Genomic DNA, 57671 nt, shown 5'->3' with positions numbered 1-57671 from the left:
GGGCGGGCGTTGGCGCAGGGGCGTCGGGCCGCGTTGACCACGGTGGTGGGGAACACGGTGGGCGCCTATGTGCTGATCGTGGCCGTGGCGTTCGGGGTGGGGGCGGTGGTGGAGCGCTCGGTGCTCGTGTTCACCGTGCTCAAGCTGGCGGGGGCCGCCTACTTGGTGTTTCTCGGTGTCAAGGCGTGGCGTGAGCGTGGGTCGTTGTATGGCGCCGTCACCGGGGCGGGGGCCGCGCAGGGTGGTGTGCGGACGTTCTGGGAGGGGTTCGCCGTCGGTGTGACCAACCCCAAGACGATCGTGTTCTTCGCCGCGGTGCTGCCGCAGTTCGTCGACCGCGGTGAGGGGCATGTCCCGGCGCAGATGCTGCTGTTGGGCCTGGTCTTCAACATCATCGCCGTGGCGTCCGACATGGTGTGGGGCCTGGTCGCGGCCACCGCCAGGGACTGGTTCGCACGGTCGCCGCAGCGGCTCGCCCTGGTCGGCGGGATCGGTGGGCTCACCATGATCGGCCTGGGCGTCACCGTCGCCGCCACGGGACGCAAGGACTGATCCGCCCACCGTGACCACCGCAAGCACCGCAGGGCGCCGCCCCTTCCCCCGCGCGGAGCCCTACGCTTGCCGTCAGCAGTCGGCGGGAGCGAAAAGTGTGGAGTGTGGACGTGTTCGAGGCAGCGGCCGAGCAACCCTTTCCCGAGGTGTACGGGGCGGATCACGCACCCGCCCCGCATCCCTTGCTCGCACCCGTGCTCGGCTATCTCGGCTCGTGGCGCGGGCAGGGTCGAGGTGGATATCCCACGCTCGACGGCGACTTCGCGTACGCGCAGGAGGTCAGGTTCAGTCATGACGGGCGGCCCTTTCTGCGGTACGAGGCGAGGGCCTGGCTGCTCGACGCGGACGGGGCGCCGCTGAGGCCCGCGGCCCGGGAGAGTGGGTGGTGGCGGCTCCAGGGCGACGGGCGGGTGGAGGCCCTGGTCACCCAGCCCACCGGGATCACCGAGATCCTGGTCGGACACGCGGAAGACGGTGTGGTCGACCTCGATGCCCATGCCGTCGCCCTCACCCCCACCGCCAAGGAGGTGACCGCCACGCGTCGGCACTACAGCCTGGCCGGCGACGACGGCGGCACCTTCACGTTCGTCCATGACCTCGCGGCGGTCGGGCAGCCCTTGCAGCACCACCTCTCCGCGACCCTGCGGCGCGCAGCCGGTTAGAGGACCCCGCCCACCTCGTCCTGGAATAGCTCCGTCCAGTAGTGCCAGTCCGCGTCCGTCGTCGTGCCCGTGGGGTCGATGGTGGAGAGGGCTCGGATCATCGTCTTGGCGACCTGGACGTACAGGGTGTTGGTGAGTTCGTGGGCGAGGGACTCGTCTATCTGGCGTTCGCGGTGCAGGAGCCAGAGGGTGAAGGCGAGGGTGGAGATGTCGGTGTTGAGGGGGTGGAGGGTCGCCTCGCGCTCGCTCCAGTTGAGGACCGCGCCCGTCTCGCCGTCGACGACCAGGGTGTTGTCCTCGATGAGGTGGCCGAGGACGATCAGGTGGTCGGCCCGGGGCGGGAGGGCCACCAGGCGGTCGGCCTGGTGCTCGGAGAGGGTCGGGAGCGGGGCGTCCGGGTCGGTGTGGAAGAGGACGCCGTCCTCGGGGAGGCCGGTCTCCGCCAGGAAGCGGCGGGTCGGGGCGTGGGTGAGGGTGGACGGGAAGTCGATGTCCTCGAAGCGGGCGACGCGGTTGCGGCCGAACTCGTGGTCCAGCAGCCGCGGCGGCAGGTCCAGGGCGAGGCCGGAGTCCGTGCCGGGGCCCGCCACCAGGGCGAGGGGACGGATCAGGGCCGCGATCTTCCAGAACGTCGGCACCTCGCCGCCCGTGCCCTCCTCGAACACCGTCAGCAGCTGGCGCGTGGCCTCCTCCACCGCCGTAGGACCGAAGCGGCCGGCGTAGGCGGCGAACTGGCCGCGGACCTCCGTCAGTTCGTCCGTGGCCGTCGCGAAGCGGACCAGGGTGGGGAGCGACGGGGCCAGCGGGGTGCGGTCCATCAGGTCGGGGCGGGCGTGGAAGAACGACGTCGTCGAGATCTCGCCCGTGGCTCCGTCGAGCAGGACCGACTCCCGTTCCATGCCGCGCAGATCCGTGAGTCCGCCGATCACCAGCTGGTCGCGGAGCTCCTCGCTGAGGTGGCCGCCCGGGTCGGACGTCGAGTCCCCGACCGTCCGCAGGCCCTCGCGGCGCAGCTCCTCGAAGGTGAACAGGTCGCTGGCGCCGGGCAGTCCGGGGCCGCTGAGCCAGCGACGGGTCGAGACATGTGTGATGTACGGGTGCAGTGCGTCCTCGGTCAGTGTGATCGCCGCTACGGCGGCATCGGTCGTGCTCATGGCTCCCCCGTGTGCTTCGTACGCAGTCCCCTGGCCGGGCACGGCACGGCGAACCCGTCGGGCCTGCGCTCGTCCCCCACTGCTCGAAACACTACGCGCTGCCACTGACAACGCCCCCGTACCAAGGAGACGTCAGAGCACCCTCGACCGTTCCCGCCCCGCGAGAATCGCGTCCACCGTCTGTGCCGGGGTCAGTCCCGAGGTGTCCAGCCACAGTCCGATCGGCGGTGTCGAGGCCCGCAGCGCCTCGTCCAGCGCGGGGATCGTCCAGGCCGCGTCGCCGTAGCCCGTCTTCGCCCGGCCCGCCTCCCGGGCGGCCACCGTCGCGGCGTCCGGCGCGAGGACCACGACGTGTAGCGGGCGCGTCCTGAGCAGTGCGGCGTACGTCGTCAGGTCCTCGCCCAGCACGACGTCCTGGACGACCGCGGTGAAACCGGCCTCCGCGTACGCGTCCGCCGGGGCCGCCAACAGCCGGTACCGCAGCAGGAGTTGGGCGCGGGCCTCACCGGACGCCCCGGGCAGGTACTCCTCGCGCCCGGACACGATCATCCGCCGGAACACGTCCCCGCGGACATGCGCCGCCCGCGGCAACCGCTCCGCAAGGGCCTGCGCGACCGTCGACTTCCCGGCCGCCATCACGCCGGTGACCAGCACGACTCCGCGCATCAGCCGGCGCCCCGCGCGCCCTCGCGCGTCACGCGAAGCAGACCCCGCCCACCACGACCACGACCGCCGCGACGACGGACAGCGGAGTCCACAGCGCCGACTTGCCCGGCCCGGGCGGCGGTTCGTACGCGCGCGGCGCCTGTCCCGGTGTGCTCATCGGTCCGTCACCACCGCGGCCTGGGGCCGTATCGGCAGCCGGTTCACCGGACGGCCCGTCGCGGCCCGTACGGCGGAGGCGACCGCCGCCGGTGACGTGACCACCGGCACCGCGCTGGCCGCCTTCGCGCCGAAGGGGGCGACCACGTCCCGCTCCTCGACGAGCTTGACGATCCGGATCTCCGGCGCGTCAAGGGCCGTCGGCAGGGCGTACCCGGTGAGGTCCGGGTGGCGGATCAGCCCGCGCGCGGTGCGCAGGTTCTCCGTGAGCGCTATGCCGACGCCCTGGGTGACGCCCGCTTCGATACGGGCCTCCAGCTGGGCGGGGTTGAGGATCCGGCCGACGTCCTGGGCGAGCGCCAGCTCGACCACGCGGACCGAGCCGAGTTCGATGTCGACGTCGACCACCGCGCGGATCGCGCAGAACGCCATGCCGACGAACGCGTCGCCCTGACCGGCCTCGTCGAGGGGTTCCGTGGGGTGCGGGCGGCACTGAGCGGTGGCCCACAGTTCCTTGCCGTCCATGGCCTCGGTGACGGTCGTCGACAGGACGCCGTCGTACGAGGTGATCTTGCCGTCGGTGATCTGGAGCAGCTCGGTGGACATGCCGAACTTGTGCGCCAGGGGCTGGAGGAGCTGGGTGCGGACCATCTTGGCCGCGCGCTCCACCGCGCCGCCGGAGACCCAGGTGTGGCGGCCCCGGGCGCCCGGTCCTGCCGGGGGCTGGTCGGTGTCGACGGGGGCCACGTGGACCTCGTCGATGCCGAGGGTCTCCTGGACGATCTGACGGGCCAGCGTGGTGAATCCCTGGCCGGTCTCGACGGCCGCGCAGAGCACCGTGGCGATGCCGTCCTGGACGCGTACGGTCGCCGTGGAGACCTCGTCCGCGCCCTCCGCACCGAGCATGTGGACCATGCCGAGGCCGTAGCCGACGCCTCTGCGGATCGCGCCCGGTTCGCCCGCGCCCTCGGGGCCGCCGGGCAGCAGCCACTCGTCCTCGGGAGTGTCCTTGGGGAGCGCCGGGAGCGGGAAGTCCCGTACGGCCTGGAGGAGTTCGGCGACCGGGGCCGGGCAGGTCACCGTCTGGCCGGTCGGGAGGACGTCGCCGGTGGCAAGCGCGTTCTGCAGGCGCAGTTCCGCCGGGTCGACGCCCAGCTTCTTGGCGAGCTTGTCCATCTGCGCCTCGTAGGCGGCGCAGACCTGCATGGCGCCCTCGCCGCGGACGTGGCCGGAGGGCGGGTTGTTGGTGCGGACGGCCCAACCCTCGATGAAGGCGTTCGGGACGACGTACGGCCCGCAGGCGAAGCCCACGGCGGCGGCCAGGGCCTCGGAGGAGGTGTCGGCGTAGGCGCCCGCGTCGAGCAGGATCTGCGCCTCGACCTTCACCAGCTTGCCGTCGGTGTCGGCGTGGTGGCGGTACCGCAGCAGGGTGGGGTGCCGGTGCACGTGGCCGAGGAAGGACTCCTCGCGCGTGGCCGTCAGCTTCACCGGGCACTGCGTCTTCAGCGCCAGCAGCCCGAGCGGGAGCTGGAAGCCCTGGTCCTCGCGGTCGGCGGTGGCGCCGGGGACGCCGGTGACGACGACCTTGACGCGCTCGGGCTCCAGGCCGTAGCAGGCGGCGGCGGTGTCGCGGTCGGTGTGCGGGTCGGTGGAGGCGAGGTACAGCTCGACGCCGCCGTCGGGGCGGGGCACGGCGAGACCGGCCTCGGCACCGATGGGCGCGGGGTCCTGGCGGCCGATGCGGTAGAGGCCCTCCACGACGATCTCGCCGACCGCGTCGGGGTCGCCGTGGCGCAGCGGGATGTGGCGGACGAGGTTGCCGTCGGGGTGCAGCGGCTCGGCCTCGAACGCCTGCTCGGGGTCGGTGACCGGGTCGAGCACCTCGTACTCGACGATGACGGCGGCGGCGGCCATCCGCGCGGTGTCGGGGTGGTCGGCGGCGACGGCGGCGATGGGCTCGCCGTGGTGGCGTACGACCTCGGAGGCGAAGACCGGGCGGTCGGCCTTGCCGCGGCCGTGCACCGGGCTGCCGGGGACGTCCTCGTGGGTGACGACCGCGCGGACGCCGGGCATGTCACGCGCGTGGGAGGTGTCGATGGACACGATGCGCGCGTGCGCGTGGGGCGAGCGCAGGACGGCCGCCCACAGCAGGCCCTCGGCCCACAGGTCGGCTGCGTACGGGAAGGTGCCCTCGGTCTTCGCGCGCGCGTCGGCGGCGGGCAGGGAGACGCCGATGCCGTGCGGAATCGGCTCGGGGGCGGGTGCTGCCTCCGCGGGTGTGGTCGCGGTGGCGGCTTCGTTGCTCACGCCTGGCCTCCGTCCTGTCCCTGTCCGTACGCCTGCTCATGGGCGCCGGGCGACCCCGAGGCCTCGAACGCCGACGGGTTGACGCCTCCGGCCCCGGGGCCCGCCTGGTGCGGAATACGTGCCTCGTCGCCGTCCGTCTCAGCGTCGGCCGCCGAGTGTGCCTCGCGCTCGGCGACGACCTCCTTGACGGCGTCGACGACGCCCCGGTAGCCGGAGCAGCGGCAGAGGTTGCCGCACAGCGCCTGGCGGGTCTCCAGCTCGGTGGGCGCGGGGTTGCCCTCCAGGAGGTCGTGCACGGTCATCGCCATGCCCGGCACGCAGAAGCCGCACTGCACGGCGCCGCACCGGGCGAGCGCGCGCTGCACGTCGGAGGGGCGGCCGTCCTCGGCGAGGCCCTCGACGGTGCGGACCTCGCTGCCGGCGGCGGTCACGGCGGGCACCAGGCAGGAGGCGACGAGGCGGCCGTCGACCTGGACGTTGCACGCCCCGCACTCGCCCTGCGAGCAGCCGTCCTTGGCGCCCGCGAGCCCGAGCCGCTCGCGCAGCACGTAGAGCAGCGACTCACCGATCCAGGCGTCGGTGACGGGCCGGTCGACGCCGTTGACGCGCAGCACGTAGGAGGCGAGGGGGTGTTCCTCGCCGGGCAGCGCGGCGGGCCGCTCGTCGGCGTCCTCCGCCTCCTCGGCGCGCTCGGCGTTCTCGGTGTGCTCGTCCACGGCGGAGTCGGCATCGGAGTCGGCGTCGGCCGTGTGCTCGTCGGCGCTCTCCGGGGCCGGTTCGCCGTCACCGGCGTCCGGGGTGTGCCCGGCGCCGGTCCCGGCGGGGCCGTCAGCGGCTGCTACGGCCCCTGGAACGTCCTCGGAGCCCCCGGTGGCCGCCGGTGCCTCGCCCGTGCCGGGAGTGGGCTGTGAGGCGGCTTCGGAGGGGCTGCCCGCGTAGGAGTCGGCGGGGGCGTGGCCGTAGGACCGGTCGGGGGCGTGGAGCCGGGCGGAGTCGTGCGGCTCGGCGGGGTCGTAGCCCGACGGGCCTGGGCCTGGCTCCGGTTCGGCGTGCGGGTGGGCGGTCGGCACGTGCGCGTGGGCCTCGTCGACCGATGCGGTGCGCGCGTCCCCGGCCGGGCCGCCGTGTCCGTCGCCGGCGGTTCCGCCCGGTGCCTCGCCGAGCGGCACACGCGTGTGGCCGTCACCGGCGGGCACGTGCGTATGGCCGTCGCCACCGGCGGGCACGTGCGTGTGGCCGTCGCCCACGACGGCACCGTGATCCTCGGCATCGGGCCCGCCGTGAACGCCGTGCCCGTCCCCGCGCACCCCACCGCCCGGCACGTGCGCGTGCCCCGCGTCGCCCGGACCGCCGTGCTCGGGTCCCGCTCCGGCGCCGCCCTGGGTCCGGTCCCCCCACGGCTGCGCGGGCTGGGTGGCCCAGGGTGCGGGCGCGCCGCCGGGCAGGGTCGCCGGCGGGGTGCCGCCCCACTGCTCGACCAGCGCCGACGTGGTGAACTCGCCCGATTCGTCCGGGAGGTCGCCGCCGGCGACGGGGATGGACCACTGGCCGGTGACGTCGTGGCCGGAGGCGGGGGCCGCCGCGGTGTCCTCGACGTTCCACTGCTGGGTGGTCGAGGGGTTGTACGTGAACTGTCCGGTGTGGCCCTGCGGCGCGGTGTTGGGGTCGGGCCAGCCGGAGCCCTCGGCAGGGGCGCCCCAGGCACCCGGGCCCGCCGGGTCGGTGCCGTCCCCCTGCTGCCCGGGCTCTCCCGGCGCGACCGCGATCTGCGGCGGCACATAGCCGTGTCCGCGCGCGGCGAGCGGGCTGTCGGCGGAGGCCAGGAGGGCATCGATGCCCCCTTCGGGGAGCTTCACGAAGGCGGTCGCGCCGTCGTCGTAGTCGCCCTGGGGCAGCGGGTCCCAGCGGCCCGGACCCCGGGGTGTGCCCTCTCCGTGCTGGTCGTCGGTCACGAAAGTGCCCTCCCCAGTGCTCGTCGGGCCAGCGCGGCGACGGTGCGCCGCAGATGCAGAACGGCGGGCGGATGCTGTGGCACGGAGCCGTCCCCGGCGGGTTGCGGGTCGGGGATGCAGGCCGCCGAGACGTACTCGCCGAAGGCCTCCAGGGCCTCCGGGACGATCGCGCGGTTGTTGTCCCAGTCGATGAGCCGGGCGACCCACTGCTCGGCGTCCAGGGGCCGCAGCGGCATCGGCGCTATGGCTCCGACGGCGCACCTGACCCCGCGCCTGGCCGGGTCGAGGACCAGGGCGACGGAGGCCATCGCGCGGCCCGGTCCGGTGCGCCCGGTCACCTTGAGGAAGACCTGCGGGGCGTGCAGCAGCGGCACGCGCACGAAGCCGATGAGCTCTCCCGCGCGGAGCATCTCCATGCCGGCCAGCAGGTGCGAGACCGGCATCTCGCGGCGGGCGCCGTCCGGGCCCGCGATGATCAGCGTGGCCTCCAGGGCGGCGAGCACGGGCAGCGCGTCGCCGGTGGGGGCCGCGGAGGCGATGTTGCCGCCCAGGGTGCCCGCGTTGCGGATCTGCGGCGGACCGGCCGCGCGGGCGGCTGCGGCGAGCGCCGGGATGAGGGCGGCGAAGTCGGGGCGGCCCATACGCGCGTGCGTGAGTCCCGCGCCGAGCAGGGCGTGACCGTCCTGGTACTGCCAGCCGCGGATCTCGCTGATCCTGCCGAGGCCGACCAGCGCGGCGGGCCTGAGCTGCCCGGAGTTGACGGCGGCCATCAGGTCGGTGCCGCCCGCGACGGGCACGGCCGCGGGCATGGCCGTGAGGGCCGCCACGGCCTCGTCCAGCGTCGTGGGCAGCGTGACGGCCTGCGCCGCCTGCGGTGCGTGCGTGGTCAAACCGGCTGCCCCTTCCCGCTGCCCCACCTGGTCCTGCCGGCCCTGCCTGTTGCTGCCGTACGGTACGTGCTGACAGGGCGGACGTGGCAACTCTGGCACATCTTCGCAACGGCCGAAGACAGGGGTCCGCTAGGAGGCATTCGGTGGCATTCGCCCGCCCCATCAGGGAGATGGTCCGTTTTCGTACGGCATCACCGGCACGCACGGATTGACACTCTTCGGTGACTCTTGGGGTCTTTTTCCCCTACCTGTTCGGAGGCGCCCCCTCGATGGGCCGGCCGAGCACCCCGGGCCGCCGCTGCCACGGCAACGGGCCCGCGGGCGGCCGGTATCCGACGCCCAGGGCGTCAAGTCGCCGGTAGTGGACGGCCATCCGCTCCTCGAAGCCCGCGAAGTCCCGTTCCGCCGGGGCCGGCAGGGCGCTCCAGGCCACCTCGGCGAAGGCCGCGAGCCGCGGGAACGCCTGGTAGTCCACGCGCGCGTGATCCTCCATCACCTCGGTCCACAGGTTGGCCTGCGTGCCGAGGACGTGCCCGGCCTCGGCCGAAGTCAGCTGCGGTGGAACGGGCTCGAAGCGATACACGTCTTCCAGGGTGCGGACATAGCCGATCGGCACCGGCTCGTCCGCGCCGGCGTCCTGCCGGTGGTCCAGGTACACGTGCTGCTCGGGGCACATCACCACGTCGTGCCCGGAGCGGGCGGCGGCGATCCCGCCCTCGTAACCGCGCCAGGAGGAGACGGCCGCGCCGTCGGCGAGCCCGCCCTCCAGGATCTCGTCCCAGCCGATGAGCCTGCGCCCGCGCGCGGTCAGCCACTTGTCGAAGTGGCCGATGAACCACGACTGGAGCGCGTCCTCGTCGGCGAGCCCGAGTTCCTTGATACGGGCCTGCGCGGTGGGCGACTGCCGCCACTGGTCCTTGAGGCATTCGTCACCCCCGACATGAATGAACTCCGAGGGGAACAGCTCCAGGAGTTCCTCGAACACCCCCTCGTAGAACCTGAGGGTGTTGTCAGTGGGGGCGAGTACGTTTGCGGAGATGCCCCAGCTGTCCCAGACCGAGAGGGAGGTCGTGTCGATGACGTCGGTGTTGCCGAGTTCCGGGTACGCGGAGATGGCCGCCTGCGAGTGTCCCGGTACGTCGATTTCGGGGACGACGGTGATATGCCGCTCGGCGGCGTAGGCGACGATCTCGCGGATGTCGTCCTGGGTGTAGAAGCCCCCGTGCGGCTTCTCCTCCCACAGCGGCGAGGCCCGGTGGCCGAATTTGGTGCGCGCCCGCCATGAGCCCGTCTCGGTGAGCCGGGGGTACCGCTTGATCTCGACCCGCCAGCCCTGGTCGTCCGTCAAGTGGAAGTGGAAGACGTTGAGTTTGTGCGCGGCCATCAGATCGAGGTAGCGCAGGACACCGTCCTTCGGCATGAAGTGCCGGGAGACGTCGAGCATGAGGCCGCGCCAGCGGAAGCGCGGGGCGTCCTCGACCGTGAGGTGCGGCACGGCCCAGGTGCGGCCGGGGTCGAGGGGTGCCTTGCGGTAGGCGTCGGGGCCGAGGAGCTGCCGTAGCGTCTGGGCGCCCCAGAAGACACCGGCCGCGCCACCGCCCTCGACGAGGACGCCGGTCCCGTCGCTGACGAGGCGGTACTCCTCCGGGCCGAGCCCAGGGGCGATCCGCAGCGCGATGCCGTCACCCTCGGTGCCGTCGCCCTGCATGTCGTCGGGTTCGCGGGCCTCGGGCAGCGGCAGCCCGGTCGCCTGCCACAGGACGCCCCGCAGCCAGCGGCCGACGCCCTCCGTGCCGGTCCCCGCGGAGAGCCGGGAGCGTGCCGTCAGCCGCACCTCGCCGGAACCGGCGACGACGCCGCGCGCCGTCGGGATCAGTGAAGTCATGTCAGTCCTTGACCGCTCCGCCCAGCCCCGAGACCAGGCGTCGCTGTACGAGTACGAAGAAGACCAGCACCGGAATCGTCATCACCGTCGACGCGGCCATGACGCCGCCCCAGTCCGGCTCGTCCGGCTTGTAGAAGACCAGCAGGGCCATCGGCAGCGTCGACTGCGAAGTGTCGCTGATGATGAACGACTTGGCGAAGAGGAAATCGTTCCAGGCCGAGATGAAGGAGAACACGCTCGTGGCCACCAGGCCGGGGAAGACGAGCGGGAACAGAATCTGCCACAGGAATCGCGCACGGCTCGCGCCGTCGATGTACGCGGCCTCTTCCAGGGCCTCCGGTACGGCCTTCACGAACCCTCTCAGCATCCAGATCGCGAAGGGCAGCGAGAAGGCGATGTGGGGCAGGATCAGCGACCCCAGCGTGTTCAGCAGACCGAAGTCCCGCATCTGGAAGAACAAGGGGATGGTGAGGGCCTCCACGGGCACCATCTGGGCCACCAGAAACATGATCAGCAGGGTGGTCCGGAAGCGGAACCGGAATCGGGTCACCGCGGTCGCCGCGAGAAACGCGATCAGCGCCGAGACGATCACGACACTGCACGCCACGACAAGGCTGTTGACGAAATACCGACCGAAATCCTGCTGCCCGAACACGCGCCGGAAGGAATCCAGCGAGGGCGCGAGCGTCCAGGGCCGCGGCTCGGTCGACTCGATCTCCCCGGCCGGTTTGAAGGCGCCGAGGACCATCCAGTAGAGGGGGAAGGCGACGACGACCGCGATGAGCAGCGCCGAGGCCTCGGCGGCGGTGCGCCAGGGACGCCGTAGAAGATTCAGCCGCGGAGGACTCTGCCGTACAAGATTCACAGTTCCTCCCCCTGGCGGCGCAGCAGCCGCAGGTACACCAGCGTCACGGCGAGCAGGATCAGCAGCATCACGATGCCGATCGCCGAGCCCAGGCTGTACTGCGAGGAGGCGAAGGCCTGCTGGTAGGCGTAGACGTTCAGGACGAGGTTCTGGCCCGCGATGCCGCCGCCGTTCGTCATGACGTAGATCTGGGTGAAGACCTTGAAGTCCCAGATGACCGACTGGATGGTCACGACGGTCAGGATCGGGCGCAGCATCGGCGCGAGCACCGAGCGCCAGATCCGCCACTGCGAGGCGCCGTCCAGCGCGGCGGCCTCCAGCACCTCGGCGGGCACGGCCCGGATCCCGGCGTAGACCGTGACCATCACGAACGGGAAGGAGCACCAGACCACTTCGAGCAGGACGAGGAAGAACGCGCTGATCCGCCCGTACGTCCAGGAGTGGTCGCCGAGGCCGAGGATCCGGTTGACCGGGCCGAAGTCCGGGTCGAACAGGAACAGCCACACGGTGGACCCGGTGACGGCCGGGGTCGCCCACGCCCCGAGCGCGGCCAGCATGAGCGCCAGCCGCGGCACGGCACGCACGCGCGTGAGCAGCACGGCCAGCGCGCACCCCACGGCGAGCGTCGACACGACACAGGCCGTCGCGAACAGCACGGTGGCCAGCAGCACGTGCCAGAACTCCGGGTCGGAGAACAGCGTCGAGTAGTTCGAGAACCCCTCGAAGGTGGTCGGCTCGCCGCCGCTCACCTGGGCCTGGGTGTACTGGAAGAACGAGATCAGGCCGAGCTGGTAGATGGGGTAGACGAGCAGTCCGCCGAGGACGACGAGGGCGGGGGCGAGATAGAGCCAGGGCGCCCGGGTGGTGCGGTCGGTCACGGACGTCACCCGACGGACCCGAACGCGGCGTCCATCTTCTTCGCCGCTTCCCCGGAGGCCGCGGCCACGCTCTTCTTGCCGCTGATGACCTCCTGGAACATCGTCGGCAGCACCAGCGACGAGTCGATCTGCGCCCACCCGGGCGACGCGGGCACGAACTTGGTCCCGGCGGCCAGCGTCTGCGCGAACGGCTTCACGTACGGCTGCTCCGCGGCGGCCTTGTCCCGGACGTCCCCGAACGTCGGCAGGAAGCCCATCGCGCCGAACATCGACGCCTGCGTCTCCTTCGAGGTGAGCTGCTCCATCAGCTGGACGGCGAGCGTCCGGTGCGAAGTGCTCTTCAGTACGCCGATGTTGTTGCCGCCGGCGAACGCGGGAGCGATCGACCCGGCCGAGACCCCGGGCAGCGGCACCACCGCGTACTCGCCCTTGACCTTCCCTGCCTCCACCGCCGTATGGCTGAAGTCGCCGCCGATCGCCATGCCGGCCTTGCCCGCCGCGAACGCGGTGATGGTGTCGTTGCCGCCCATGCCGGCGCACTTGGCGGCGGGACAGTTGTCGTCGGTGAAGAGCGAGGTGTACTCCTTGATGCCCTTCTGCGCGGCCGCGCCGGAGATCGCCGAGGCGTACGACCCGCCCTTGCCGACGGCGAGTTCGCCGCCGTTGGCCCAGATGAAGGGCATCGCGCCGTAGGTGTAGGCGCCGCCGACGACGAGGCCGTACAACTCAGGCTTGGCGGCGCGGATCTCGCGGGCGGTGGTGGCCAACTCGGCCATCGTCCTCGGGACTTCGAGGCCGAGTTCCTTGAATACGTCGGTGCGGTAGTAGAGGGCGCGGACGCCGACGTAGAAGGGCGAGCCGTACACCTTGCCGTCCACGGTGACCGAGGTCCTCGCCGTGGGGTCGGTGTCCTTCGACTCGTTCCAGTCGGCGAACTCCTTGGTGACGTCGAGGAGTCCGCCGTCCTTCACATAGCCGGCGGTGTCGGTGTTGCCGTACTCCATCACGTCGGGCGCGGAGGACGGGTCGTTGAAGGCGGCCTTGACGCGCTGGGCGCGGGTCTCGACCGGGATGTACTCGACGTCGACCTCGGTGCCCTTGTGGGACTTCTCGAAGGCGGCGACCACGGAGTCGACGACCTTCTCCTTCGGCTTGTTGCCGACCTCCTGGAAGAGCCAGACCCGCAGGGTGCCGGACTTCTCGTCCTTGTCGGAGGAGGAGTTGGAGGAGGTCTGGGGCGCGCAGGCGGTGACGACCAGGCCGGCCAGGAGCAGGGCGGGAAGGCGGGGGGAGAGCTTCATGGAGTGATCCTCCGGGCGTGCGTTGCAGCATATGCAATGACGGTTTCGCTCAACGCAACGGAGGTTATGGGTTGCATGAACACGCCCACAAGAGGTCTCAACCAATCCGTGACACGCGAAAGGCCCCTGGGGCGCACACAGCGCACCCCAGGGGCCTCACGAAGCTCAGTCAGGCAGCGACGGTCCTACTTGTCGCCGCCCTTGTCGTCGTCCCCGGAACCCATGGACTCGTAGATCTCCTTGCACATGGGGCACACCGGGTACTTCTTGGGATCGCGGCCGGGCACCCACACCTTGCCGCACAGCGCCACGACGGGGGTCCCGTCGAGGGCGCTCGCCATGATCTTGTCCTTCTGGACGTAGTGGGCGAAGCGCTCGTGGTCACCGTCACCGTGGGACACCTGCGGCGTCGGCTCTACGAGGGTCCCCGTACCAGTCCCGCGCTCGGGCTCGAGAGTGCTCATGAGGCAAGGGTACTGAAGCTCACATGGATCAGTTGAGCGAAGGGTCGTCCGGGTACGTCGCCACCATCGCCAGTTCGTTGCGCTGGCGGCGCAGCACCTCGCGCCAGAGTCTCTCCGGGGACGGGGAGGAGACGTCGCCGGGTTCCGACTCGACGACGTACCAGGCGCCCTCGACCAGTTCGTCCTCCAGCTGGCCGGGGCCCCAGCCGGCGTAACCGGCGAAGATGCGCAGGCTTCCGAGGGCCGAGGCGAGCAGTTCCGGCGGGGCCTCCAGGTCGACCAGGCCGATCGCCCCGTGCACTCTGCGCCAGCCCAGCGGGGCTCCGTCCACGGCGCCGCCGCCGGGGATGACGGCGACCCCGAGCGCCGAGTCCAGGGAGACCGGGCCGCCCTGGAAGACGACACCCGGTTCGCCGGCGAGGTCGGCCCAGCCCTCCAGGATGTCGCCGACGTCCACCGGGGTGGGGCGGTTGAGAACGACACCGAGGGAGCCCTTCTCGTCGTGGTCGAGAAGGAGCACCACCGCGCGGTCGAAGTTCGGGTCCGCCAGGGCGGGTGTTGCCACGAGCAACCGCCCTGTGAGCGAGGACACCTCGGTCATGCCAGACATGATCCCGCATCTTCCCGCGCGGTGGGGAGGCAATGCCCTTAAGGGAGTGGTTGCAGCTCAGAGCGCAACGATGCGCCGTGAGCGCACGCCAGGCGCCAGTGACCCCATGTGCCCGCCGCCTAGCAGTTCGTGTTGTGACAGAGCTATGACGTGGCTGGGCCGCACTTGGGCTTACAGAAGAGGGGTGGGCGGCGATTACCCTTTCCCTTCTGGCCCCTGCCCGACTCATCGGAACGCGAGATACATGACCGTCAACGGCTCTGACGACGTACTGCTTGTCCACGGCGGAACCCCGCTGGAGGGCGAGATCCGTGTCCGCGGTGCGAAGAACCTCGTACCGAAGGCCATGGTCGCCGCCCTGCTGGGCAGCGAGCCGAGTCGACTGCGCAACGTTCCGGACATCCGTGACGTGCGTGTCGTACGAGGACTGCTCCAGCTGCACGGGGTGACGGTCCGTCCGGGTGAGGAGCCGGGCGAGCTGGTGATGGACCCGACGCACGTCGAGAGCGCGAACGTCGCCGACATCGACGCCCACGCGGGTTCCTCGCGGATCCCGATCCTCCTGTGCGGTCCGCTGCTGCACCGGCTCGGGCACGCCTTCATCCCCGGCCTCGGCGGCTGCGACATCGGCGGCCGGCCCATCGACTTCCACTTCGAGGTGCTGCGGCAGTTCGGCGCGACGATCGAGAAGCGCGCGGACGGGCAGTTCCTGGAGGCGCCGCGGCGGCTTCGCGGTACGAAGATCCGGCTGCCCTACCCGTCGGTGGGCGCGACCGAGCAGGTCCTGCTGACGGCGGTCCTCGCCGAGGGCGTCACCGAGCTCTCCAACGCCGCGGTGGAGCCGGAGATCGAGGACCTGATCTGCGTCCTTCAGAAGATGGGCGCCATCATCGCGATGGACACCGACCGGACCATCCGCGTCACGGGTGTGGACCGGCTCGGCGGCTACAACCACCGTGCCCTGCCGGACCGTCTGGAGGCCGCCTCCTGGGCGTCCGCGGCGCTGGCGACCGAGGGCAACATCTACGTCCGCGGCGCCCAGCAGCGCTCGATGATGACGTTCCTGAACACCTACCGGAAGGTGGGCGGTGCCTTCGAGATCGACGACGAGGGCATCCGCTTCTGGCACCCCGGCGGCCAGTTGAAGTCCATCGCGCTCGAAACCGACGTGCACCCGGGCTTCCAGACGGACTGGCAGCAGCCGCTGGTGGTCGCCCTCACCCAGGCCACCGGCCTGTCGATCATCCACGAGACGGTCTACGAGTCCCGCCTCGGATTCACCTCCGCGCTCAACCAGATGGGTGCGCACATCCAGCTGTACCGCGAGTGCCTGGGCGGCTCGAACTGCCGCTTCGGCCAGCGCAACTTCCTCCACTCGGCGGTCGTCTCCGGCCCCACCCGCCTCCAGGGCGCCGACCTGGTCATCCCCGACCTCCGCGGCGGCTTCTCGTACCTCATCGCGGCGCTGGCGGCCCAGGGCACGTCCCGGGTCCACGGCATCGACCTCATCAACCGCGGCTACGAGAACTTCATGGAGAAGCTCGTGGAGCTGGGGGCGAAGGTGGAGCTGCCGGGCAAGGCGCTCGGATAGCACCCGGTCGTACGTACGACGATGGGGCGGCCCTCGGTGAGAGGAGCCGCCCCATTGGCGTTACTGAGACGTGTACGTCGTCCCGAGACGCACCGTCAGAACTACTTGCCCTTGGCGGCTTCCTTGAGCTTGGAGCCCGCCGAGACCTTGACGCTGTAGCCGGCCGGGATCTGGATCGGGTCGCCGGTCTGCGGGTTGCGCGCGGTGCGAGCGGCACGGTGGGTGCGCTCGAAGGTCAGGAAGCCGGGGATGGTGACCTTCTCGTCACCCTTGGCGACGATCTCGCCGACGGTCTCGGCGAACGCGGCCAGAACGGCGTCGGCGTCCTTGCGGGTCACCTCGGCGCGGTCGGCCAGCGCGGCCACCAGCTCACTGCGGTTCATGTTGTTACTCCCGTGTTCTTCTTGCCGTTGGGGTGTGCCTCGCGGCGGTGCCGCACACGAGGCACAGCGAAGCCGATGCGCTCGCGCCCAGGGACGCATCCTGCCCCTACCTGCTGCGGGAAAGCCAATCCGGCACCCGTAGGACTCGCATGAACACCCTAGGGGGTCACACGAACAGAGGCCTGGGCGTGGCGCCACCCTAGAGGGTGGCGTGAAGCGCCCGGTTCCGCGACGCGCCGGGCCGGAGGACCGCCGTGGCGATCCTCACAGCCGAACAAACATCCGACACCCACTGTAGACGCGGGGTCCGGAGACCGGGACGAGGGCCCTACGCCGTCGCCCCCGCGGCCTTCGCCGCGTCCCGCACCGCACCGGCCACCGCGCCCGCGACCTTGTCGTTGAACACGCTGGGGATGATGTAGTTCGGGTTCAGCTCGTCCTGGGTGACGACGTCCGCGAGAGCCTTCGCGGCCGCGAGCATCATCTCGGTGTTGACCGTACGGGACTGCGCGTCCAGCAGACCGCGGAATACACCCGGGAAGACCAGCACGTTGTTGATCTGGTTGGGGAAGTCGGAGCGGCCGGTGGCCACCACGGCGGCCGTCTGACGGGCGACCGTCGGCTCGACCTCGGGGTCGGGATTCGCGAGCGCGAACACAATCGCACCCTCGGCCATGGCGGCCACGTCGTCGCCGTCCAGGACGTTCGGGGCCGAGACGCCGATGAAGACGTCGGCGCCGCGCACGGCCTCCTTCAGCGTCCCCGTCAGCCCCTCGGGGTTGGTGTTGTCGGCGATCCAGCGCAGCGGCGAGTCGGCGGCTGCGTCCACCAGGTCCTCGCGGCCCGCGTGCACCACGCCGTGGATGTCGGCGACGACGGCGTTCTTCACGCCGGCCGCGAGCAGCAGCTTGAGGATGGCCGTACCGGCCGCGCCGGCGCCGGACATGACGACGCGCACACCGTCAATCTCCTTGCCCACGACGCGAAGTGCGTTCGTGAGCGCGGCGAGGACGACGATCGCGGTGCCGTGCTGGTCGTCGTGGAAGACGGGGATGTCGAGGGCCTCGCGCAGGCGCGCCTCGATCTCGAAGCAGCGCGGCGCGGAGATGTCCTCCAGGTTGATGCCGGCGAACCCGGGGGCGATGGCCTTGACGATCTCGACGATCGCGTCGGTGTCCTGGGTGTCCAGGCACAGCGGCCAGGCGTCGATGCCGGCGAACCGCTTGAAGAGGGCTGCCTTGCCCTCCATGACCGGCAGGGCGGCCTTGGGGCCGATGTTGCCCAGGCCCAGCACGGCCGAGCCGTCCGTCACGACCGCAACGGAGTTGCGCTTGATGGTGAGGCGGCGGGCGTCCTCGGGGTTCTCGGCGATCGCCATGCACACGCGGGCCACGCCCGGGGTGTAGATCATGGAGAGGTCGTCGCGGTTGCGGATGGGGTGCTTGGACGCCATCTCGATCTTGCCGCCGAGGTGCATGAGGAACGTACGGTCGGAGACCTTGCCGAGGGTGACGCCCTCGATCTTGCGGAGCTCCTCGACGATCTCGTCGGCGTGGTTGGTGGAACTGGCCGCGATCGTGACGTCGATCCGGAGCTTCTCGTGACCGGACGCGGTGACGTCGAGGCCGGTCACCGAGCCTCCGGAGGACTCCACGGCGGTGGTGAGCTGCGATACGGCGGTTCCGCTCGCGGGCACCTCCAGCCGGACCGTCATCGAGTAGGAGACGCTGGGCGCCGTTGCCATGGCCGACTTCCTCTGCTTTCACCTGTGGTGCTGATGCCGTCCGATCGTCGCACCTACTGATGAGTAGGCGTTAGCCGCGATGGATTGCGAACGTTTTGTTCACAGTGCAGAGAGGGAAGTGACACCGACCCGCCATGCTCGCCTCGCGGCAAGTGGTCCCTCTGAGGGACGAAGGTTGGGCCCGGGGGCTTGGATCGGGCCGGTGTCACGACAAGGCTAACAAACGGATCCTGCAAGGCCATTCCCGTACCGCTGGTTCAGTCCCGCAACAGGTCCGGTACGCCCGCTCCGTCCGGCTGGTCGCGCTCCCCGGAGACCACGGTGAGCTGCTGCGTCGCCCGGGTCAGGGCGACGTACAGGACCCGCAGGCCGGCCGGTGACTCGTCGGCGATCTCCGCGGGGGAGACGACGACCGTGGCGTCGTACTCCAGGCCCTTGGCCTCCAGGCTGCCGAGCGCCACGACCCGGTCGCCGAGTCCCGCGAGCCAGCGTGCCGCCTCCTCGCGCCGCTGCATGGCGACGACGACGCCGACGGTGCCGTCGACGAGCCCGAGCAGCCGTGCGGCCTCGGCGCGGACGGTCTCCGCCAGGGACCTGCCCACGGCGGTGAAGCGCGGCTCGACACCGGTGGACCGTACGGCCCGCGGGGACTCGGCCCCTGGCATGGCGAGGGCCAGCACCTTGGCGGCGAGGTCGGCGATCTCGGAGGGGTTGCGGTAGTTGACGGTGAGCTGGAAGCGGCGCCTGGGACGGGTGCCGAGGGCCTCGTCGCGGGCCTCGGCGGCCTCGTCAGGGTCGGACCAGGAGGACTGGGCCGGGTCGCCGACGACCGTCCAGGTGGCGTGCCGGCCGCGGCGGCCGACCATGCGCCACTGCATCGGCGTGAGGTCCTGGGCCTCGTCGACGATGACGTGGGCGTACTCGACGCGCTCCTGGGCGAGCCGCTCGGCCCGCTCGCGCTGCGACTCCTCGCGCACCGGCATCAGCTCATCGAGGCCGGTGAGCTGGTCGAGCGGATCGAGGTCGCGTCTCTTCCGCGGGCGGGCCGGGACGCCGAGGATCGCCTGGAGCTCGTCGAGCATGGCGATGTCGTGCACGGAGTGGCCGTCGCGCCGCAGCGAGCGGGCGACCTTGCGGACCTCGCCGGGGTTGAGGATGCGGCGCGCCCAGCGGCCCAGCCGCCGCTCGTCGGCCATGGCGGCGAGGACCGCCTTCGGGGTGAGCTCGGGCCACCAGGCGTCGAGGAACTCGACGAAGCTGTCCTCCGAGACGATGTCCTCGTCGAACGACGACCGCAGCTCGGCGGCCAGCTCCGGATCGGTGTGCCGGCCGCCCGCCCCGGACCGCGCCCACAGCGCGTCCAGCAGCAGCTTGCGGGCCCGGGGCCGCAGCAGGTTGACGGGCGCGGTGCCGCTGAGCGCCGTACGCCGCACCCCTTCCAGCTCGTCCGCCTCCAGCTCCAGCCTCCGCCCGAAGGCGACCACCCGCAGCCGGGTGGGGGGTCCTGCCGACAACTGCGGGGTTACGACGGCCTCGGCCCCGTCCCCGCCCCCGGAACCGGCGTCCCCCTCACCGAAGTCACCGAAGGCGAGTTGCCCGGAGTCGGAGCGCCCGGGGGCCCGCACGGAACCGCCGGTGCCCAGTTCCAGCGCTCCCCTGGCCGCCTTCCGCAGCACCTTCAGCATCCGGTACGAGCCCTTGGAGCGGGCGACCGACGGGGAGTCGTAGAGGGTGGCCTCGACGCCGTCGACCAGGGAGCCGATCGCGCGGATGGCGACCTGGCCCTCCTCGCCGAGGGACGGCAGGACGCCCTCGGTGTACGCGACCAGCAGCGGGGTCGGCGAGACGATGAGGATGCCGCCCGCGTACCGGCGGCGGTCCTGGTAGAGGAGATACGCGGCCCGGTGCAGGGCGACGGCGGTCTTGCCGGTGCCGGGGCCGCCCTCGACGTAGGTCACGGAGGCGGCGGGGGCCCGGATGACCAGGTCCTGCTCGGCCTGGATGGAGGAGACGATGTCCCGCATGGTGTGGCTGCGGGCCTGGCCGAGCGCGGCCATGAGGGCGCCGTCGCCGATGACGGCCAGCTCGTGGCCGTCGAGGAGGGCCTTGAGCTCGGGGCGCATGAGGTCGTCCTCGACACCCAGGACGCGCCGCCCCTTGGAGCGGATGACCCGGCGCCGTACGACACGCCCGGGATCCACCGGAGTGGACCTGTAGAAGGGGGCCGCGGCCGGGGCCCGCCAGTCGATGACCAGCGGGGCGTACTCGGCGTCCAGGACCCCGATCCGGCCGATGTGCAGGGTCTCCGCGATGTCCGCGGTGTTGTCGTCGCGGACCGCGCCCTCGGCGGGTTCCACGGCGGTGTAGGCGCCGTCGGGGCCCTTCTTGCCGTCCTTGCCGAGGAGCAGGTCGATACGGCCGAACAGGAAGTCCTCGAACTCGTTGTTGAGCCGGTTGAGGTGGACGCCGGCCCGGAAGACCTGGGCGTCCCGTTCGGCGAGTGCGCCGGGCGTGCCGACCTGGCCGCGCTTGGCCGCGTCGTTCATCAGGAACTCCGCCTCGTGGATCTTCTCCTCGAGGCGGCGGTACACCTGGTCCAGATGTTCCTGTTCGACGCTGATCTCACGGTCCCGAACCGAGTCCTGAACCGAGCCGACCGCAGATGGTTGAGCCTGAGCGGCCACCGGGCCCCCTTCTGACGTGCTGGGCAGCCGTCAACCGTACGCGAAGGGGGGCCCGGCGGGAAGTTACGCGGCGACCTGGACGAGCTTCTTGCCGTCGGAGGTGACGACCTCGAAGTGGTCGATGTCGTTCAGCGTCGGTGCGACCGCGCCGCCGATGTAGAGCGGCTGCTTGGACTCCGGGGTCTTGCCGTCCGCGAGGCCGTAGCCCCACTTGCCGACGGACCAGGTGGAGGCCGTCCAGCGCTCGCCGTTGCTGGAGACGGCGATCAGGGAGCACTTGAGCGGTCCCTTGACGCCCTTGAGCTCCAGGCCGAGGGAGGTGCCCCAGTCCTTCTCCTGCATGGCGACGGTCGCGCTGACACCGGTGGAGGAGTCGGTCGCGGAGACCTTGTCGGGCATGGATTCGAAGAGGTCCTTGGCGGTACCCGCGAGGACCTGGCCCTGCTTGGCCCCGCCGCCCGAGTCGTCGCCGCCGCTCGCCGCCATCGCGACGAAGGGGCCGCCGATGATCAGCGCGGCCGCGGCCGCGACCATGTAGAAGCTGCGGCGCCGCTTCTGGGCCCGGCGCTCCGCGACCTCGTCCACGAGCTTGTTCACGATCCGCGGGCTGGGCTTGGCGGAGAGCGACTCCCCGATCGCGGGTGTGCCGGCTCCCGGCAGGTCCGCGAGGGCGGCGAGCATGGGCTCCATGCCGGCGAGTTCGTCGAGCTGCTGGGCGCACCATTCACAGGTCGCGAGATGGGCCTCGAAGGCGGTCGCCTCGGCGTCGTCGAGGATCCCGAGAGCGTAGGCGCCGACGGTCTCGTGCTCGTTCGGCACCGGAGATCCCATCATGGAACCAGACATACCCGAACCACCTGTGCCGAATCCCTGGTTACCCCCGTACACACTCATCACGCCGTCACCCCCCGCTCCTCCAGTGCGAGCTTCATCGACCGCAGGGCGTAGAACACCCGCGAGCGGACGGTGCCACTGGGAATGCCCAGCGTCTCGGCCGCCTCATTGACGGTACGCCCCTTGAAGTACGTCTCGACGAGCACCTCCCGGTGGGCGGGGGTCAGGTCGTCGAGCGCGTCCGACAGCGTCATCAACCACAGCGCCTTGTCGATCTCGTCCTCCGCGGGGATGACCTCCAGCGGCGACGGGTCTACCTCCTGCGGCCGGGCCTGCCGGCTGCGGTGACCGTCGATGACGATGCGCCGGGCGACCGTCACCAGCCAGGGGCGTACCGATCCGGTCGCTCGATTGAGCTGTCCGGCGTTCTTCCAGGCACGGATGAGCGTCTCCTGCACCACGTCCTCGGCTCTCTGGCGGTCGCCCGCGACCAACCGGAGGACATACGCAAGGAGAGGCCCGGCGTGCTCCCTGTAAAGGGCACGCATCAGCTCCTCATCTGGTTCCGAGGGCTGGGACATGCGATGTCGGGCCCTCGATCCACGTTCATTGGCCACGACGGAATCCTTGCGCACGCCCACCTCCGATGTCCCGGGTTCCCCCAGTCGGTCGCTCGACTACGGGTACGGAAGCGGGGAGTTGGATGTTCAAAGTGCGACGACAGTTTTCTTCTGAGTGACGTGACGAGACAGGACATGCGCGCACATTCCCGCCGCGTGATCTTTACATTTCCGCCACATAGGCAAGATCACGACTACGCCCCGTGAGGTTGAGCCGGTAAACGATATGTAATCGAAATCACTTCGACAGCCGCTCCACAGAAGGGACATAACGACCGGTCAGGCGCGCGAGAGGGCCGCGCGCCGCCGGTGCCGGGCCACTCTTTCGCGGTTCCCGCAGATCTCACTGGAGCACCAGCGCCTCCTCCGTCCCCGTGATGTATCGAGGTACACGATGGGGCAGTTGTCCCCTTCGCACTCCCTGATCGCCGCCCGCGCGACGGGGTCCGTGAGCAGTTCCACGGCGTCCCTGGCGACCGCCCCGAGCAGGGCCGCGCAGTCCGGCGGACCGGCCAACTCCCGCACCAGCACCCCGTCCTCGTCCCTCGCCGCGCGCGGGGCCGGGGGCGCGGTACGGGCCACGTCGTTGACGTGGGCGAGCGCGAGGTCGTAGCCGTGTCCCGGGGCGCCTCGCACCAACTGACCGATCCTGCCCCGCAGTTCACGGAAGCCGACGAGCCAGGAGGGGTCCGCGCGCGTCAGGTCGGTCCCGTCGGGCACCAGACCCGAACCGACGATCCAGGCGCACAGCACCTCCGTCGAGTCGAGGCGTTCCCCGGGGTGGGTGGTCGCGAGGAGGTCGAGACAGATCCGTCCGGCGTCGAACCGCAGCTCGTACGCGACCGTGGCCGTACCCAGTGCCATGTGCCTGTCACCGCCTAGGGGTGCCCCGGTCGAAAGGGGTCGGTGGGGTGCTTCGGGCTGTGCGGGGCTGTTTCGGGGCTCCCTCTTACAGTGCCTTCCCGCCCGCGCCGCCGGAACCCCTCGTACCGGGGCGGGCCTGGACGCCCGCGTATGCGGCCGCGCGTCTCGACGATGTCCGGCGGCCCGCGGCCCGCCTTCACTGGGAGGCATGACACAGACCAGCAGGAGCAGCCGACTCGTCCTGGGCGCGGCCACGGTCGCCACCGGCCTGATCGCCGGGGCCTTCTACATCTTCGCGTGCGCCGTGATGCCGGCCCTGGCCCGCAGCGACGACCGCGTCTACGTCGAGGTGATGCGCGACATCAACGACGTCATCCAGAACCCGGTGTTCTTCCTGACCTTCCTGGGCGCCCCGCTGCTCACGGTGGTGGCGGCCTGGCAGGCCCGGGGCCGGGACCACCGTCGCTGGGTCTGGGCGGCCCTGGCGACCTCGCTCCTGGCCCTCCTCGTCACCGTCGTCCTCAACATCCCCCTCAACGACGGAATCATGGAGAACGGCGACTACGGCGCCCTGCGCGAGGAGTTCGAGGACCCGTGGGTGGCGTGGAACGTGGTGCGGGCGGTGCTGCTGACGGTGACGACGGGGCTGCTGGTGGTGGCCACGGGGAGCCGCGCGGGGCGGGCCGAGCGGGCGGGCAGGGTTGAGGGGGCCGACCGGGCCGGCTGACCGGGCGTCGGCGTATCGGGTGCCCGCGTACTCCCGCGTACTGGGCGTCGGCTTACCGGGCGCCCGCGTTGCTAGGCGTCCGCATTGCTAGGCGTCCGCGTACTTCGCGTCCGCCGCCGGGTCCAGGGCCAGCCGGTAGCCCCGCTTCACCACCGTCTGGATCAGCTTCGGCGACCCCAGGGCCGTACGCAGCCGGGCCATCGCGGTCTCCACGGCGTGCTCGTCGCGCCCGGCGCCCGGCAGCGCCCGCAGCAGCTCGGCCCGGGACACCACCCAGCCCGGCCGCCGGGACAGGGCCCGCAGCAACGACATCCCCGCGGGCGGCACAGGGCGCAGCTCCCCGTCGACCAGGACGGCGTGGCCCCGGATCTCCACCCGGTGCCCGGCGACGGGCAGCGCGCGCGCCCGGCCCGGCAGTTCCTGGCACAGCAGCTGCACCAGCGGGCCGAGCCGGAACCGCTCGGGCTGGACCGTGTCCACGCCCCGCGCCTGCAAGGGCAGCGCGGTCACCGGGCCGACGCAGGCCGGCAGCACGTCGTGGTTGAGCGCCTCCAGCAGTTCGGGCAGCAGACCGCGGTCCTCGGCCCGCGAGAGCAGCGACGCGGCGGCGGGCGCACTGGTGAAGGTCACCGCGTCCAGTCCCCGGGAGACCGACGCGTCGAGCAGCCGGTCCAGGGGTGCGATGTCCTCCGGCGGCATCCACCGGTACACCGGCACCCCCACGACCTCCGCTCCCCCGGCCCGCAGTGCCTCCACGAACCCCGGCAGCGGCTCACCGTGCAGCTGGATGGCGACCCGGCGCCCCTCGACGCCCTCCTCCAGGAGCCGGTCCAGCACCTCGGCCATGGACTCGGACGACGGCGACCACTCCTCCGTCAGCCCGGCGGCCCGGATGGCGCCCTTCACCTTGGGCCCGCGCGCGAGCAGCTCGACCCCGCGCAGCCGGTCCAGGAGCGGTTCCCCGAGCCCCCAGCCCTCGGCGGCCTCGACCCACCCGCGGAAACCGATCGCCGTGGTCGCCACCACCACGTCGGGCGCCTGGTCGATCAGGTCCTTCGTCGCCGTCAGCAGTTCGCTGTCGTCGGCGAGCGGCACGATCCTCAGGGCGGGCGCGTGCAGTACGGCGGCCCCGCGGCGCTGGAGCAACGCACCGAGTTCGTCCGCCCGGCGCGCGGCCGTGACTCCCACGGTGAACCCCGCGAGGGGGCCGTGCTGCTCTGCTGCCTGCTGTTGCTCGTACATGGCTCTCGTCCCGCACTCGAGTCGTCTGACCTACATGCCGAGCGAGCCTGTCAACGGCTCGTGACAGGCTCGGTTCGGCTTCATGTCGCCGGTGTTACGTCACACCTCGGCGTAGCTGAGCTGCGGCTTCGTCTCGGCGGTCGCGGTGGCCGGCCCCTGGGTGGCCGTACGACGAAGGTATACGGCCCAGGTGACCGCGAAGCAGAGGCCGTAGTAGGCGAGGAAGGTGACGAAGGCGCCGGTGCCGGAGCCGTTGGTGAGGAAGGACTGGCGGAAGGCGAGGTTGATGCCGACGCCGCCGAGCGCGCCGACCGCGCCGATGAGCCCCATGGAGGCACCGGAGAGGCGTCGGCCGTAAGCGGCGGCCGCCTCGCCCTCCAGCCCCTTGGCCTGGGCCTTGGCCTGGAAGATGCCGGGGATCATCTTGAACGTCGAGCCGTTGCCGAGTCCGCTGAGGACGAAGAGGACCACGAAGACGGTGACGAAGAGCGGGAGCGACTTCTCCATGCTGGCGACGATCAGGACACCGGTGGCGGCGGCCATGCCGACGTAGTTGTAGAGGGTGATCCGCGCGCCGCCGTACTTGTCGGCGAGCCAGCCGCCGAGGGGACGGATCAGCGAACCGAGCAGCGGGCCGATGAAGGTGAGGTACGCGGCCTGGAGCGGCGTACGCCCGAACTGGACCTGGAGGACCTGACCGAAGGCGAAGGCGTATCCGATGAACGACCCGAACGTCCCGATGTAGAGGAACGACATGATCCAGGTGTGGGCGTCCTTCGCGGCGTCCTTGGCGGCGCCGGTGTCGTTCTTCACGGACGCGAGGTTGTCCATGTAGAGGGCGGCGAGGACGGCGGCGGCGAGGATGAGGGGGATGTAGATCCCGAGCAGCACCCGCGGCCCACCACTGGCCCCGATGACCGCGAGCGCGATCAGCTGGATGACGGGCACGCCGATGTTGCCGCCGCCGGCGTTCAGTCCGAGGGCCCACCCCTTCTTCTTCAGCGGGAAGAAGGCGTTGATGTTGGTCATGGAGGAGGCGAAGTTGCCGCCGCCGATGCCGGCCAGCAGGCCGATCCAGAGGAAGGTGTCGAAGGACGTCCCCGGCTTCACCACGGCGAAGGCCGCGACGGTCGGCACGAGCAGCAGGCCGGCCGAGATGATCGTCCAGTTCCGCCCGCCGAAGATCGCGACGGCGAAGGTGTACGGCACCCGTACGACCGCGCCGACCAGGGTCACCATCGAGGTCAGCAGGAACTTGTCGGCCGGGGTGAGCCCGTACTCCGGGCCCATGAAGAGGACCAGCACGGACCACATGGTCCAGATCGAGAACCCGATGTGCTCGGACAGCACGGAGAAGAGAAGATTCCGCCGGGCGACCTTCTCCCCGGTCTCCTTCCAGAAGGTCTCGTCCTCGGGATCCCACTGCTCGATCCAGCGGCCGCCCCTGCTCTGGGGTGCGGGGGCAGTGCTAGGGGCTGTCATGACGCCTCCACGGTGCGACGGGGCTCAGGTCCTGCTACGACTGGCTGATCCCGAAGGTAGGGAGAGCGCGTTTCCTGCCTGTGGCACCGGGTGACCGCGAAGGAACTTTGCTCTCACCCCCGCGGCCGGTGTGGTGAGAGGTCGTGGGTGCCTTTTGTTACGAAACCCTCCGCGTCAGCGTTCAGCGCCCTGGGAGTCGTCGTACTCCTCGTCGTACTCCTCAAGGATCCGCAACCCGAGATCGGACTCCCAGTCCAGCGCCCATCGCCGCAGCCCGGCGATGTCCTCGGGGGCGAGCCCGTGCGCGGCGAACTCCTCGTCGCCGACCCACACGACGCTTTCCAATCGGTCGCGGAGGTCGAGGAGATCGACGTCCCCCAGTTGCTCCAGCTCGATCACGGAGTAGTACGGACAGGCGGCGTGGACGTCGATGACGTCCTGGGGCAGGCCGCGGTCGACGAGGGCGCGCACCGTCGCCCCGGGGTCGGCCGCGGGACGCGCGTCGGCCGTCATGGGCGCAGGGTATCCAGGCGTGAACGGACGACATGAGCGAGGGCCGGGCGCCTGCTCCTTCGGACAGCCGTCCCGTGACCCACCCCGCCGCGCCGCACTCCCCGCCCCGGTCGCTCCGTCAGCTCCCCTGTGCCACGGCGGCCCGCGGCTTCGCCGCACCGCGCTTCGTCCCGTTCGGCCACAGCCTCGGCCTCCGTTTCGCCGCCAGGTCCTCGATCCACCCGAACGCCAGGATCGCGAGCCCGATCAGCGGCCAGACCAAGAAGAACATCCAGAGCGTGTCCGTGGCGTCCAGCGCCGCGACCGCGCGGTCGCTCTCCATGAAGGGGAGGCGGTAGGCGAGGTCGATGATCGGGACCGTGGCCATGATGAGCAGGTTGTGCCAGAGGTAGATGGTGACGGCCCTGTTGTTGGAGAGGGTCACCAGCTTGTCCCAGCGGGCCAGGCGGCCGGGGAGTTCCTGCCAGGACGGAGAGTACTGGAGGAGGATCACCACGAAACCGAAGGACCAGGCGGCCTGGGCCAGCGGGATGTCGTTCAGGTCCCAGCCCTCGGGGCCGAGATGGCCGGACGCCCACCACAGGCCGAAGGCCATCACCAGGACCGATCCGGAGACGGCGAGATAGCGCGGGACCTTCGCCAGCACCCCTTCGTGGTGTGCGAAACCGAGGACCCAGCAGCTGCCGTAGACCGCGAAGTCGGTGACGGCGTTGCCGAGTTCGCCGGGGATGGTCACCACTCCCGTGCCCACGACCGCCGTCAGTGCCAGCGGAGCGAGCAGCGTCGCCCACGGCACCCTGCGGAACGCCCACAGCAGCAGCGGAGAGGCCACCACGAACCAGAGATACGCGCGGAGGTACCACAGCGGACCCACCGCCTGGTCCGCCCACGTGCTCTCCAGGAGGTCCTTCGGGAAGCCGACCTCCCAGGGGTACGGCGGCGCCCCGATCGGGATGACGTAGTTCACCAGCTCCAGCAGGCCCCACGTGCCGCTGTGGTCCGGGTCCTCCGACAGCTTCCAGCCGCCGAGGAACAGCAGGGGCAGCACCACCGCGCTGAACGCCCAGAGGGGAGGCAGGAGTCGGCGGACCCTGCCTCTGATCACGCTCAGCGCCGGACGCTTCAGCGAGCGCGCCATCAGCGAGCCCGCCAGCGCGAACATCACGCCCATCGACGGGAACAGCACGGTCAGCCACGCCCAGCCGAACAGGTGGTAGAGCACGACCCGGACCAGGGCCAGGGAGCGGAGCAGGTCCAGGTAGCGGTCCCGGCCCGGTGCCTTGGGCGCGGGAACCGCCGCTCGCTGCTCCGCCGTGTATTCCTGTGTCATCCCACCGGCCTCCGGTCGTCGCTCTCACTGCGCGCCCGCTGCCTCGGCACCGGCCCGCCCGGCGCCTCCACGACCCCCGTGCGGCGCAGCTTCTGCCAGCGCAGCCGGCCTCCGGTGAGGGCCGTGATCCAGGACTGGAGCAGCACGACGTACATGAGCTGGCGGTAGAGGATCTGCTGCAACGGCAGCGAGATCAGATGGGTCATGCGCTCCCGGTCCAGCCTGAACGCGTAGGCGGCGCAGACCACTTGGACGGCGAGGACGCCCAGCCAGGCCACGATCGTCTTCTGGGTCGGGCCGAACACGACGCCGTAGAGAAGGAACACGTCGATCAGGGGGGCCAGCAGCGGGGCCACCACCATGAAGAGGGACACCAGGGGCAGGCCCACGCGGCCGAAGCGGCCCGACGGGCCCCGCTCCACCAGCGCGCGCCGGTGCTTCCAGATCGCCTGCATGGTGCCGTACGACCATCGGTAGCGCTGTGACCACAACTGCTGGACGGACTCCGGTGCCTCGGTCCACGCGCGCGCCTTCTCGGCGTAGACCACGCGCCAGCCGTCCCGGTGCATCGCCATGGTGATGTCGGTGTCCTCGGCGAGCGTGTCGTCGCTCATGCCGCCGACGCGCTCCAGGGCGGAGCGGCGGAAGGCTCCCACCGCGCCCGGGATGGTCGGCATGCAGCGCAGGATGTCGTACATGCGGCGGTCGAGGTTGAAGCCCATCACGTACTCGATGTGCTGCCAGGCGCCGATCAGCGAATCCCGGTTGCCCACCTTGGCGTTGCCCGCGACGGCGCCGACGCGCGCGTCGCCGAAGGGCTGCACCAGCTCGCGTACGGTGGACGGTTCGAAGACGGTGTCGCCGTCCATCATCACGATGATGTCGTAACGGGCGTTCGCCAGGCCGCGGTTGAGGGCGGCGGGCTTGCCCGCGTTGAGCTGGCGGACGACCCGGACGTTGGGCAGGCCCATCGCCTCGACGATCCGGGCGGTGCCGTCGCCGGAGCCGTCGTCGATGACGATCACCTCGATGGGGTGCTCGCTCGCCATCAGTGAACGGACGGTGTTCTCGATGCACTTGGCCTCGTTGTAGGCGGGCACCAGCACCGACACCGGCTCGGTGACCGGCTCGCCCCAGCGGAAGTCGCGACGGCGCACCCTTCGCGCGTGCACCCCCGACAGCAGCAGCATCAGCGCGAAGCGGCCGATGACCAGCGAGCCGATGATCGCGAGCCCGACGACCAGCACGTCGGTGATGTGCTCGGAGGCCTGGACCAGGAAGATCCACGCCTTGCCCTTCCACAGCTCGGGCCCGGTGACCGGGGTGTGCGCGGTGGGCGCGTCGAGGGCCTCGGTGAGGTTGTCGAACTCGTAGCCCTTGTCCTGCATCTCGGGCAGGAACCGGTCGAGCGCCTGGACCGTCTGGTGGCGGTCGCCGCCGGAGTCGTGCATCAGCACGATCGCGCCCTTGCCGGGCTTGGGCGTGGCGTTGGTGATGATCTTGCGGACGCCGGGCTTCTGCCAGTCCTCGCTGTCGGTGTTGTTGACGACGGTGATGTAGCCGCGGGTGCCGATGTACTCGGTGACCGGCCAGGACTTGTTGTCCATGGCGTCGGCGAAGGAGGAGTACGGCGGCCGGAAGAGCGAGGTGCGGATGCCGGCCGCGCCGGCGAGGGCGAGCTGGTTCTGCGAGAGCTCCCAGTCGATGCGCTTCTTCGACTGGAAGGACAGGTCGGGGTGGTTGAAGGTGTGCAGCCCGACCTCGTGGCCCTCGTCGACCATGCGCTTGACCAGGTCCGGGTAGCGGGAGGTCATGGTGCCGGTGACGAAGAAGACCGCGTGCGCGTGGTGCTTCTTGAGGACGTCCAGGACCTTGGGGGTCCAGGTCGGGTCGGGGCCGTCGTCGAAGGTGAGGACGATCCGGCGGTCCGGCATCCTCAGGCTGGTGGCGCGTCCGCTGCGGGTGTCGATCACCGGGCCGCCGTCGATTATCTTCTCCGGCACCTTGTCGGTGGAGGCCTCGGCCTGGATGCGGTGGTCGGCGAGGATCTCGCTGTGGACGTAGCCGCGCAGCATCAGCATCGCCATCAGGGCGACGAGGACGAGCACGGGCAGCAGCAGGCGCATGGGCAGGCGACGGCGCCTGGAGCCGTCGGGGGCTCCTGGCGCGGAGCCCGTACGGCGGGTGCGGGATGACATCAGAGGATGTGCTCCGGGGACGGGGCGAGCGGGGCGGCGGAGGGCGCGGCGGGAGCGGAGGTGCCGCCGCTCTGGGTCTCCGACGCGATGGGCGAGGGTGCGGCCGGGCCGTCGGCGACCGTGCCGGGGCCGGCGCTGTCGCCGCCTCCCGTGGTGCCGGACGGGGCCACAGAGGGATCGGGGCTGGTGCTGACGGGCGGGGTGACCGAGGGGCTGGCCGGCGGGGTGACCGGCGCCGACGGCTGGGTCGACGGGCCGGTGCTGACCGACGGGTTGCCGCCCGGCTGGGAGGCCGGCGCCGACGGATCGGCGGACGCCCCCGGCTTGACCGGGCTCACCCCGACCCCGGGCACGGTGGCCCCGGCCCCGGGAACCGGCGTCGAGCCGTCGCTCGCCGTCGGGGTGACCCCGGGGATCACGACCGAGGGGACGGAGGGGTCGGCCGACTCGGCCGGCATCGGGCTGGTGTCGACCTTGCCGGCCGGGGCGTCGTCCTTCGGGCCGGTCATCGGGACCCAGGGCGCGTTGGAGTTGCCGGACAGCAGGGTGACGAGGATGACGACGGCGTAGACCGCGCAGGCGGTGCCGACGGCGATGCCGATCCGGCGGAAGCGGCGGCTGCGGCGCCCCGACTCGTCGACGAAGACCGGGCCGTCGGACCCCTCGGACCCGCCCTCGACCGCCGGGCTGCCCTCGATACGGCTGTCGGGACCCACCCCTATGGCGTCGAGCTGGACGGTCACCTCGTGCGGGTCGTGGGTCTGCCCGGCGACCCCGCCGGACTCCTCCCACGGGTCACGCACGACGGACTTCCGGCCGGGCGGCTCCGGCACACCCCGGGCGCGGTCCGCTCTGGGCGCTCGGTCCGCTCTGGGCGCCCGGTCCGCTCTGGGCGCCCCCGGGAAGTCCCGCCGGCCGCCTGCACCCGGGCCGCCGGTCTCCCCGACGGTCTCTCCGGTTTCCGGGAACGACTGGGTACTGACCCCTGTCGCCCCTGCCGCCCCTGTCGTCGGTATGTCCTGGGTCGCTGATGCGGCCTCGGGCCATTCCGGTTGGGCGTCTTCTCGCCACTTCTTAACGTTCTTCACGCGCACGCACATCCCCCCACGGGACCGTTCCGGGTGCGCATACGACCCTGAGCACAAGCCGGTCGAACCAGGCCCCCACCCGGTCCGAGCGCCCCCCTTATCACACCGTGCTCAGGCCACGAATGTAGCGCACGCGGAGGTTCTGTGTTTGCCGCGTGTCACTTGTGGACGTGCATATGGCGCTCATCAGTGGCCGGAATCCATCCATCGGCGGGCCGTCGGAGCCATCCATGTTCGACGCCGAGTTCGATTGCGGCCCGGCACAGGGCGTCGAATGCGGGATGCACCAGACCCTTGCGCCACACCAGCGACACGGGCGACAGAGGTACCGGGTCGACCAGCGGACGCAGCACCGTGGCGGGCATGGCCGGAAAATCCACGACGGCCAGAATCGGGTTCCGGGTCTTCGCCATGATCCGCTGGAACTCCTCGTCGCCGACCGCGAGCGGGGCCGGCGGGGCGACCTCGATGCCCCGGCCTTCGAACAGCCGACGAGCGAGATCGGTCCATTCCGGAGTGCGCTGATTTCCGGCCCCCGCGTACACGGTCTCGCCCGCGAGCGCGGCCAGCGGCACCCGCTCCAGGGCGGCCAGCCGGTGGTCCTCGGGGAGCACGACCGCCATGGGCTCGAAGCGCACGGGCCGGTGCTCCAGACCCGCCCGCAGCGCCGGATCCAGACCGGCGAACCGTCCGAAGGACACGTCCAGGCGCCCGGCCAGCAGCTCCCCGGCCGCACCGGTCAGCCCGCTCTCGTAGCGGGCCATCAGCTCCTGGTCAGGGGCGAGTTCACGGGCCCGGTGCAGCACCCTGCGGCCGGTGCCCAGGCCCGGGGAGTTCAGGTCCACCAGCAGCGGCCGGGCCTGTCCGAAGGCGGCGAGCAGCTCGTCCTGGGCCGCCAGCGCGCGGCGGGCGTAGGGCACCAGCCGCTCCCCGTCGGCGGTCAGCGTCACCTGCCGGGTGGTCCGCACGAACAGCTCGGCACCGAGCTCCCGCTCCAGTCGCCGCACGTCCCGGCTCAGAGCCTGCTGGGCGACGTAGAGCCGGGCCGCGGCGCGGGTGAAGTGGAGCTCGTCGGCGACGGCGAGGAAGGCGCGCAGGAGACGGGGGTCCAGGTGCTGGGGCGCGGGCATCCGGCGAACTTACAACGCGGGTGCGTGAATCGGTACGGAGAAAGTGTTGGACCCCTTGATCACTCCGGGGCGACGGTGGGCGCATGCCGCGACCGACCCGACCGATGTTCACCATGACCGCCGACGCACTCGTCATCGTCGACTTCGCACCGCGAAGCCCCCGGGGTCCGGGAGGCCCGCAGGACCGGCGCAGCTCCCGCACCCCCGGCCCGTACCGCCGCCTTCTCGCCACCCCCGGCGCCCGCGCGTTCACCATCGGGAACCTTCTCGCCCGGCTGCCGATGGGGATGTTCAGCGTGAGCGCGGTCGTCATGATCGCCGGGACGCGTGGGTCGTACGCCCTCGCCGGCGCCGTCACCGCGACCGGTCCGGCGGCCACCGCGGCGGTCGCCCCGTGGATCGCGCGGCTCGTCGACCGTCATGGACAGGCCAAGATCGCCGTACCGGCGACGGTCCTCGCGGCGCTGGGTTCGCTGGCGCTGCTGCTGTGCGTCCGGCTCGGCGCACCGGCCTGGACGCTCTTCCTGTCGTACGCCGCCACCGCCACGACCCCCAACATCGGCGGCATGTCCCGGGCCCGCTGGGCGCGTCTGCTCGCCGGCGACGAGAAGGCGCTGCATGTGGCGAACTCCTTCGAGCAGTCCGCCGACGAGGCGTGCTTCATGCTGGGCCCGGTCCTCGCGGCCTTCCTGTGCGGGACGTTCTTCCCGGAGGCGGGCACGCTGGTGGCGGCGGTGCTGCTGGTGACGGGCGTGCTGGTGTTCGCGGCCCAGCGCGCGACGGAACCGCCCCGCCGGCCGCACACCACGTCGAAGGCCCCCTTCCGCAGCCCCGGCATCCCTCCCCTGCTCGCTGTCTGCCTCGCGATGGGCGCGGTGTTCGGCTCCATGGAGGTCGTCACCCTCGCCTTCGCCGACGCGCAGGGCCACCGCTCGGCCGCCGGGATCGTGCTGGCGCTCCAGGCGGCCGGTTCGTGCGCGGCGGGCCTGGCCTACGGCGCGACCCGCGGGACGGGGCCCGCCGAGGACCGTTACGTCCGGTGCGTCGCCGCCATGACGGCCCTGCTGACGCTGCCCCTGCTGGCCGCCGCTCTCACCGGCTCGCTGCCCGCGCTCGCGGGCGCGCTGCTGATCGCCGGGATGGCGACCGCCCCGACGATGGTCACCGGGATGACGCTGGTCCAGCGGCGCACCCCGCCCGACCGCCTCAACGAGGGCATGACCCTCGCGGTGACCGGCCTGCTCGGCGGGATCGCCTGCGGAAGCGCGGCGGGCGGCTGGACGGTGGAGCACCTCTCACCGGTGGCGGGGTTCGGCGTTCCGGTCACGGCGGCCGCGGTGGCGCTGATGATCGCGCTCGTTTCGGCCGGATCGTCGAATCGCTTCACCTGATCCTGTGCAACCCATTGACGACTCTTGAAGCCGCACATACGTTCCTTCGTCGAAGCGCTTCGACAGCGGCCGATCGTGGTTCGACAACGATTCGACCCGACGACCCCTGCGCGGCGCCCGGCCCGAAGCACCATCCGACTCCCCCGGAGGTACGGGATGTTGACGGCACGAAGGCGTGTGGTGGCGACGGCGGTGATCCTGACCGGGTCGCTGCTGCTGACCTCGTGCGGAGGCTCCGACAGCGGGTCCTCCGACGGCAAGACGCTCCGGCTCTGGCACTACGAGGGCCCGACCAGCGCGATGGGCATCGCGTGGAAGGAGGCGATCAAGGAGTTCGAGGCCCAGCACCCGGGCGTGAAGGTGGAGTTCGAGGAGAAGAGCTTCGACCAGATCCAGAAGACCGCCCCGATGGTCCTCAACTCCTCGGACGCGCCCGACCTCATGGAGTACAACAAGGGCAACGCGACCGCGGGCCTGCTCTCCAAACAGGGCCTGCTGACCGACCTCACGGCGGAGGCCACCAAGCACGGCTGGGACAAGAAGCTCAGCCCCAGCGTCCGCACCACCAGCCTCTACGACACCAACGGCGTGATGGGCTCCGGCAAGTGGTACGGCGTCCCCAACTACGCCGAGTACACGCTGGTCTACTACAACAAGGACCTCTTCAAGAAGTACGGCATCGCCGAACCGAAGACCCTCCCCGAACTCACCGCCGCCATGGACGAGTTCGTCGCCGAGGGAGTCACCCCGCTCGCCAACGGAGGCGCCGCCTACCCGGCCCAGCAGTACCTCTACCAGCTGGCCCTCTCCAAGGCCGACCGCGCGTGGGTCGACTCCTACCAGCTCTACAAGGGCAGGACCGACTTCCATGACGCGGCCTGGACGTACGGCGCCGAGACCTTCGCCGACTGGGTGAGCAAGGGCTACTTCAGCAAGACCTCAAGCGGCCAGAACGAAGAGGCCGCGGGCGTCTCCTTCACCTCCGGCAAGGCGCCGGTCCTGTTCTCCGGCAGCTGGTGGTACGGCCGCTTCAAGACGGACAACAAGTTCGACTGGGGCACCTTCCTGTGGCCCGACTCGAAGCTCACCCTGGGCTCCGGCGGCAACCTCTGGGTCGTACCGCAGGGTTCGAAGAACAAGGACCTCGCCTACGACTTCATCGACATCACCATGTCCAAGAAGATCCAGAACCTGCTGGGCAATTCGGGCGGCGTCCCGGTCGCGGCCGACGCCTCCGCGATCACCGACCCGCAGTCGAAGACGCTGATCGAGAACTTCAACACCCTTTCCACGAACGACGGTCTGGCCTTCTACCCCGACTGGCCGGTCCCCGGCTTCTACGACGTCCTCGTCTCCGAGACCCAGAAGCTGATCACCGGCAGCGAGAAGCCCGACGGCTACCTCGGCGATCTCCAGGAGGCTTACGACAAGGGCGCGCCGAAGCGATGACGGTGACCGTCGAACGCGGTGCGCGGGCGGTCGGCAAGGGCACTGCCCTCCGGCCCCCGCGCCGCCCCCGCGACTCCTACGCCCTGTTCCTGCTGCCGGGTGCGCTCGCCTTCCTCGCGGTCATCGTGCTGCCGTTCGCGATGAACACGTACGTGAGCTTCACGGACTGGCAGGGCGTGGGCTCCCCCGAGTGGTCCGGGCTCGCCAACTACCGCGAGCTGATGGACGATACGGAGTTCTGGGCGTCCTTCCGGCACAGCCTGTTCATGGTCGTGGCGATGGCGGCGGTCCCCACGGCTCTCGGGCTGCTGCTCGCCGCGGCCCTGTTCGACCACGTCGGCAAGCACTTCGGCACCCGGATCGCCGCCGTGTTGCGCGCCTGCTTCTACCTCCCCCAGGTCCTGCCGATCGCGGTCGCCGGCATCGTCTGGAGCTGGATCCTCGCCCCCGACAACGGCTCCCTCAACGCCCTCCTCAAGGCGATCGGCCTGGGCTCCTGGCAGCAGGACTGGCTCGGCGACCCCGACCTCGCCCTCTACACCGTCATGGGCGTGATGGTCTGGGTCCAACTGGGCTTCCCGCTGGTCGTCTTCATGGCGGGCCTGCAACGCGCCGACCCTCAACTGGCCGAGGCCGCCGAGCTGGACGGCGCCGGCTGGTGGCGCCGCTTCTGGCACATCACGCTGCCGCAGATCCGCCCGGAGATCTACGTCGTCCTGACCTGGTGCTCGATCGCCGCGCTCAAGGTGTTCGGCGCGGTGTACGTGCTGACCAAGGGCGGACCCGGCGGGGCCACGAACGTCCCGTCCTACTTCTCCTTCACCACGTTCTTCGAGAAGACGCAGGTCGGCTACGGCGCCGCGATCTCCACCGTGCTCACGGTGATCATCCTGGCGCTCTCCCTGATCGGTCTGCGGCTCCAGGAGAGGACCGGCTCATGACCACCGCCCTGCGCCGCTACCCGGTGCTGATCGCCCTGTGCGTCGCGGCGCTGTTCATGGTCGTGCCGTTCCTCATCGTCACGGTCAACGCCTTCAAGTCCCCCACCGAGTACGCCCAGAACGGCCCCCTCAGCCTCCCCGACGGCCTCTACACACAGGGCCTCAAGGACTTCTGGGAACGTGTCGACTTCGGCCAGAAGCTCGTCAACTCGGTACTGATCAGCGGCTCGGTGGCGGTCCTGGCCGTGATCCTGTCGGTCCTGAACGCGTACGCGATCGGCATCGGCCGCGTCAAGGGCCACACCTGGGTCCTGGCCTTCTTCGTCCTGGCGAACATGCTGCCGCAGGAGGCGCTGGTCTACCCGGTCTACTACCTCAGCAAGGAAGTCGGCCTCTACGACACCCGGCTCAGCGTGGTCATCGTGTTCACGGTGATCCAGGCAGCCTTCGGCACGTACCTCCTCGCCGCCGTGCTGGGCCAGTTCCCCCGCGAGATCCTCGAAGCGGCCCGCATCGACGGCGCGAACAAGTGGCAGGTCCTGTGGCGGATCGTCGTCCCGGTCAGCCGCCCCACCCTCGGCGTGCTCCTGGTCTTCTTCTTCATCTGGACCTGGAACGAGTTCCTGCTCCCCCTGGTCATGCTGATCTCCAACGACAACCAGACCGTCTCCGTCGCCCTCGGCGTCCTCCAGGGCCAGCGCCTGATGGACGCCACGATGACCAACGCCGCCGCCCTGCTCGGCGTACTCCCCGCGCTCGTCTTCTTCCTCGTCTTCCAGCGAACCCTCACCCGCGGTATCGCCGTGGGTGCCGTCAAGTAAGGACCCCCCACGTGAAGTTCACCGACGGCTACTGGCTGCTCCGCGAGGGCGTCACCGCGGCGCATCCGGCCCAGGTCCACGAAGTCGCCGCGCACGACGGCCGGTTGGACATCCTCGCGCCGACCCAGCCGATCCGCCGCCGCGGCGACCTGTTGAAGGGACCGGTCGTGACGATCAGCGCCCATGCCCCGATGCCGGACGTCATCGGCGTCACCTTCACCCACTTCGAGGGCGAGCAGCCGCAGGGGCCCCAATTCGAGGTCAGGAAGGAGGACTTCACCGCGCACACCGAGTACGACGAGGAGCACGCCACCCTCACCTCCGGCACGCTGTCGGTCCGGGTGGCCCGCACCGGCACCTGGCAGGTCGACTTCCTCGCGGGCGGCCGGCTGCTGACGGGGAGCGGCCCCAAGGGCATGGGCATCATGCGGGACGCGGGCGGCGCCCACTATCTGCGCGAGCAGTTGGGGCTCGCGGTCGGCACGTCGGTGTACGGGCTCGGCGAACGGTTCGGGCCGCTGGTGAAGAACGGCCAGGTCGTCGACGTCTGGAACGCCGACGGCGGCACGGCCACCGAGCAGGCGTACAAGAACGTCCCGTTCTACCTCACGGACGCGGGCTACGGCGTCTTCGTCGACCACCCGGGCAAGGTCTCCTTCGAGGTCGGCTCGGAGGCGGTCTCGCGGGTTCAGTTCAGCGCGGAGACACAGGAGTTGACGTACTACGTCATCTACGGCCCGACGCCGAAGGAGATCATCCGCAAGTACACGGCCCTCACCGGCCGCCCGGCCCTGCCGCCCGCCTGGTCCTTCGGCCTGTGGCTGTCGACGTCCTTCACGACGTCGTACGACGAGGAGACGGTGACGTCGTTCATCGAGGGCATGAAGGACCGCGAACTCCCGCTGTCCGTCTTCCACTTCGACTGCTTCTGGATGCGCGAGTTCAACTGGTGCGACTTCCAGTGGGACCCGCGGGTCTTCCCCGACCCCGAGGGCATGCTCGCGCGACTGCACGCGAGGGACCTGCGGGTGTCCGTGTGGATCAATCCGTACATCGCCCAGAGATCCCCCCTGTTCGCGGAGGGCAAGGCGCTCGGCCACCTCCTGAGGCGCCCCGACGGCAGTGTCTGGCAGTGGGACCTGTGGCAACCCGGCATGGCCCTGGTCGACTTCACCAGCCCGGCCGCCCGCGACTGGTACGCGGCCAAGCTGGAGGCGCTCCTCGCCCAGGGCGTGGACTGCTTCAAGACCGACTTCGGCGAACGCGTCCCGCTGGACGTGGAGTGGTCGGACGGCTCCGACCCCGAGCGGATGCACAACTACTACACCTACCTGTACAACCGCACGGTCTTCGACGTGCTGCGCAAGCACCGCGGCGAGGAGGAGGCGGTGGTCTTCGCGCGCTCGGCGACCGCGGGCAGCCAGCAGTTCCCGGTGCACTGGGGCGGCGACTGCGAGGCGACGTACGAGTCGATGGCGGAGTCGCTGCGAGGAGGGCTGTCCCTCGGCCTATCCGGCTTCGGCTTCTGGAGCCACGACATCGGCGGCTTCGAGGGCACCCCGACGGCGGCCCTCTTCAAACGGTGGCTGGCCTTCGGCCTGCTGTCCTCCCACAGCCGGCTGCACGGCAGCTCCTCCTACCGGGTGCCGTGGCTGTTCGACGAGGAGTCCGTGGACGTACTGCGGCACTTCACCCGGCTCAAGCTGAGCCTGATGCCCTACCTGTACGAGACAGCGCGCACCGCCCACGCCGAGGGTGTGCCGGTGATGCGGGCGATGGTCCTGGAGTTCCCGGACGACCCCGGGTGCGCGCACCTGGAGCGGCAGTACATGCTCGGCCCGGATCTGCTGGTGGCGCCCGTGTTCACCGACTCCGGGGAGGTGTCGTACTACGTCCCGGAGGGCACCTGGACCCACTTCGTGACCGGCGAGACGGTGACCGGACCGCGCTGGGTGCGCGAGCGGCACGACTTCCTGAGCGTGCCGCTGCTGGTCCGGCCCGGCGCGGTGATCCCGGTCGGCGCGGTGGACGACCGCCCCGACTACGACCACGCGGACGGGGTGACCCTGCGGGCCTACGGCCTGGCCCGGGGCGAGCAGGTCACGGTGCGGTCCGGCGAGGTCGCCTTCACCGTCGTACGCGAAGGGGACACGCTGCGGGCGTCCTGCGGTGACCCGTCGGCGCCCTGGGGCCTGGCGGCGGGGGGCAGGACGGCGCGGGCGCAGGCGGGCACCGGGTTCCTCTCCCTGGAGCTGGGCTGATGGTGAAGATCACGGATGTGGCGCGGCGGGCCGGGGTCTCCCCGAGCACCGTCTCCTACGCCCTCAGCGGCAAGCGCCCGATCTCCGAGGAGACCCGGCAGCGGGTCGAGGCGGCCGTCCGCGAACTGGGCTACCGCCCGCACGCGGGCGCCCGCGCCCTGGCCGGCCGGCGCTCGAACGTCCTGGCGCTGGTCGTGCCCTTACGGACCGGCATCCACGTCCCCACCGTCATGGGTTTCGCGGTGTCGGTGGTGACGACGGCCCGCCGCCACGACCACGACGTACTGCTGCTGACCCAGGAGGAGGGCGAGGACGGGCTGCACCGGGTCGCGGACACGGCCCTGGTCGACGCGCTGATCGTCATGGACGTCCAACTGGACGATCCCCGCCTGCCGTTGCTGCGCGCCCTGGAGCTGCCGTCGGTACTGATCGGCTTCCCCGCGGACCCGTCCGGCCTGACCTGCGTCGACCTCGACTTCCGGGCGGCGGGCGAGGCGTGCGTGGAACACCTGGCACGACTGGGGCACCGCTCGGTGGCCCTGGTCGGCTCCCCGCCGGAGGTCTACGTCCGGCAGACCGCCTTCGCCCACAGCGTGGTCCAGGGCTTCACGACCGCCGCCGACCGCAACGGCATGTCCTCGACCGTGCACCCCTGCGAGCCCGGCACAGCCCACGAGACCGCCGAGCGCCTGCTCCGCGAACAGCCCGCGCTGACAGGGGTGGTCGTCCACAACGAGCCCCTGCTGGAACCACTGTTGGACGCCTTCGAACACCTGGGCCTACGAGTCCCGACCGACCTGTCCCTCACCGCGATCTGCCCCGACGAGGTCGCCGAGTCGGCCCGTGTCCCCATCACCTCGGTCGCGGTGCCGTCGGCGGAGGTGGGGGCGCGGGCGGTGGAACTGCTGGTGAGGAAGCTGGACGGGGCGGTTGTGGCGGAGTCGACGTTGTTGGCGCCTTGGATTACGGAGCGGGGGAGTACGGGGCGGCGGACGGTGGTGTGAAGAGGAACGGACCGCTCGGTGTTCCCGTGTCCGCAGTTGACGCCAGTGACACAGGTGCCCCTCTCCCGGCGAGCGGGAGAGGGGCACCTGTGCGTACTGCCCGTCAGCCTTCCGGTACAGCAGCGTCCTGGACAGCCCTCACCAGGCCGTCTGCCAGGGCGAGCGCGTTCTCGCGGTAGAAGCCGAGCTGGGTGTGAAAGGCCTCTTCCGACGCGAACATGCTGGGCACGGACAACAGCACGGCATGCAGGACGTGAAGGTCCGCCACGGTCAGTAGCACTTGCTCACCGGTGTCGAGCATCTCGGCGAGCCGCTCCAACCGTTGTCCGTCGCATCCGGCCCGTACCGTGAGCGCGGGTTCGCCCTCACGCCGATGGGCGAGCCACAGCAACGCACCGTGCAGAAGCGGGCGTTGTGCCCCCGCGAACCGGACGGAGAAACCTGTGCCTTCCTGACGTACGAACGGCCTGTCCCTCACGGTGTACCGCCTCCCGGGTTCTTCAGGGCGTACCGTCCCGCTTGCAAGCCGTCTTCCCACTGCTGGGCCGTGTACTGGTAGGCGTGGATGTTGTACGGCGTCTTCACCACCAGCACCCCCTTGGCCGCGTCGTAGACGACCTCCGATCCCTTCTTGGTGTCACGGTACGTGAACTTCCCGCGCCAGCTCGCGAGGTAGTCACCCAGCGCCTTCAGGTTGTGTCCGATGCCCGGGATCTCGTGGTCGAGGGAGTTCGCCGAACCGTCGTGCATCCGGCGGGCGTTGTAGTCGACACCGTCGGCGATGTCCGTGCCGTAGCGTGCCTCGATCTCGTCGTACAGATCGTTGGGGAGCGTGCCGTCGCAGTTGTGGACGAGAACCGGGGTGACTCCGGCGAGGACGTAGAAGGTGTGCAGGTCGGCGACGGTGAGGTCCCACACCGCGCTCGGCGCCGCCACGGTCCTGAGACCGGTCACGGCATCCGACGCACCGTCACGGGTGCGCAGCAGGTCACCGACGCGCAGTTCCTTCACGGTCGTCCAACCACTGCCCTGCACGTACACCCGGTGGCCCGGGGTGGTGAGCAGGCGCCCGCCGTCCGCGACGGTCAGCTCGACGAGTTCGTCGGCCCGGTGCGAGAAGGTCGCGGTGACGGGTGCCGACCGGGTGGTGCCGGTCTTCGGGTCGGTCGCCAGCAGCCGGTCGCCCTCGGCGATCGTGTCGATGGACCTGCGCGACCCGTCGGCCATCAGGACCTGCGTCCCCGCCGGGAAGCTGTTGGTCGGGCAGCCCGTGTTCTTGAGCTTCTCGGCCTCCTTCTTGCCGATACCGGCCAGGACGTCGTCCTCCAGGCCGGACTCCTTGAGGGCCTTCCAGGCGTCCGCGATGTCGTCTCCCGACTTGACCGCGAGCCTCAGCCGTACGAGGGGCTCGATCGCCTTCTCGAGGAGCTTGCCGGGGATGAAGTTGGACGCGGCCCAGGCACAGTCGCCCCAGCCGCCACCCGTACCGGTGAGCTTGTGGTAGCAGCCGGTGAAGTCACCGAAGAGCAGGTTCAGGCCCTGCTTGCGCAGGCTGTCGGCGATGCCCTGGTTGACCTCCAGGTTCGAGAGGTCACGGGTGATGTCCGCCGTGAGGTTCCGGAACGTCTTGGTGGTGAGGTACGTCGTGTCCGGTGCCGGGCAGCCGAACTTCTCCGGGTCCAGGTCCGCCGCGCACTCGTAGAAGGAGACGGTGGCGTCGAAGTGCACAGTGATGATCAGCGTGCAGCCGTTGGGCATGATGATGTCATCGCAGCCCTTGCTCTCCCGGCTGGTCTCGTGGGTGCTGTCGACCGTGTAGAACGTGTTACCGATGCCGGTTCCGGCTCCGCTCTTGATCTGGTCGTTGGCCCCCTTGTTCTCCGCCAGGGTCGCCGCCTGCTGCGCCGACTCCGCATACTTCTGCGCATCCTTCGCCGCCTGCTCCGCAGCAGTGGCCTCCGCGTCCGCCCGATCCGCTGCGGCCCGCGCGTCCTTGGCCGCCTGCTCGGCCTCCGCGGCGGCGGAACGGGCCGCCTCAGCGTCCAGGGCCGCCTGGTCGGCGGAGGCGCGGGCGTCGGCCGCGTAGCTTTCGGCGTGGTCGGCCGCCTGGTCGGCGGCGGCCGCGTCCTCGGTGGCCTGGCGGTCGTACTCCTTGGCGCGGGCCAGGGAGGCCTGGGCGTCGGCCGCGTACTGGGCGGCCTCGGCGGCGTAACCGAGTGCTTCCTTCGCCGACTTGCGGGCGTCGGCAGCGAAACCGGCGGCCTCGGCGGCCAGCGTGTACGCCGCCTTCGCGTCACCCGTCGCAGCGGCGGCGAGGCTCGCCGCCTGGGCCGCGTTCTTCTGGGCGTTGGCCGCGTGGGCCTCGGCGACCGCCCGCTGCTGCTCGGCGATCGTCTTCGACGACTGGCCCGCCAGGACGGCGAGGCCCGCCGCGGAGTCCGACGTCACGTACGGCGCGCCCAGCTGGATCGCGTCGTTGGCCGGGGCGGCGACCTGCTGGGCCGCGTTGCCGGCGTCCTCCGCCGCCTGGGCGGTGGTGTAGGCGTGCCCGGCGGCGTCGGCCGCGCCGGCGACCGCCTTGGCAGCCTCGGCCTTGGACGCGTCGGCCTGCTTCATGGCGTCGGCGGCGTGCGCCTCGGCCTCGTCGGCCAGCTTCACGGCCGTACGGGCGGCGGAGGCGGAGGCCTCGGACGCCTTGATGGCGTCGGCGGCGGCGCTGGTCGCCGTACGGACCGCGGCGTCCGCCCGCAGCTTGGCGGCCTGGGCCGCGTCCGCGTCGGAACGGGCCCGCTTGGCGGCGGCCTCCGCACGGGTGGCGGCGGCGTCCGCGTCGGCGGCCGCCTGGGTCGCCGCGTCCGCCTCGGAACGGGCCGACCTAGCGGCCGACTCCGCGTCATCGGCGGCCTTGTCCGCCTGGTCGGCGGCGGCGCGGGAGTCCTTCGCGTCGTCGTCCGAGTCATGGGCCTCGGCGTACGCGTCCTTGGCGTCGGCCTTGGCCCGGGCCGCGTTGGCCTGGCTCTCGGCGTCCCACGCGTCGTCCCGCTTGCCCTTGGCCCGGTCCCGGGCGCCCTCCGCGTCCTGGCGCTTGGCACGGGCGGTGGACTCGGCGCTCTCCGCGCGGCCCTTGGCCTCGGTGGCGGTCTGCGCGTAGCCCTGCGCGTTCTGCTTGTGCTGGGCAGCCTCGGCCTGCTTGGCGGCGGCGGTCTCCTTCTCCGCCTTCGCCGTCGCCGCCTCGGCCTCCGCGGCGAGCCGCTTGGCGTGCGCGTCGGCAGCCGCCGCCTTCGCATCGGCCTCGGCCTTCTGCGTCTCGGCGAGCTTGGCCTTCGCGAAGTCCCGCGCGTCCTTGGCGGTCTGCGCCTGTACGGCGGCCGCGTCGGCGGCGGCCTTCGCCTGGGCCCGCGCCTCGTTCGCGGCGGCGGTCCGGAAGGCGGCCTTCGACTGCGCGGCCTGCGTCAGCGCACGGGCCGCGATGGTGGCACTGTCCCCGGCGGCGGCACGGGTGGCCGCGTACGCGGTGTCACCGGCCTTGGCCAGGGCGTCGAGCGCGGCGGCCGACGCCTTGGTGACCTGCGCCTTCTGCTGCCCGACGAGCAGCCCGCGGCCCCGCGGGGCACCCGCCTTGTCCGCGATGCCGTACGACGCCGCCAGCGCGGTGTCCGACGCGGTGGCGGCCGTCTTCGCGGTCGCGGCCTGGGCCTTCAGCGCGTCGACCTGCTTCTTCGCCGCGGTCTGGGCGTCGGTCACGCCCTTGGCCGCCTTGTCGAACTGCGCCTTGGTCGGGTAGTCGAGGTCGTCGGTGCCGTTGTGGCCGGACGGGACGACGTCGAACTGCTGCGGGGCCTTGCCGGTGCAGTCCCACATACGGCCGTCACGGCTGTTGGTGTAGTCCGCGAGGTCCAGGCAGTTGGCGGTGCCCGGGTTGTACAGCCGCGAGGTGCCGTGCGTGCCGTACTCCCACTTCTGCGAGGCTCCGGTGCCGCAGGTGGAGATCTGCACGGCCGTACCGTTGGCGCTCGCCCCGCCCTTGACGGTCAGGCACTTGCCCGAGTTGGGGTTGACCAGGCGGTCGCCGGAGATCTGCCACTTCTGCCCGGCGCTGCCGTTGCAGGTGTAGATCTGCACGGGCGTGCCGTTGTCCTTCTTGCCGCCCGCCACGTCCAGGCACTTGTCGCTCGCCCCGTGGGCGTGCACGACGAACGGGCTGTCGCCGATCCAGCCGGGGCCGCCCGCGGACCAGTAGTCCTGCCAGCGGACCAGGTGGTCGGCCCGCCAGGACAGCCCGAGGAGTTCACCGAGCGCCTTGGAACCGGCGGCGAGCGCCTTGGTCGCGTTCTGGTTGGCCGTCAGGATCTGGTTGCGCGGCGCGGCCTGCGCGGCGATCTCCTGCTGCCACTCGGCGGACGCGGCGGCGACCTCCTTGCCGAGCACCTTGTTCGGGTCGACCGGGGTGCGCCAGGCACAGGAGGCGAACCGGGCCTTCAGGTCCTCCACCGCGATGCGGTACTCGACGCTGCCGGGCTCGGGCGCTGTGCGCGGGAAGCCGCCGTACGAGAGGAAGAGCCGGGCGTTGTCCGCGGCGGTCGGCTCCATCGACCAGTTCACCAGACCGTCGTAGGCCTGGTGTTCCTCGTACGCCTGGTTCCAGTTGGGCCCATTCGGGTCGGGGTCGCCGCCGTACAACGGGTCACCCAGGCTCTTGACCGCCTTTACCGTGGCGTCGTCCGCCTTCGGGGTCAGATCGCGGTAGAAATCACCCTCGCTCTTCCAGAACTGCTCCCAGATCCACTTGGAGATCCCGGTCTGCTGGAAGAAGTTCGGACGGTCGTCGCCGGACGTGCCGGGCGGCCACTCGAAATCGGCCTTCGACTGGAACCCACTCGGTGTGGGCAGGCCGGAGATCTCGAAGTCGCGGATGTGATCGTAGAGGGCGGTGCCCTCCTTGTCGGCGGCATCCTTGTCCTGCTGGAACGCCGTCGACAGCGGAGTCGTCTCCCAGTACTCCCGGTTCGCCGCGGTGTGCAGCTTGTCCGGCGTCTGGTTCAACCCGTTCTGCGCGACGCCGAACATGGCCGGCCCGCCCATCCGCAGCGTCTCGCCGAGCAGGCACTGATCCTGCCGAAGCTGCTCGGCGGCCTTGGCGTCGAACCCGTCGTAGCTGTCACCCGTGTCGGCGACAGAAGCCATGTCGTCGGCCGCGTACCGCCCCAGCAGATCCGGCTGTACGGCGATCCCGCCCAGCAGCGCCACAGCGACCGCCGATGTCAACAGCGGCGTGAGCAGCCCGGATCTCGCGCGGGCATGCGTGAAGAGCCGATATCTCGGCATGGTGTTCTGTCCTCCCCGTGGCGACGGCATCCCCAGGTCGCCCTAGACGCGCCCTGTGGCGGAGTGGTCGACTCCGTCCGGCGCGGCGTTTACCTTAGGCATACATGTCGGGTGCAGGACAAGAGTTTTCGGGGTTACATGTGGGCAAACTGTGAAGCCGTGAGGCGGCACAAGACAGGACACGGACCCCGGATTCGGACATGACGAAGGCCCCGCCGCTCGAAGCGACGGGGCCTTTGCCCACATGGGGTTGCCTCCCGGAAGAGGCGAGTGGAGATGGCGGGAATCGAACCCGCGTCCAACGGTGCAGAATCAGGGCTTCTCCGTGTGCAGTTCGCTGCGATTTTCTCGGCCCCGGTGATCACGCGAACAAGTCGCCGACGGGCCCAGCCACTGTTTGATTTCCCATCGCACCCCGTGACCGGGCGCGATGGTTTAGTCCCCTAGATTATGCCAGGGTCCGGGTCGGGAACATCCCCGGTCTGACACCCGTAAGGGCCTTCACTCACTGCTTATTAGGCAGCGAGGGCGAAGGCGCGGGAATCGCTCTTGGAATTGGCGATTATTGGTTGCGACATATGGTTTACGAGATCATTGCCGCTTCCTCGACACGCTTCCCCTGCTTCAACATCCGCTGTCGAAACCGATCATCCCCATGTTGATTTATCAAGCAACATCGACCACTGGCCGGTGTTGACTCCATCGTACGTGACCAGCGCACGCCGATGCCACCGTATTCCCGGCGGCCCGCAGACCTGCCGACCGCCCTACTGACCCCGCTGCTTCCGCTTCGCCGCCGCGATGGCCCGGTCCGACTCCCGCCGGTCCTGCTGCTCCCGCAGGGTCTGCCGCTTGTCGTACTCCTTCTTGCCGCGCGCGAGCGCGATCTCGGCCTTGGCCCGGCCGTCCTTGAAGTACAGGGCGAGAGGCACGATCGTGTGCCCCGTCTCCTGGGACTTCGCCTCCAGCTTGTCGATCTCCTCGCGGTGCAGCAGCAGCTTACGCTTGCGGCGCGCGGAGTGGTTGGTCCAACTGCCCTGGTGATACTCCGGGATGTGGGCGTTGTGCAGCCACGCCTCACCCCGGTCGATCTGGACGAAGCCGTCGGTCAGCGAGGTCCGGCCCTCCCGCAGCGACTTGACCTCGGTGCCCATGAGGACCAGGCCGGCCTCGTAGGTGTCGATGATCGCGTAGTCGTGCCGGGCCTTCTTGTTCTGGGCGACGATCTTACGCTTGCCGCCCTTCTCGCCGTCCCTGGCCTTCGCGGCCGCCCCACCCTGCTTCGGCTGGGACTCCTTCGGTACGTACATTCCCTTGCTCATAGTGCTGCCCATTTTCGCACCAGGGAGGGGGCCCGAGGCCAGCCCTTAATCGAACGGGAGGTGACCCACCTATAGGGGCGCGGGGAACTGCGCGACAAGCCCCCACCGGCCGGCAGCCGACAGCAGCCCGCTCAGTCGCTGTCTCCCAACCCTCCGAGCACCGTCTCGGCCTGCCGAAGAGCCCCGTCATCGGCCTCGAGATCCGGCGTGATCCCCCGCCCGTCGACCCCCCGCCCCGACGGAGTCCGATAGTGGCCCACGGTCAGCTCGGCCACCGCCCCGTCCGGCAGCCGCGTAGGCATCTGCACCGACCCCTTGCCGAACGTCCGCGACCCCACGACCACGGCCCGCCCCCGGTCCTGCAACGCCCCGGTCAGCAGCTCCGCCGCGCTCATCGTCCCGCCGTCCACCAGCACCACCAGCGCCCTGCCGGTGTCCCCGCCGGCCTCGGCGTGCAACGCCTGCTGCGAGCCCTCGACGTCGTAGGTCGCGACCAGTCCCCCGTCGAGGAAGACGGACGCGGTGGTGACGGCCTCGGTGACCAGCCCGCCGGAGTTGCCCCGGAGGTCGAGGACGATCCCGTCGTCGGCGGGGGCCTGCCGGACGGCGTCCCGCACTTCGTCGCCGACCCCCTTGGTGAACGAGTCGATCCCGATCACGGTGATCCCGCCGGCGACCTCCCGGACGGTGACCGAGTCCGTGGAGAGCCGCGCTCGCCGTACCGTCTCGGTCCACGCGTGTGTGCCGCGCTCCAGGCCCAGCCGGACGGCCGTACCGGCGGCCGCGTCCGTGGCGTCGCCGCGCAGTAAGGAGACCACCTCGGTGACCGGATGCCCGTCGACCCGCTCCCCGTCGACGCTGCGCAGCCGGTCGCCCTTGCGGATCCCGGCGGCGGCCGCGGGCGAGTCGGAGCTCACCTTGGTCACTTCGATACGGCCGTCCCGCTCGCGTCGCGCCCAGAGGCCGACGCCGGTGTACTCGCCGTCGAGGGCCTCCTCGAACTCCTCGTACTCGCCCCGGGAGTAGACGGCCCCCCAGCGGTCCCCGCTGCGGCTGACGGCACGCTCGGCGGCCTCCATGGGGGACTTGCCGTCGGCCATGGCCTCCTCGGCGGCCTTCGCCACGTCCTCGTGGGCGGCGGGGGCGGCCGAACGGGCCGATTCGGCCGGGGACTTCCGGTCGGTTCGCTCGGCCTCGGGGAAGGAGCCGGTCGCCGCGCCGGCCACCAGCACGCTCGCGAACACCAATGTCAGGGCGGCCCCGCGGCGGATGCGGCGGGGCGGACAGAACAGGTCTCGGCCTGACATGCCGGTGAGTCTAGGACAACGCAAGAGGGCCGCACGGCCGGTTGACCGTACGGCCCTCTTGGCGTGTGTCACACCTTCAGGTACTTGCGCAGCGCGAAGAACGCGGCCAACGCGGGCATCAGCACACTCGCGGCGAGGATCAGCGGAAGCTTCGTCAGTACGGCGTCCCAGCCCACGAAGTTGATCAGGTTGAGCTTGGTGGCCAGGGCCATGCCGTGGTCGACGGTGAAGTAGCGGCCGACCACCAGGAAGACACAGGCGAGCCCGCCGCCGATCGCGCCGGCGACGGCGGCCTCCATGATGAACGGCGCCTGGATGTAGAAGCCGGAGGCGCCCACCAGCCGCATGATCCCGGTCTCCCGCCGACGGCTGAACGCCGAGACCCGCACCGTGTTGACGATCAGCAACAGGGCGACGATCAGCATGAGCGCCATCACGCCGAGCGCGGCCCGGTTCATGAGGTTCAGCATGGTGAAGAGGTTGTCCAGGATGCCCTTCTGGTCCTGCACGGACTGCACGCCGTCACGGCCGTTGAAGGCGGTCGCGATGACCTGGTACTTCTCCGGGTCCTTCAGCTTGATCCGGTACGACTCCTGCATCTGGTCCGGCGTGAGGGAGGCGGCCAGCGGGGAGTCGCCGAACTGCTCCTTGTAGTGCTTGTACGCCTCGTCCTGGGACTCGTGGAGGACCGTCTCGACGACCGACATCTTCTTCAGGTCGGAGAGGATGTCCTTCTTCTGGTCGTCGGTGACCGCGCCCTTGGCGCAGTTGGGGTCCGACTCGGCGTCGCTCTTGTTGCAGAGGAAGATCGAGACGTTGACCTTGTCGTACCAGTAGCCCTTCATGGCACCGACCTGGTCGCTCATCAGGAGCGACCCGCCGAACAGGGCGAGCGACAGGGCGACGGAGACGATGACGGCGAACGTCATCGTCAGATTGCGACGGAGACCGACACCGATCTCGGAGAGTACGAACTGGGCGCGCATGGCGTCTTCTTCAGGCCTTTCCGGGGACTTCTTCGAACGGCGGTCAGTGCTGGTAGCCGTAGACGCCGCGGGCCTGGTCCCGGACGAGGCGGCCCTGCTCCAGCTCGATGACGCGCTTGCGCATCTGGTCCACGATGTTCTGGTCGTGCGTCGCCATCAGCACGGTGGTGCCCGTCCGGTTGATCCGGTCGAGCAGCTTCATGATGCCGACGGAGGTCTGCGGGTCGAGGTTGCCGGTGGGCTCGTCGGCGATCAGCAGCTTGGGCCGGTTCACGAAGGCCCGCGCGATGGCCACGCGCTGCTGCTCACCGCCGGACAGCTCGCCGGGCATCCGGTCCTCCTTGCCGCCGAGCCCGACGAGGTCGAGCACCTGCGGCACGGACTTGCGGATCTCGCCGCGCGACTTGCCGATGACCTCCTGGGCGAAGGCCACGTTCTCCGCGACCGTCTTGTTGGGCAGGAGCCGGAAGTCCTGGAAGACCGTCCCCAGCTGGCGGCGCATCTGCGGCACCTTCCAGTTGGAGAGGCGCGCGAGGTCCTTGCCCAGGACGTGCACCTGGCCCTGGCTGGTCCGCTCCTCGCGGAGCACCAGCCGCAGGAAGGTGGACTTTCCGGAGCCCGAGGACCCCACCAGGAACACGAACTCGCCCTTCTCCACTTCGAGGGAGACATCCCTGAGTGCGGGGCGGGTCTGCTTGGGGTAGACCTTGGATACGTTGTCGAATCGGATCACGGATGCACCACGGTAGGCCGGGGGTAGATGAGCGTGACCATACGCGAACCGGGTGCGGCGGCGCAGGCACTGGTTGGGGTTGCGCAACGGATGGGCGGTTTTGTGCCCACCTGGGACCCCGCCCTCCGACAGCGCACAGGCGGCGCCCAGGGGAACCTGGCACAGTAGATGAGGGAACGTTCTGCGACCCGGGAGCGTTCTTCCCTTGGAACCGTTGGCAAGGAGGGTGACGCGCATGACGTACGACCGCCTGGTGTGCGCGAACTGCGCGGCCCCCGTGAGCGAGGGCCGGTGCCCGGTCTGCCGGGCCAACCGCGAGCGGCTTCAGCAGGAGAACCTCTTCGCGGGCCTGAACCCGACGGCGCTGATCGCCCTGCTCGCGGTGCTGATCGCCGCCGTGGCGCTGCTGGCGCACCAGACCGCCTAGGCACTGTCCGGCGGACCGGACCGCCTGACCGGCGGCCGAAGACACCCGAAGGGCCCGGAGCGAGTTCGCTCCGGGCCCTTCGTCGTACGGCATGCGCACGCTGAGCAGACAGATGTCTACCGGGAGTCACCGTCAGGCGACAGCGCCACCACGGCCGCTCACGAGGCGCGGCAGGATGCGGAAGCCGATGCCACCGGCGATCATCGTCGCGGCACCGATCACCAGGAAGGTGGTCTGCGCGGCACCGGTCTCGGCGAGCTGCGCGCCACCCGTGCCCTGGGCCGCGGTGTCGGACGTGCCGGTCTCCGTGAGGGCCGAGGAGCCCTCCTCCTGGGTGGAGGGGTTGGAGCCGCCGTCGGGGTTGGTGTTGTTGCCGCCACCGGAGCCGCCGTTGCCGCCGCCGGTGCCCGGGTCGGTCGGGTCGTCGGTGGGCTCGGTCGGGTTCTCGGTGGGCTCGGTCGGGAGCGTCGGCTCCTCGGTGACCGGAGGCTCCTGAGTGGGCGGCTCCTCGGTCGGCGGCTCCTCAGTGGGAGGCTCCTCGGTGGGCGGCTCCTCCGTGTTGGGAGCGGTCGGGATGGTGCCGTCGCCCGGGTCGTCGGTCGGGTCGTCGTCGCCGAGGTTCGCGTTGACACTCAGGTCGATCGGACCGGCGTCCACGCCCACGCCGATGCCCGCCGCGGAAGCGGCGCCGGCGGCGGTCAGAGAGGCACCGGCCGCGATCACGGCACCGGCGGCTATCCGCGCGATCCGGATCCGCGTCTTCTTCGTCATGTGGTTGCTACCCCCAGTAGCTCATCGTCAATGAGGCGGCGCTCGGGGCCGTGATCGACGGGAGAAGGCAGCTAACTCAGGTCCCCCGGTTCACATGCGCCCCAGAGATACGCATGCCACGCTTTACCCTTCCCATTTTTCAAAGGATCGTCAAGGCCGTTGCGCGCGCGATGTCCGGGTAAGCGCTCTTTGCCGGGGAAAGCAGTCTGTGAGTGTGATGTAAAACCCAGACATAATGCAAACTGCCGCCCATCGGGCGGCAGTTGCGGGACTTGTCAAGTCGACAAAGTTACTTCTCCTGCTGCTTGCGCCAGCGAATACCGGCCTCCAGGAAGCCGTCGATCTCGCCGTTGAAGACGGCCTCGGGGTTGCCGACCTCGAACTCGGTGCGCAGGTCCTTGACCATCTGGTACGGGTGCAGGACGTACGACCGCATCTGGTTGCCCCAGGAGCTGCCGCCGTCCTTGAGGGCGTCCATCTTGGCCCGCTCCTCCTGGCGCTGACGCTCAAGGAGCTTCGCCTGGAGGACGTTCATCGCGGTCGCCTTGTTCTGGATCTGCGACCGCTCGTTCTGGCAGGAGACGACGATGCCGGTCGGGAGGTGGGTCAACCGCACCGCGGAGTCGGTGGTGTTGACGCCCTGACCGCCGGGCCCGGAGGACCGGTACACGTCGACCCGCAGCTCGGACTCGTCGATCTCGATGTGGTCGGTCTGCTCGACCACGGGCAGGATCTCGACGCCCGCGAAGGAGGTCTGGCGGCGGCCCTGGTTGTCGAAGGGCGAGATCCGCACGAGCCGGTGGGTGCCCTGCTCGACCGAGAGCGTCCCGTAGGCGTACGGCACCTGCACGGCGAAGGTGGTCGACTTGATGCCGGCCTCTTCCGCGTACGACGTCTCGTAGACCTCGGTCTTGTAGCCCTTCTGCTCCGCCCAGCGCAGGTACATCCGCTGGAGCTTCTCGGCGAAGTCGGCGGCGTCGACGCCACCGGCCTCGGCGCGGATGTTGACGAGCGCCTCACGGGAGTCGTACTCGCCGGAGAGGAGGGTGCGCACCTCCATCTCGTCGAGCGCCTTCTTGACGGAGGTGAGCTCCGACTCGGCCTCGGCGAGGGTGTCGGGGTCGTCCTCCTCCTGGGCCATCTCGAACAGCACAGCGAGATCGTCGATCCGGCTGCGCAGCGCGTCCGCCTTCCTGACCTCGGCCTGGAGGTGGGACAGCTTGCTGGTGATCTTCTGCGCCTCGTCCGGGTTGTCCCACAGGGACGGCGCGGCCGCCTGCTCCTCGAGCACGGCGATGTCTGCCCTCAGCTTGTCGAGGTCCAGAACGGCCTCGATCGACTCCATGGTCGAGGAGAGGGACTTGAGCTCTTCGGATACATCGACGACTGCCACGCCCTCCAGCCTAACGGCTGTCGGGCCGTAGAAACTCAGCCCCTCCGGCGTTTGAGGAGCGGGGGCCCGGGGGCCGGCCCCCGAAACGACGGTCACCCCCCACCGACCCGCACCCGCGCCCGCACTCACGGAGACGCAGGCGCCGAGTTCCCGCTCTCCCGGGGCGACGCCCCCGCGTCGTCCGACGTGGCCGCCCACACCCCGACCCCCGCCGCGGCCACCAGCACCAGTCCCGCGACCCCCACGACCAGCCTCCGCCGCCGCGTGGTGGCCCGGTGCCGGGCGGACCCCGGCCTCGGCGCCCCGGCGGGCCGCGGCACCCGTGCCGTCCCGCGCGCGCCCCCGGCCAGCTCGTCGGGCCCCGGCACCCTCATCGACGTATGCGTGTCCCGGTTGGAGTCGGCGGGCTTCGCCCCCGGCACCAGCGGCACGGCTCCCCGCCGCGCGGGCCGCCCGTAGGACGCCGGCTCCCCGGAAGAGGCCGCGGCCGGCTCCTCCCGGTCCTGCTCCTCCGCCTGCTCCGCGTCCGGCTCGTCCACGTCCAGCGGCGGCATCCCGGCCAGCAGCGGGAGCAGCTCCCGCAGCCGCGCGCCCAGCTCGGAGGCCCGCAGCCGGGAGGCCGGTGCCTTCGCCAGGCACTGCACGATCAGCTGCCACAGCTCGTCGGGGATCCCGGGGAGCGGGACCACCGTCTCGGTCACATGGCGCCGCAGCACCGCCCCCGGATGCCCGCCGCCGAACGGCGTGAACCCGGCCAGCAGTTCGTACAGCACGGTCGCCAGGGCGTAGATGTCCACCGACGCCCGGGGCGGCAGCCCCTCCACGATCTCCGGCGCCAGGTAGTCCGGGGTGCCGATGATCTTCGTGGCCCGGGTCCGCCGCGGCGAGTCGATGAGCTTCGCGACACCGAAGTCGGTCAGCAGCGCGGGGTGCGAGCCGCCGGGGCCCAGCGGACCCTGCATGTCCAGCAGGACGTTCTCCGGCTTGACGTCGCGGTGCACGACCCCGGCCGCGTGGGCCGCGGCCAGTCCGTCCGCGACGTCGGCGGCTATCGCCGCGGCCGCCTCGGGCGCGAGCCGCTTCTCGCGGTCGAGCCGGGTGCGCAGGTCGGTGCCCCGGACCAGGTCCATGACGAGCGCGAGGTCGTTGCCGTCGACCACGAGGTCCCGTACGGAGACCACGTGCGGGTGTTCGAGACCCAGCAGGGCGGTGCGCTCCTGGACGAAGCGGCCGACGAGCTCCTGGTCGGACGCGAGGTCCTCGCGCAGCAGCTTCACGGCGACGGGCCCCTCGGGTCCCTCACCCAGCCACACCGTGCCGGCGCTGCCCCGCCCCAGGATCTGGTTGGCGGTGTACCGGCTGCCGATCTTCCGTCCCAAGACTGCTCCTACAGACGCGTGTTGTCGCCAAAGCTACGCGCCGGAAGAGCCAACCTTCACCGCGGAGACGGAAATCACCCGCTGGGTGTCGACAAATCCCCAGACTTACTGCTGACCTGAGGAGTTTCCGCCCAGATCGCCGATCCAGCCGCTCACGGTGTCGATCATGTCGCCGAGCTGCTGCCAGTAGCTCTTGCCGGTGCCGATCCACTCCTGGAGCGGGCTCAGCTCCCAGATCAGCCAGCTGGCGACGAACAGGATGACGATCGTGAACAGGCACCCCTTGAGGCAGCCCAGACCCGGGATCTTCATCGGGTTGGCGCTGCGCTGCCGCGGCTGCCGGGGCTCACGCGCGGGCCGCTCGGGCTGCGGCGGCGGCGCGTACCGCTGGGGCTGCTGCTGAGGCTGCTGCTGCGGGGCGTACTGCTGGGGCTGCTGCTGACGGCCGTAGCCGCCCTGCTGCGGCCGCTGCTGCGGTCGTTGCTGGGGCCGCTGCTGCTGAGGCTGCTGCTGCGGCCGGGCCGCCTGTCGCTGCGGGCGGCGGCGCAGCGGGTCCTCGCTGGGGTCGAGGTACTGGACCTGCGTCTGTTCGTTGCGGTCACGGGCCGCGCGCAGCTGGTTCTGCCAGGGGTGCGGGTCCTCGGGGCCGCCGGACTGGTGCCCCTGCTGCCCGTACTGCCCCTGCCCCGGCTGCCCGGGCGGGACCGGCGGCATGACGGCGGTCGGGTCGGCCGCGCCGCGGTTCGTCGGGAGTACGGCGGTGGGGTCGGCGGCACCGACGGGGTTCCCGGCGCCGGTGTGCGGCAGGAAGCTGGTCGCGGCGTTCGGGTCGTAGGCACCGGCGCCGTGCGGCAGCACCTGCGTCGGGTCGGCGGCGCCGGGCGCCTCCGGTACGGCCGCGGGGGCCGGGTCGGGCAGCAGCAGCGCGCCGACGTTCTCCGCGGCGGCGATCTGCGCGGAGTTCGCGTGCACGCCGATGCCCTCGGCGACGACACGCAGCCCACGCGCGAGGTTCTCGGCGCTGGGGCGCCGCTCGGGGGTCTTGCTCAGGCAGCGCTCGATGATCGTCCACAGCGGGTCGGGGACCGTGGAGGGACGGCGCGGCTCGGCGCTCAGGTGCTGGTGGAGCACCTCCAGGGCGGAGCCGCCGGCGAACGGCGGGCGGCCGGTGACCAGTTCGTACAGCAGGATGCCGGCGCCGTAGATGTCGACCGCGGAGGTCTGCGGGCGGCCCTCGGCGGACTCGGGCGCGACGTACGCGGGCGTGCCGACGAACTCCTGGGTCCGGGTCAGGCCCGGGGAGTCCGCGAGCCGCGCGATGCCGAAGTCGGTCAGCAGCGGGTGCATCTGGCCGCCGTACTGCCTGAGCAGGACGTTCGCCGGCTTCAGGTCGCGGTGGACCACGCCGTCGGCATGGCTCGCGGCGAGCGCGTCGGCGATCTGGGCGGTGAGCAGGGCGGCGCCGACCGGGCTGAAGGGGCCGTTCTCGCGCAGGTAGCGGTGCAGGTCGGGGCCCTCGACGAGGTCCATGACCAGGGCGAGCAGATCGCCCTCCACGACCAGGTCGCGCACCCGGACGATGTTCGGGTGGGTCAGCCTGAGCAGGACGGACCGCTCGCGCAGAAACCGCATCACGATGTCCGGGTCGCTCGCGAGCTCCTCCTTGAGGACCTTGATCGCGACGGTCTCACCGGGCTGTCCGGCCACGGCGGCCTCGGCGCCCGCGGTCTCCCGCTGGCGGGCACGCCACACGGTCCCCGTGGCACCGCGTCCGAGCGGCTCCTCGAGGAAGTACTTGCTGCCTACCGGCCGCACGTCATGCACTCCCTGCTGCTTGCTGTCGTTCCGGACCACTGTAGTGCCGCCTCACAAAGCACTACGTATGCGTTCCCAAGCACGTTCGAAGGAAAGACGCTCCGTCCGGGTCTCCTGGTTGCCGGACGTTGACGTGACCGATCTCAAGTGATCGCCGGCGCTGCACTGGTCAGGCACTTTTGGGGGCAGAGCTGACCAATCAAGATCACTTGCCTCCAGGCGGCGGGCGCGTTGTCAGTGGCAGGTGCGAGGATGCCTCCAGTCAAGGACGACTCGACTTGTCCGCGCAGAAGGGACCGCTGACGGCGATGCAGATCCGGCTGACCGTCGTAGACCCGCTGGGCCCGCCCGACCGGGCCCGGGGCCGTGCCGCGAGTTGCGACGTGCTGGTGACGGCTCCCGTCGGCACCGCCCTGTCCGCGGTGGCGTCGGCGCTCGCCTCGGCGGTCTCCGGCAATGACGGTCCGGTCGTGCTGTACGCGGACGGCGAGCGGCTCGACGACCGCCGCGCCACCCTGGGCGAGCCCCCGCTGATCGACGGCGCGGTCCTCTCGCTGGGCGCCCCGGCCGCCCCGGAGCCGCACCCCGAGCTCGACGACGCCCCGACCCAGCTCCATGTGGTCGCGGGCCCGGACGCCGGCGGCGTCCATCTGTTGCACGGCGGCCAGATCCACATCGGCCGCTCCGCCGACGCCGACGTCCCGCTGGACGACCCCGACGTCTCCCGCCTGCACTGCGCGGTCACGGTCGCCGCCGACGGCCGCGTCTCGGTGGCCGACCTGGGCTCGACGAACGGCACGGCGCTCGACGGCACCCGCGTCGGCACCCGCCCGGTCCGCTTCCCCCCGGGCGCCCTCCTGCGCATCGGCGAGTCGGTCCTGCGCCTGGCCCCGAGCGGGGGCCCGCGGCTGGGCACGGAGCCGGACGGCGAGGGGCATGTGCGGGTGGCCCCCGGGGAGAGCGCGGGGCCGGAGAGCCCTGAAGCGGCAGCGCCGGGCACGGGCCCGGGGCGCGAGGTCTCCACCGGACGGGCCGCCTCCGGTTCAGCGGGGTCGACAGGGCCGGCAGGACTGGCGGGGGACGTACGCGCGCGTGACGAGCGGGACGGACCCGCGCGTGAGGACCGCGGCGGACCCGCGCGCGAGGAGCGTGGCCGAAGCGCCCCGCCCGCCGACCGGACCCATCACGCCTACGGCTCCGCCGGCTGGGGTGCCTCGGGCGGCGGCCCCGAAGGCGCCGGAGTACAGGGGCACGGCCCCGTCGAGCCGCCGGTCGTCGTGCCGGGGCAGGGCGGCGCACCGCGGATCGAGAACCGCGGCGGCACCCGGGACACCGCGGGCGCGGGCCCCGGTCCCGTCGGGGACACCCACGGCGGCCGGTCCGGCGTCGGCTCCTTCGACTCCGCCGAGGTGACCCGCACCACCGCCGCCCCCACGGCCCCCCAGGACACTGAGGTCGCTCAAGGCCGGCCCGAGCGGCCGACCGCTCTCCAACTCCCGCACCTGAACGGTCTGATCGGCGCTACCGCTGACCACGATGCGCCGGCCGTCCGAGAAGGCCGTCACCACCGAGTT

General features: G+C 70.9%; 47 protein-coding genes and 1 other RNA gene (1 of these 48 running past the window's edge). 12 read left to right on the top strand and 36 right to left on the bottom strand.

What is annotated here, in order from left to right; all coding sequences use genetic code 11:
• Both G3I78_RS38155 and G3I78_RS38150 read left to right on the top strand, forming a co-directional pair.
• On the top strand, positions 1-552 hold the 3' portion of the coding sequence (locus tag G3I78_RS38155) for a LysE family translocator (protein WP_203616068.1). 96 nt of this gene lie to the left of the window's left edge; only the last 552 of its 648 coding nucleotides appear in the window; its start codon lies beyond the left edge, outside the window; it ends in the stop codon at positions 550-552.
• 110 nt (positions 553-662) lie between these two features.
• Positions 663-1214, top strand: coding sequence for an FABP family protein (locus tag G3I78_RS38150; RefSeq protein ID WP_164433401.1), 552 nt, complete (start codon positions 663-665; stop codon positions 1212-1214).
• Here the strand turns inward: G3I78_RS38150 and G3I78_RS38145 are convergent.
• The 12 genes from G3I78_RS38145 to G3I78_RS38095 all read right to left on the bottom strand — a co-directional run bounded on the left by G3I78_RS38145 (position 1211) and on the right by G3I78_RS38095 (position 14333).
• Positions 1211-2368 (bottom strand): SUKH-4 family immunity protein, encoded by a 1158-nt coding sequence (locus tag G3I78_RS38145; protein WP_164433399.1) that lies wholly within the window; start codon positions 2366-2368, stop codon positions 1211-1213. The genes G3I78_RS38150 and G3I78_RS38145 overlap by 4 nt on opposite strands.
• Before the next feature lie 132 nt (positions 2369-2500).
• On the bottom strand, positions 2501-3034 hold the full coding sequence (locus G3I78_RS38140; RefSeq protein WP_164433397.1) for an AAA family ATPase: 534 nt from the start codon (positions 3032-3034) through the stop codon (positions 2501-2503).
• Positions 3035-3062: 28 nt separating this feature from the next.
• The gene (locus G3I78_RS53020) at positions 3063-3191 is read right to left on the bottom strand and encodes a hypothetical protein (protein ID WP_275424893.1); all 129 of its coding nucleotides are present in this window, start codon (positions 3189-3191) and stop codon (positions 3063-3065) included.
• Positions 3188-5497: a molybdopterin cofactor-binding domain-containing protein gene (locus G3I78_RS38135; RefSeq protein ID WP_164433395.1), complete on the bottom strand. Its 2310-nt coding sequence runs from the start codon at positions 5495-5497 to the stop codon at positions 3188-3190. The genes G3I78_RS53020 and G3I78_RS38135 overlap by 4 nt, the downstream gene beginning before the upstream one ends.
• Complete coding sequence (locus tag G3I78_RS38130) at positions 5494-7449, bottom strand: 2Fe-2S iron-sulfur cluster-binding protein (RefSeq protein ID WP_164433393.1); 1956 nt, start codon at positions 7447-7449, stop codon at positions 5494-5496. Before G3I78_RS38130 ends, G3I78_RS38135 begins: the two co-directional genes overlap by 4 nt.
• Entirely contained in the window at positions 7446-8339 is an 894-nt protein-coding gene (locus G3I78_RS38125) for an FAD binding domain-containing protein (RefSeq protein ID WP_164433391.1), read from the bottom strand. The genes G3I78_RS38130 and G3I78_RS38125 overlap by 4 nt, the downstream gene beginning before the upstream one ends.
• A gap of 244 nt (positions 8340-8583) precedes the next feature.
• On the bottom strand, positions 8584-10224 hold the full coding sequence (locus G3I78_RS38120) for a beta-N-acetylhexosaminidase (RefSeq protein WP_164433389.1): 1641 nt from the start codon (positions 10222-10224) through the stop codon (positions 8584-8586).
• 1 nt (position 10225) lies between these two features.
• Complete coding sequence (locus G3I78_RS38115) at positions 10226-11089, bottom strand: carbohydrate ABC transporter permease (RefSeq protein WP_164433387.1); 864 nt, start codon at positions 11087-11089, stop codon at positions 10226-10228.
• Entirely contained in the window at positions 11086-11976 is an 891-nt protein-coding gene (locus G3I78_RS38110; protein WP_164433386.1) for a sugar ABC transporter permease, read from the bottom strand. Before G3I78_RS38110 ends, G3I78_RS38115 begins: the two co-directional genes overlap by 4 nt.
• A complete protein-coding gene (locus tag G3I78_RS38105) occupies positions 11973-13268 on the bottom strand; it encodes an extracellular solute-binding protein (RefSeq protein ID WP_164433384.1) in 1296 nt (431 codons plus the stop codon). Before G3I78_RS38105 ends, G3I78_RS38110 begins: the two co-directional genes overlap by 4 nt.
• A gap of 185 nt (positions 13269-13453) precedes the next feature.
• Positions 13454-13732 (bottom strand): DUF3039 domain-containing protein, encoded by a 279-nt coding sequence (locus tag G3I78_RS38100; RefSeq protein ID WP_057610823.1) that lies wholly within the window; start codon positions 13730-13732, stop codon positions 13454-13456.
• A 28-nt stretch (positions 13733-13760) separates the two neighbouring features.
• The gene (locus tag G3I78_RS38095) at positions 13761-14333 is read right to left on the bottom strand and encodes a YqgE/AlgH family protein (protein WP_164433382.1); all 573 of its coding nucleotides are present in this window, start codon (positions 14331-14333) and stop codon (positions 13761-13763) included.
• A 253-nt stretch (positions 14334-14586) separates the two neighbouring features.
• Between G3I78_RS38095 and murA the strand changes: the two genes are divergently transcribed.
• Complete coding sequence (murA, locus tag G3I78_RS38090; protein ID WP_164433380.1) at positions 14587-15933, top strand: UDP-N-acetylglucosamine 1-carboxyvinyltransferase; 1347 nt, start codon at positions 14587-14589, stop codon at positions 15931-15933.
• 101 nt (positions 15934-16034) lie between these two features.
• Here murA and G3I78_RS38085 read toward each other — a convergent pair whose 3' ends face one another.
• From G3I78_RS38085 to G3I78_RS38060, 6 genes are all read right to left on the bottom strand, one after another.
• Positions 16035-16316, bottom strand: a complete 282-nt coding sequence (locus G3I78_RS38085) for an HU family DNA-binding protein (protein ID WP_007382399.1) — start codon at positions 16314-16316, stop codon at positions 16035-16037.
• A 328-nt stretch (positions 16317-16644) separates the two neighbouring features.
• Positions 16645-18060, bottom strand: coding sequence for an NAD-dependent malic enzyme (locus G3I78_RS38080; RefSeq protein ID WP_164433378.1), 1416 nt, complete (start codon positions 18058-18060; stop codon positions 16645-16647).
• Positions 18061-18317: 257 nt separating this feature from the next.
• A complete protein-coding gene (locus tag G3I78_RS38075) occupies positions 18318-20744 on the bottom strand; it encodes a UvrD-helicase domain-containing protein (RefSeq protein ID WP_164433376.1) in 2427 nt (808 codons plus the stop codon).
• Between the two features lie 63 nt (positions 20745-20807).
• Positions 20808-21578: a zf-HC2 domain-containing protein gene (locus G3I78_RS38070; RefSeq protein WP_164433374.1), complete on the bottom strand. Its 771-nt coding sequence runs from the start codon at positions 21576-21578 to the stop codon at positions 20808-20810.
• A gap of 59 nt (positions 21579-21637) precedes the next feature.
• Positions 21638-22159: a sigma-70 family RNA polymerase sigma factor gene (locus tag G3I78_RS38065; RefSeq protein WP_010039908.1), complete on the bottom strand. Its 522-nt coding sequence runs from the start codon at positions 22157-22159 to the stop codon at positions 21638-21640.
• 318 nt (positions 22160-22477) lie between these two features.
• Positions 22478-23062: an ABATE domain-containing protein gene (locus tag G3I78_RS38060; RefSeq protein WP_164433372.1), complete on the bottom strand. Its 585-nt coding sequence runs from the start codon at positions 23060-23062 to the stop codon at positions 22478-22480.
• 208 nt (positions 23063-23270) lie between these two features.
• On the opposite strand from G3I78_RS38060, the gene G3I78_RS38055 reads away from it, so the two are divergent.
• Positions 23271-23789, top strand: a complete 519-nt coding sequence (locus tag G3I78_RS38055; protein WP_164433370.1) for an anthrone oxygenase family protein — start codon at positions 23271-23273, stop codon at positions 23787-23789.
• 87 nt (positions 23790-23876) lie between these two features.
• On the opposite strand, the gene G3I78_RS38050 is transcribed toward G3I78_RS38055, so the two are convergent.
• The 7 genes from G3I78_RS38050 to G3I78_RS38020 all read right to left on the bottom strand — a co-directional run bounded on the left by G3I78_RS38050 (position 23877) and on the right by G3I78_RS38020 (position 32772).
• Positions 23877-25031 carry a uroporphyrinogen-III synthase gene (locus G3I78_RS38050; RefSeq protein ID WP_164433368.1) on the bottom strand — a complete coding sequence of 385 codons (1155 nt, stop codon included), beginning with the start codon at positions 25029-25031 and terminating at the stop codon, positions 23877-23879.
• Positions 25032-25130: 99 nt separating this feature from the next.
• Positions 25131-26513, bottom strand: a complete 1383-nt coding sequence (locus tag G3I78_RS38045) for a nitrate/nitrite transporter (protein WP_164433366.1) — start codon at positions 26511-26513, stop codon at positions 25131-25133.
• Between the two features lie 174 nt (positions 26514-26687).
• Positions 26688-27026 carry a hypothetical protein gene (locus tag G3I78_RS38040; RefSeq protein WP_164433364.1) on the bottom strand — a complete coding sequence of 113 codons (339 nt, stop codon included), beginning with the start codon at positions 27024-27026 and terminating at the stop codon, positions 26688-26690.
• Positions 27027-27144: 118 nt separating this feature from the next.
• Positions 27145-28356: an acyltransferase gene (locus G3I78_RS38035; RefSeq protein ID WP_164433362.1), complete on the bottom strand. Its 1212-nt coding sequence runs from the start codon at positions 28354-28356 to the stop codon at positions 27145-27147.
• Positions 28353-30554, bottom strand: a complete 2202-nt coding sequence (locus G3I78_RS38030) for a glycosyltransferase (RefSeq protein ID WP_164433360.1) — start codon at positions 30552-30554, stop codon at positions 28353-28355. The genes G3I78_RS38035 and G3I78_RS38030 overlap by 4 nt, the downstream gene beginning before the upstream one ends.
• Positions 30554-31357, bottom strand: coding sequence for a hypothetical protein (locus G3I78_RS38025; RefSeq protein ID WP_203616067.1), 804 nt, complete (start codon positions 31355-31357; stop codon positions 30554-30556). The genes G3I78_RS38030 and G3I78_RS38025 overlap by 1 nt, the downstream gene beginning before the upstream one ends.
• Before the next feature lie 443 nt (positions 31358-31800).
• Complete coding sequence (locus tag G3I78_RS38020) at positions 31801-32772, bottom strand: LysR family transcriptional regulator (RefSeq protein WP_164433358.1); 972 nt, start codon at positions 32770-32772, stop codon at positions 31801-31803.
• 83 nt (positions 32773-32855) lie between these two features.
• Between G3I78_RS38020 and G3I78_RS38015 the strand changes: the two genes are divergently transcribed.
• The 6 genes from G3I78_RS38015 to G3I78_RS37990 all read left to right on the top strand — a co-directional run bounded on the left by G3I78_RS38015 (position 32856) and on the right by G3I78_RS37990 (position 40639).
• Positions 32856-34163 (top strand): MFS transporter, encoded by a 1308-nt coding sequence (locus G3I78_RS38015; protein WP_203616066.1) that lies wholly within the window; start codon positions 32856-32858, stop codon positions 34161-34163.
• 156 nt (positions 34164-34319) lie between these two features.
• A complete protein-coding gene (locus tag G3I78_RS38010; RefSeq protein ID WP_203616065.1) occupies positions 34320-35612 on the top strand; it encodes an extracellular solute-binding protein in 1293 nt (430 codons plus the stop codon).
• On the top strand, positions 35609-36553 hold the full coding sequence (locus G3I78_RS38005) for a sugar ABC transporter permease (protein ID WP_164433356.1): 945 nt from the start codon (positions 35609-35611) through the stop codon (positions 36551-36553). The genes G3I78_RS38010 and G3I78_RS38005 overlap by 4 nt, the downstream gene beginning before the upstream one ends.
• Complete coding sequence (locus G3I78_RS38000) at positions 36550-37374, top strand: carbohydrate ABC transporter permease (RefSeq protein ID WP_164433354.1); 825 nt, start codon at positions 36550-36552, stop codon at positions 37372-37374. The genes G3I78_RS38005 and G3I78_RS38000 overlap by 4 nt, the downstream gene beginning before the upstream one ends.
• 11 nt (positions 37375-37385) lie before the next feature.
• Positions 37386-39635, top strand: a complete 2250-nt coding sequence (gene yicI / locus G3I78_RS37995) for an alpha-xylosidase (RefSeq protein ID WP_164433352.1) — start codon at positions 37386-37388, stop codon at positions 39633-39635.
• Positions 39635-40639, top strand: a complete 1005-nt coding sequence (locus G3I78_RS37990; protein WP_164433350.1) for a LacI family DNA-binding transcriptional regulator — start codon at positions 39635-39637, stop codon at positions 40637-40639. Before yicI ends, G3I78_RS37990 begins: the two co-directional genes overlap by 1 nt.
• A 103-nt stretch (positions 40640-40742) precedes the next feature.
• Here G3I78_RS37990 and G3I78_RS37985 read toward each other — a convergent pair whose 3' ends face one another.
• From G3I78_RS37985 to ftsE, 7 genes are all read right to left on the bottom strand, one after another.
• On the bottom strand, positions 40743-40958 hold the full coding sequence (locus G3I78_RS37985; RefSeq protein ID WP_164433348.1) for a hypothetical protein: 216 nt from the start codon (positions 40956-40958) through the stop codon (positions 40743-40745).
• A gap of 155 nt (positions 40959-41113) precedes the next feature.
• Positions 41114-45964, bottom strand: coding sequence for a ricin-type beta-trefoil lectin domain protein (locus tag G3I78_RS37980; protein WP_239158311.1), 4851 nt, complete (start codon positions 45962-45964; stop codon positions 41114-41116).
• Between the two features lie 268 nt (positions 45965-46232).
• Positions 46233-46619, bottom strand: a transfer-messenger RNA (tmRNA) gene (gene ssrA / locus G3I78_RS37975).
• Positions 46620-46731: 112 nt separating this feature from the next.
• A complete protein-coding gene (gene smpB, locus G3I78_RS37970; protein WP_164433528.1) occupies positions 46732-47274 on the bottom strand; it encodes an SsrA-binding protein SmpB in 543 nt (180 codons plus the stop codon).
• A 143-nt stretch (positions 47275-47417) separates the two neighbouring features.
• The gene (locus tag G3I78_RS37965) at positions 47418-48593 is read right to left on the bottom strand and encodes a S41 family peptidase (protein WP_203616064.1); all 1176 of its coding nucleotides are present in this window, start codon (positions 48591-48593) and stop codon (positions 47418-47420) included.
• A gap of 68 nt (positions 48594-48661) precedes the next feature.
• The gene (ftsX, locus tag G3I78_RS37960; RefSeq protein ID WP_164433346.1) at positions 48662-49579 is read right to left on the bottom strand and encodes a permease-like cell division protein FtsX; all 918 of its coding nucleotides are present in this window, start codon (positions 49577-49579) and stop codon (positions 48662-48664) included.
• Between the two features lie 43 nt (positions 49580-49622).
• Complete coding sequence (gene ftsE / locus G3I78_RS37955) at positions 49623-50312, bottom strand: cell division ATP-binding protein FtsE (RefSeq protein ID WP_164433344.1); 690 nt, start codon at positions 50310-50312, stop codon at positions 49623-49625.
• 235 nt (positions 50313-50547) lie between these two features.
• Here ftsE and G3I78_RS37950 point away from each other — a divergent pair, with 235 nt between their 5' ends.
• A complete protein-coding gene (locus G3I78_RS37950) occupies positions 50548-50739 on the top strand; it encodes a hypothetical protein (RefSeq protein ID WP_164433342.1) in 192 nt (63 codons plus the stop codon).
• Between the two features lie 132 nt (positions 50740-50871).
• Here the strand turns inward: G3I78_RS37950 and G3I78_RS37945 are convergent, their stop codons facing one another.
• From G3I78_RS37945 to G3I78_RS37930, 4 genes are all read right to left on the bottom strand, one after another.
• Entirely contained in the window at positions 50872-51510 is a 639-nt protein-coding gene (locus G3I78_RS37945; protein ID WP_164433340.1) for a hypothetical protein, read from the bottom strand.
• Positions 51511-51799: 289 nt separating this feature from the next.
• Positions 51800-52903 (bottom strand): peptide chain release factor 2, encoded by a 1104-nt coding sequence (gene prfB / locus G3I78_RS37940; protein WP_164433338.1) that lies wholly within the window; start codon positions 52901-52903, stop codon positions 51800-51802.
• A gap of 125 nt (positions 52904-53028) precedes the next feature.
• A complete protein-coding gene (locus tag G3I78_RS37935) occupies positions 53029-54282 on the bottom strand; it encodes a serine/threonine-protein kinase (protein WP_164433336.1) in 1254 nt (417 codons plus the stop codon).
• A gap of 105 nt (positions 54283-54387) precedes the next feature.
• Complete coding sequence (locus G3I78_RS37930) at positions 54388-56097, bottom strand: serine/threonine-protein kinase (protein WP_164433334.1); 1710 nt, start codon at positions 56095-56097, stop codon at positions 54388-54390.
• A 308-nt stretch (positions 56098-56405) separates the two neighbouring features.
• Here G3I78_RS37930 and G3I78_RS52390 point away from each other — a divergent pair.
• Positions 56406-57671, top strand: a 1266-nt coding sequence (locus tag G3I78_RS52390; protein ID WP_239158314.1) for an FHA domain-containing protein, incomplete at its 3' end; no start/stop codon positions are given.

Origin of the sequence: Streptomyces sp. SID13726, from assembly GCF_010548375.1 — a bacterium.
Taxonomy (GTDB): Bacteria; Actinomycetota; Actinomycetes; order Streptomycetales; family Streptomycetaceae; genus Streptomyces.
Note: the sequence above shows the minus strand (reverse complement) of the source record. Positions and strands in the feature narration are given on the sequence as shown.

What these genes read in the sequence shown, in the direction of transcription:
- G3I78_RS38145 (WP_164433399.1), bottom strand. Translation starts at nt 2,368, where the DNA reads ATGAGCACGACCGATGCCGCCGTAGCGGCGATCACACTGACCGAGGAC.
- G3I78_RS38140 (WP_164433397.1), bottom strand. Translation starts at nt 3,034, where the DNA reads ATGCGCGGAGTCGTGCTGGTCACCGGCGTGATGGCGGCCGGGAAGTCG.
- G3I78_RS53020 (WP_275424893.1), bottom strand. Translation starts at nt 3,191, where the DNA reads ATGAGCACACCGGGACAGGCGCCGCGCGCGTACGAACCGCCGCCCGGG.
- G3I78_RS38120 (WP_164433389.1), bottom strand. Translation starts at nt 10,224, where the DNA reads ATGACTTCACTGATCCCGACGGCGCGCGGCGTCGTCGCCGGTTCCGGC.
- G3I78_RS38105 (WP_164433384.1), bottom strand. Translation starts at nt 13,268, where the DNA reads ATGAAGCTCTCCCCCCGCCTTCCCGCCCTGCTCCTGGCCGGCCTGGTC.
- G3I78_RS38100 (WP_057610823.1), bottom strand. Translation starts at nt 13,732, where the DNA reads ATGAGCACTCTCGAGCCCGAGCGCGGGACTGGTACGGGGACCCTCGTA.
- G3I78_RS38095 (WP_164433382.1), bottom strand. Translation starts at nt 14,333, where the DNA reads ATGACCGAGGTGTCCTCGCTCACAGGGCGGTTGCTCGTGGCAACACCC.
- murA (WP_164433380.1), top strand. Translation starts at nt 14,587, where the DNA reads ATGACCGTCAACGGCTCTGACGACGTACTGCTTGTCCACGGCGGAACC.
- G3I78_RS38085 (WP_007382399.1), bottom strand. Translation starts at nt 16,316, where the DNA reads ATGAACCGCAGTGAGCTGGTGGCCGCGCTGGCCGACCGCGCCGAGGTG.
- G3I78_RS38080 (WP_164433378.1), bottom strand. Translation starts at nt 18,060, where the DNA reads ATGGCAACGGCGCCCAGCGTCTCCTACTCGATGACGGTCCGGCTGGAG.
- G3I78_RS38070 (WP_164433374.1), bottom strand. Translation starts at nt 21,578, where the DNA reads ATGATGGGATCTCCGGTGCCGAACGAGCACGAGACCGTCGGCGCCTAC.
- G3I78_RS38065 (WP_010039908.1), bottom strand. Translation starts at nt 22,159, where the DNA reads ATGTCCCAGCCCTCGGAACCAGATGAGGAGCTGATGCGTGCCCTTTAC.
- G3I78_RS38060 (WP_164433372.1), bottom strand. Translation starts at nt 23,062, where the DNA reads ATGGCACTGGGTACGGCCACGGTCGCGTACGAGCTGCGGTTCGACGCC.
- G3I78_RS38055 (WP_164433370.1), top strand. Translation starts at nt 23,271, where the DNA reads ATGACACAGACCAGCAGGAGCAGCCGACTCGTCCTGGGCGCGGCCACG.
- G3I78_RS38050 (WP_164433368.1), bottom strand. Translation starts at nt 25,031, where the DNA reads ATGTACGAGCAACAGCAGGCAGCAGAGCAGCACGGCCCCCTCGCGGGG.
- G3I78_RS38045 (WP_164433366.1), bottom strand. Translation starts at nt 26,513, where the DNA reads ATGACAGCCCCTAGCACTGCCCCCGCACCCCAGAGCAGGGGCGGCCGC.
- G3I78_RS38040 (WP_164433364.1), bottom strand. Translation starts at nt 27,026, where the DNA reads ATGACGGCCGACGCGCGTCCCGCGGCCGACCCCGGGGCGACGGTGCGC.
- G3I78_RS38035 (WP_164433362.1), bottom strand. Translation starts at nt 28,356, where the DNA reads ATGACACAGGAATACACGGCGGAGCAGCGAGCGGCGGTTCCCGCGCCC.
- G3I78_RS38030 (WP_164433360.1), bottom strand. Translation starts at nt 30,554, where the DNA reads ATGTCATCCCGCACCCGCCGTACGGGCTCCGCGCCAGGAGCCCCCGAC.
- G3I78_RS38020 (WP_164433358.1), bottom strand. Translation starts at nt 32,772, where the DNA reads ATGCCCGCGCCCCAGCACCTGGACCCCCGTCTCCTGCGCGCCTTCCTC.
- G3I78_RS38015 (WP_203616066.1), top strand. Translation starts at nt 32,856, where the DNA reads ATGCCGCGACCGACCCGACCGATGTTCACCATGACCGCCGACGCACTC.
- G3I78_RS38010 (WP_203616065.1), top strand. Translation starts at nt 34,320, where the DNA reads ATGTTGACGGCACGAAGGCGTGTGGTGGCGACGGCGGTGATCCTGACC.
- G3I78_RS38005 (WP_164433356.1), top strand. Translation starts at nt 35,609, where the DNA reads ATGACGGTGACCGTCGAACGCGGTGCGCGGGCGGTCGGCAAGGGCACT.
- G3I78_RS38000 (WP_164433354.1), top strand. Translation starts at nt 36,550, where the DNA reads ATGACCACCGCCCTGCGCCGCTACCCGGTGCTGATCGCCCTGTGCGTC.
- G3I78_RS37990 (WP_164433350.1), top strand. Translation starts at nt 39,635, where the DNA reads ATGGTGAAGATCACGGATGTGGCGCGGCGGGCCGGGGTCTCCCCGAGC.
- G3I78_RS37980 (WP_239158311.1), bottom strand. Translation starts at nt 45,964, where the DNA reads ATGCCGAGATATCGGCTCTTCACGCATGCCCGCGCGAGATCCGGGCTG.
- smpB (WP_164433528.1), bottom strand. Translation starts at nt 47,274, where the DNA reads ATGTACGTACCGAAGGAGTCCCAGCCGAAGCAGGGTGGGGCGGCCGCG.
- G3I78_RS37965 (WP_203616064.1), bottom strand. Translation starts at nt 48,593, where the DNA reads ATGTCAGGCCGAGACCTGTTCTGTCCGCCCCGCCGCATCCGCCGCGGG.
- ftsX (WP_164433346.1), bottom strand. Translation starts at nt 49,579, where the DNA reads ATGCGCGCCCAGTTCGTACTCTCCGAGATCGGTGTCGGTCTCCGTCGC.
- G3I78_RS37950 (WP_164433342.1), top strand. Translation starts at nt 50,548, where the DNA reads ATGACGTACGACCGCCTGGTGTGCGCGAACTGCGCGGCCCCCGTGAGC.
- G3I78_RS37945 (WP_164433340.1), bottom strand. Translation starts at nt 51,510, where the DNA reads ATGACGAAGAAGACGCGGATCCGGATCGCGCGGATAGCCGCCGGTGCC.